Origin of the sequence: Nostoc sp. DedSLP04 (assembly GCF_034530775.1) — a bacterium.
Taxonomy (GTDB): domain Bacteria; phylum Cyanobacteriota; class Cyanobacteriia; order Cyanobacteriales; family Nostocaceae; genus Nostoc.
In genome coordinates, this window is the sequence record NZ_JAVRCL010000008.1 from 1 (window position 1) to 57,671 (window position 57,671).

Annotated in this window: 54 protein-coding genes and 1 tRNA gene (1 of these 55 running past the window's edge); 25 read left to right on the forward strand and 30 right to left on the reverse strand. The window is 41.3% G+C overall.

Features of this window, described 5'->3' with window-relative positions; translation table 11 throughout:
* The first annotated feature begins 381 nt into the window (after positions 1-381).
* Positions 382-834 carry an Hsp20/alpha crystallin family protein gene (locus RMX89_RS06670; protein WP_322688377.1) on the forward strand — a complete coding sequence of 151 codons (453 nt, stop codon included), beginning with the start codon at positions 382-384 and terminating at the stop codon, positions 832-834.
* A 136-nt stretch (positions 835-970) separates the two neighbouring features.
* On the opposite strand, the gene RMX89_RS06675 is transcribed toward RMX89_RS06670, so the two are convergent.
* From RMX89_RS06675 to RMX89_RS06720, 10 genes are all read right to left on the reverse strand, one after another.
* The gene (locus RMX89_RS06675) at positions 971-3,151 is read right to left on the reverse strand and encodes a CHASE2 domain-containing serine/threonine-protein kinase (protein ID WP_322688378.1); all 2,181 of its coding nucleotides are present in this window, start codon (positions 3,149-3,151) and stop codon (positions 971-973) included.
* A gap of 193 nt (positions 3,152-3,344) precedes the next feature.
* Entirely contained in the window at positions 3,345-5,474 is a 2,130-nt protein-coding gene (locus tag RMX89_RS06680; RefSeq protein ID WP_322688379.1) for an FHA domain-containing protein, read from the reverse strand.
* Positions 5,471-5,674, reverse strand: coding sequence for a DUF6760 family protein (locus tag RMX89_RS06685; RefSeq protein WP_313931140.1), 204 nt, complete (start codon positions 5,672-5,674; stop codon positions 5,471-5,473). Before RMX89_RS06685 ends, RMX89_RS06680 begins: the two co-directional genes overlap by 4 nt.
* A complete protein-coding gene (locus RMX89_RS06690; RefSeq protein ID WP_094347971.1) occupies positions 5,617-6,000 on the reverse strand; it encodes a hypothetical protein in 384 nt (127 codons plus the stop codon). Before RMX89_RS06690 ends, RMX89_RS06685 begins: the two co-directional genes overlap by 58 nt.
* A complete protein-coding gene (locus tag RMX89_RS06695) occupies positions 5,990-6,403 on the reverse strand; it encodes a hypothetical protein (RefSeq protein WP_322688380.1) in 414 nt (137 codons plus the stop codon). The genes RMX89_RS06690 and RMX89_RS06695 overlap by 11 nt, the downstream gene beginning before the upstream one ends.
* A gap of 21 nt (positions 6,404-6,424) precedes the next feature.
* Complete coding sequence (locus RMX89_RS06700; protein WP_322688381.1) at positions 6,425-6,772, reverse strand: hypothetical protein; 348 nt, start codon at positions 6,770-6,772, stop codon at positions 6,425-6,427.
* Positions 6,773-6,783: 11 nt separating this feature from the next.
* Positions 6,784-7,278, reverse strand: coding sequence for a phage tail protein (locus RMX89_RS06705; RefSeq protein ID WP_322688382.1), 495 nt, complete (start codon positions 7,276-7,278; stop codon positions 6,784-6,786).
* A gap of 215 nt (positions 7,279-7,493) precedes the next feature.
* Positions 7,494-7,949, reverse strand: coding sequence for a phage tail protein (locus tag RMX89_RS06710; protein WP_094331970.1), 456 nt, complete (start codon positions 7,947-7,949; stop codon positions 7,494-7,496).
* A gap of 126 nt (positions 7,950-8,075) precedes the next feature.
* A complete protein-coding gene (locus RMX89_RS06715; protein WP_322686408.1) occupies positions 8,076-9,737 on the reverse strand; it encodes a phage tail sheath family protein in 1,662 nt (553 codons plus the stop codon).
* A gap of 30 nt (positions 9,738-9,767) precedes the next feature.
* Complete coding sequence (locus tag RMX89_RS06720; protein ID WP_289799449.1) at positions 9,768-10,607, reverse strand: Pvc16 family protein; 840 nt, start codon at positions 10,605-10,607, stop codon at positions 9,768-9,770.
* An 862-nt stretch (positions 10,608-11,469) separates the two neighbouring features.
* On the opposite strand from RMX89_RS06720, the gene RMX89_RS06725 reads away from it, so the two are divergent.
* From RMX89_RS06725 to RMX89_RS06745, 5 genes are all read left to right on the forward strand, one after another.
* Entirely contained in the window at positions 11,470-12,591 is a 1,122-nt protein-coding gene (locus RMX89_RS06725; protein ID WP_322688383.1) for a HAMP domain-containing sensor histidine kinase, read from the forward strand.
* Positions 12,592-12,627: 36 nt separating this feature from the next.
* Entirely contained in the window at positions 12,628-13,308 is a 681-nt protein-coding gene (locus RMX89_RS06730; protein WP_322662002.1) for a response regulator transcription factor, read from the forward strand.
* A 43-nt stretch (positions 13,309-13,351) separates the two neighbouring features.
* The gene (locus RMX89_RS06735; RefSeq protein ID WP_322688384.1) at positions 13,352-15,490 is read left to right on the forward strand and encodes a substrate-binding domain-containing protein; all 2,139 of its coding nucleotides are present in this window, start codon (positions 13,352-13,354) and stop codon (positions 15,488-15,490) included.
* Entirely contained in the window at positions 15,468-16,109 is a 642-nt protein-coding gene (locus RMX89_RS06740) for an FHA domain-containing protein (protein WP_322670322.1), read from the forward strand. The genes RMX89_RS06735 and RMX89_RS06740 overlap by 23 nt, the downstream gene beginning before the upstream one ends.
* 380 nt (positions 16,110-16,489) lie before the next feature.
* Positions 16,490-17,584: an anthranilate phosphoribosyltransferase family protein gene (locus RMX89_RS06745; protein WP_322688385.1), complete on the forward strand. Its 1,095-nt coding sequence runs from the start codon at positions 16,490-16,492 to the stop codon at positions 17,582-17,584.
* On the opposite strand, the gene RMX89_RS06750 is transcribed toward RMX89_RS06745, so the two are convergent.
* Positions 17,556-18,980 (reverse strand): LCP family protein, encoded by a 1,425-nt coding sequence (locus tag RMX89_RS06750; protein ID WP_322670320.1) that lies wholly within the window; start codon positions 18,978-18,980, stop codon positions 17,556-17,558. The genes RMX89_RS06745 and RMX89_RS06750 overlap by 29 nt on opposite strands.
* Before the next feature lie 286 nt (positions 18,981-19,266).
* Positions 19,267-19,608: a hypothetical protein gene (locus tag RMX89_RS06755; protein ID WP_322686624.1), complete on the reverse strand. Its 342-nt coding sequence runs from the start codon at positions 19,606-19,608 to the stop codon at positions 19,267-19,269.
* Positions 19,609-19,882: 274 nt separating this feature from the next.
* Here RMX89_RS06755 and RMX89_RS06760 point away from each other — a divergent pair, with 274 nt between their 5' ends.
* From RMX89_RS06760 to RMX89_RS06775, 4 genes are all read left to right on the forward strand, one after another.
* Positions 19,883-21,049 (forward strand): AI-2E family transporter, encoded by a 1,167-nt coding sequence (locus RMX89_RS06760; protein ID WP_322670319.1) that lies wholly within the window; start codon positions 19,883-19,885, stop codon positions 21,047-21,049.
* Positions 21,050-21,614: 565 nt separating this feature from the next.
* Positions 21,615-22,106, forward strand: a complete 492-nt coding sequence (locus RMX89_RS06765) for a GNAT family N-acetyltransferase (protein ID WP_322670368.1) — start codon at positions 21,615-21,617, stop codon at positions 22,104-22,106.
* Between the two features lie 93 nt (positions 22,107-22,199).
* Positions 22,200-22,877: a ComF family protein gene (locus RMX89_RS06770; RefSeq protein WP_322670318.1), complete on the forward strand. Its 678-nt coding sequence runs from the start codon at positions 22,200-22,202 to the stop codon at positions 22,875-22,877.
* Positions 22,878-22,963: 86 nt separating this feature from the next.
* Entirely contained in the window at positions 22,964-23,419 is a 456-nt protein-coding gene (locus tag RMX89_RS06775) for a PPC domain-containing protein (RefSeq protein ID WP_292749628.1), read from the forward strand.
* A gap of 66 nt (positions 23,420-23,485) precedes the next feature.
* Here the strand turns inward: RMX89_RS06775 and cobS are convergent, their stop codons facing one another.
* Positions 23,486-24,262, reverse strand: a complete 777-nt coding sequence (cobS, locus tag RMX89_RS06780) for an adenosylcobinamide-GDP ribazoletransferase (RefSeq protein WP_322688386.1) — start codon at positions 24,260-24,262, stop codon at positions 23,486-23,488.
* A gap of 376 nt (positions 24,263-24,638) precedes the next feature.
* Between cobS and RMX89_RS06785 the strand changes: the two genes are divergently transcribed.
* The 5 genes from RMX89_RS06785 to psbM all read left to right on the forward strand — a co-directional run bounded on the left by RMX89_RS06785 (position 24,639) and on the right by psbM (position 27,730).
* Positions 24,639-25,091: a hypothetical protein gene (locus RMX89_RS06785; RefSeq protein WP_322662022.1), complete on the forward strand. Its 453-nt coding sequence runs from the start codon at positions 24,639-24,641 to the stop codon at positions 25,089-25,091.
* Positions 25,092-25,536: 445 nt separating this feature from the next.
* Positions 25,537-26,661 (forward strand): tRNA guanosine(34) transglycosylase Tgt, encoded by a 1,125-nt coding sequence (gene tgt, locus RMX89_RS06790; protein ID WP_322688387.1) that lies wholly within the window; start codon positions 25,537-25,539, stop codon positions 26,659-26,661.
* 132 nt (positions 26,662-26,793) lie between these two features.
* Positions 26,794-26,931 (forward strand): photosystem II reaction center protein K, encoded by a 138-nt coding sequence (locus RMX89_RS06795; protein WP_006195022.1) that lies wholly within the window; start codon positions 26,794-26,796, stop codon positions 26,929-26,931.
* 185 nt (positions 26,932-27,116) lie between these two features.
* Positions 27,117-27,413, forward strand: a complete 297-nt coding sequence (locus RMX89_RS06800) for a 2Fe-2S iron-sulfur cluster-binding protein (protein WP_289799463.1) — start codon at positions 27,117-27,119, stop codon at positions 27,411-27,413.
* A 200-nt stretch (positions 27,414-27,613) separates the two neighbouring features.
* Positions 27,614-27,730 carry a photosystem II reaction center protein PsbM gene (gene psbM / locus RMX89_RS06805; RefSeq protein WP_084227279.1) on the forward strand — a complete coding sequence of 39 codons (117 nt, stop codon included), beginning with the start codon at positions 27,614-27,616 and terminating at the stop codon, positions 27,728-27,730.
* Positions 27,731-27,906: 176 nt separating this feature from the next.
* On the opposite strand, the gene RMX89_RS06810 is transcribed toward psbM, so the two are convergent.
* Both RMX89_RS06810 and RMX89_RS06815 read right to left on the reverse strand, forming a co-directional pair.
* Positions 27,907-28,761, reverse strand: a complete 855-nt coding sequence (locus RMX89_RS06810) for a universal stress protein (protein WP_322670314.1) — start codon at positions 28,759-28,761, stop codon at positions 27,907-27,909.
* 618 nt (positions 28,762-29,379) lie between these two features.
* On the reverse strand, positions 29,380-30,951 hold the full coding sequence (locus tag RMX89_RS06815) for an alkaline phosphatase (protein WP_322688388.1): 1,572 nt from the start codon (positions 30,949-30,951) through the stop codon (positions 29,380-29,382).
* 248 nt (positions 30,952-31,199) lie between these two features.
* On the opposite strand from RMX89_RS06815, the gene RMX89_RS06820 reads away from it, so the two are divergent.
* On the forward strand, positions 31,200-32,324 hold the full coding sequence (locus RMX89_RS06820) for a hypothetical protein (RefSeq protein WP_322688389.1): 1,125 nt from the start codon (positions 31,200-31,202) through the stop codon (positions 32,322-32,324).
* Positions 32,325-32,436: 112 nt separating this feature from the next.
* Here the strand turns inward: RMX89_RS06820 and RMX89_RS06825 are convergent, their stop codons facing one another.
* The 5 genes from RMX89_RS06825 to psbZ form a co-directional block, all read right to left on the reverse strand.
* A complete protein-coding gene (locus tag RMX89_RS06825; protein ID WP_322670311.1) occupies positions 32,437-33,699 on the reverse strand; it encodes a glutamate-5-semialdehyde dehydrogenase in 1,263 nt (420 codons plus the stop codon).
* Between the two features lie 4 nt (positions 33,700-33,703).
* Positions 33,704-34,111: a hypothetical protein gene (locus RMX89_RS06830; RefSeq protein ID WP_094348002.1), complete on the reverse strand. Its 408-nt coding sequence runs from the start codon at positions 34,109-34,111 to the stop codon at positions 33,704-33,706.
* Positions 34,112-34,760: 649 nt separating this feature from the next.
* Positions 34,761-34,832, reverse strand: a tRNA-Gly gene (locus tag RMX89_RS06835).
* Positions 34,833-35,008: 176 nt separating this feature from the next.
* Positions 35,009-35,587, reverse strand: coding sequence for a 6,7-dimethyl-8-ribityllumazine synthase (gene ribH, locus RMX89_RS06840; RefSeq protein ID WP_322670310.1), 579 nt, complete (start codon positions 35,585-35,587; stop codon positions 35,009-35,011).
* 192 nt (positions 35,588-35,779) lie between these two features.
* Positions 35,780-35,968, reverse strand: coding sequence for a photosystem II reaction center protein PsbZ (gene psbZ / locus RMX89_RS06845; protein WP_322670309.1), 189 nt, complete (start codon positions 35,966-35,968; stop codon positions 35,780-35,782).
* Positions 35,969-36,125: 157 nt separating this feature from the next.
* Here psbZ and RMX89_RS06850 point away from each other — a divergent pair, with 157 nt between their 5' ends.
* Positions 36,126-38,867, forward strand: a complete 2,742-nt coding sequence (locus RMX89_RS06850; protein ID WP_322688390.1) for a CBS domain-containing protein — start codon at positions 36,126-36,128, stop codon at positions 38,865-38,867.
* Between the two features lie 12 nt (positions 38,868-38,879).
* Here RMX89_RS06850 and RMX89_RS06855 read toward each other — a convergent pair whose 3' ends face one another.
* The 4 genes from RMX89_RS06855 to RMX89_RS06875 all read right to left on the reverse strand — a co-directional run bounded on the left by RMX89_RS06855 (position 38,880) and on the right by RMX89_RS06875 (position 41,001).
* Positions 38,880-39,623, reverse strand: coding sequence for a Uma2 family endonuclease (locus RMX89_RS06855; RefSeq protein ID WP_322688391.1), 744 nt, complete (start codon positions 39,621-39,623; stop codon positions 38,880-38,882).
* A gap of 84 nt (positions 39,624-39,707) precedes the next feature.
* Positions 39,708-39,884 carry a hypothetical protein gene (locus RMX89_RS06860; RefSeq protein WP_322688392.1) on the reverse strand — a complete coding sequence of 59 codons (177 nt, stop codon included), beginning with the start codon at positions 39,882-39,884 and terminating at the stop codon, positions 39,708-39,710.
* 188 nt (positions 39,885-40,072) lie between these two features.
* Positions 40,073-40,411 carry a DUF433 domain-containing protein gene (locus tag RMX89_RS06870; RefSeq protein WP_322688393.1) on the reverse strand — a complete coding sequence of 113 codons (339 nt, stop codon included), beginning with the start codon at positions 40,409-40,411 and terminating at the stop codon, positions 40,073-40,075.
* A gap of 230 nt (positions 40,412-40,641) precedes the next feature.
* Positions 40,642-41,001 (reverse strand): hypothetical protein, encoded by a 360-nt coding sequence (locus tag RMX89_RS06875; RefSeq protein WP_322688394.1) that lies wholly within the window; start codon positions 40,999-41,001, stop codon positions 40,642-40,644.
* Between the two features lie 391 nt (positions 41,002-41,392).
* On the opposite strand from RMX89_RS06875, the gene abc-f reads away from it, so the two are divergent.
* From abc-f to RMX89_RS06900, 5 genes are all read left to right on the forward strand, one after another.
* Positions 41,393-43,006, forward strand: a complete 1,614-nt coding sequence (gene abc-f / locus RMX89_RS06880) for a ribosomal protection-like ABC-F family protein (RefSeq protein WP_322688395.1) — start codon at positions 41,393-41,395, stop codon at positions 43,004-43,006.
* 107 nt (positions 43,007-43,113) lie between these two features.
* Positions 43,114-43,440 carry a DUF6825 family protein gene (locus RMX89_RS06885; protein ID WP_322670301.1) on the forward strand — a complete coding sequence of 109 codons (327 nt, stop codon included), beginning with the start codon at positions 43,114-43,116 and terminating at the stop codon, positions 43,438-43,440.
* A gap of 159 nt (positions 43,441-43,599) precedes the next feature.
* Positions 43,600-45,285 carry an AarF/ABC1/UbiB kinase family protein gene (locus tag RMX89_RS06890; RefSeq protein ID WP_322670300.1) on the forward strand — a complete coding sequence of 562 codons (1,686 nt, stop codon included), beginning with the start codon at positions 43,600-43,602 and terminating at the stop codon, positions 45,283-45,285.
* 16 nt (positions 45,286-45,301) lie between these two features.
* Positions 45,302-46,039, forward strand: coding sequence for a Stp1/IreP family PP2C-type Ser/Thr phosphatase (locus RMX89_RS06895; protein ID WP_322688396.1), 738 nt, complete (start codon positions 45,302-45,304; stop codon positions 46,037-46,039).
* 683 nt (positions 46,040-46,722) lie between these two features.
* Positions 46,723-46,920 carry an NblA/ycf18 family protein gene (locus RMX89_RS06900; protein ID WP_041565841.1) on the forward strand — a complete coding sequence of 66 codons (198 nt, stop codon included), beginning with the start codon at positions 46,723-46,725 and terminating at the stop codon, positions 46,918-46,920.
* A gap of 461 nt (positions 46,921-47,381) precedes the next feature.
* On the opposite strand, the gene RMX89_RS06905 is transcribed toward RMX89_RS06900, so the two are convergent.
* The 4 genes from RMX89_RS06905 to RMX89_RS06920 all read right to left on the reverse strand — a co-directional run bounded on the left by RMX89_RS06905 (position 47,382) and on the right by RMX89_RS06920 (position 52,589).
* Complete coding sequence (locus tag RMX89_RS06905) at positions 47,382-48,935, reverse strand: serine/threonine-protein kinase (protein WP_322688397.1); 1,554 nt, start codon at positions 48,933-48,935, stop codon at positions 47,382-47,384.
* Positions 48,936-49,438: 503 nt separating this feature from the next.
* The gene (locus RMX89_RS06910; RefSeq protein WP_322688398.1) at positions 49,439-50,452 is read right to left on the reverse strand and encodes a glycosyltransferase family 2 protein; all 1,014 of its coding nucleotides are present in this window, start codon (positions 50,450-50,452) and stop codon (positions 49,439-49,441) included.
* Between the two features lie 225 nt (positions 50,453-50,677).
* A complete protein-coding gene (locus RMX89_RS06915) occupies positions 50,678-51,124 on the reverse strand; it encodes a hypothetical protein (protein ID WP_322670296.1) in 447 nt (148 codons plus the stop codon).
* Between the two features lie 202 nt (positions 51,125-51,326).
* Complete coding sequence (locus RMX89_RS06920; RefSeq protein ID WP_322688399.1) at positions 51,327-52,589, reverse strand: anhydro-N-acetylmuramic acid kinase; 1,263 nt, start codon at positions 52,587-52,589, stop codon at positions 51,327-51,329.
* 493 nt (positions 52,590-53,082) lie between these two features.
* Here RMX89_RS06920 and RMX89_RS06925 point away from each other — a divergent pair, with 493 nt between their 5' ends.
* A complete protein-coding gene (locus RMX89_RS06925) occupies positions 53,083-53,844 on the forward strand; it encodes a PEP-CTERM sorting domain-containing protein (RefSeq protein ID WP_322688400.1) in 762 nt (253 codons plus the stop codon).
* Positions 53,845-54,289: 445 nt separating this feature from the next.
* Positions 54,290-55,492 (forward strand): argininosuccinate synthase, encoded by a 1,203-nt coding sequence (locus RMX89_RS06930; RefSeq protein ID WP_322688401.1) that lies wholly within the window; start codon positions 54,290-54,292, stop codon positions 55,490-55,492.
* 122 nt (positions 55,493-55,614) lie between these two features.
* Here RMX89_RS06930 and RMX89_RS06935 read toward each other — a convergent pair whose 3' ends face one another.
* Entirely contained in the window at positions 55,615-56,244 is a 630-nt protein-coding gene (locus RMX89_RS06935) for a DedA family protein (protein WP_322670292.1), read from the reverse strand.
* 454 nt (positions 56,245-56,698) lie between these two features.
* Here RMX89_RS06935 and RMX89_RS06940 point away from each other — a divergent pair, with 454 nt between their 5' ends.
* The gene (locus RMX89_RS06940; RefSeq protein WP_322670291.1) at positions 56,699-57,052 is read left to right on the forward strand and encodes an STAS domain-containing protein; all 354 of its coding nucleotides are present in this window, start codon (positions 56,699-56,701) and stop codon (positions 57,050-57,052) included.
* Positions 57,053-57,523: 471 nt separating this feature from the next.
* Here the strand turns inward: RMX89_RS06940 and RMX89_RS06945 are convergent, their stop codons facing one another.
* Positions 57,524-57,671 carry the 3' portion of an Npun_F5560 family protein gene (locus tag RMX89_RS06945; RefSeq protein WP_322688402.1) on the reverse strand. Its footprint extends 413 nt past the window's final position, so 148 of the gene's 561 nt are visible here — the last part of the coding sequence; its start codon lies beyond the right edge, outside the window; the stop codon is at positions 57,524-57,526.

Here is a 57,671-nt window from a genome sequence, read left to right on the forward strand (position 1 = left end):
AATTTCAGTTATTTACTACTTGCTTATGTCGGAAAGTGACAGAAGAGGGATATTTAACTGAGGTTATCTAAAAATTTATGCAACGCTGTTACTCAGTTGTAGACATAGCCCAACTGAGGCATCGTATTTCTAGGTTATCCCTTCAACAGCAGATTTATTGATTTAGTATGATTGAATCTAATTTGTCTATTCGGGTTTACCGAACAGACAAATTAGAGTAAACCGTAAAAATTTTTCTATCTAATTTGGTGCGGCAATCATCAATTAGTTGGTGTCAAAAACCGAATTTACAGCAGCTTTAACTCTACATAATATGAATATGTAAGCACAAGGTGAAGTGCAAAATTTATTAAACAATCCTAACTAAGACGAGGAAAAGTTATGACACTAGTTCGTTGGAATCCTTGGAGAGAAACTGACACTCTACAACACCAAATAAATAGTTTATTTGAAGATACCACACTACCATCTGCATTGTTTGACAAAAGCTTAAGTAAAGTTCCTGCTGCTGAAATTCAAGAAACTGAAGATGCGATTCATCTGAAGATAGAACTGCCAGGAATAGAAGCTAAAGACCTGGATGTGCAAGTCACAGAAAATGCTGTTTACGTTAGCGGTGAGCGGAAATCCGAAACGAAAACAGAGGAAAAAGGTGTTACCAGAAGTGAGTTTCATTACGGTAAATTTCAACGCGTAATTCCTCTATCGGCTCGGATTAAAAATACTGACGTTACGGCAGATTATAAAGATGGCATCTTGAATCTGATACTGCCTAAAACTGAGCAAGAAAAGAACAAAGTCGTCAAGGTGAATTTGGAACAATCTGCTAACTAATGGTTTGCTTGCGATGTCTACGATGGGCTACGCCTACGCACTACTTTACCTGCAATGATTGATTGAAATAGTTAAGAGCTTGGTCATGCGAGTGACCGAGCTTTTTTCTAAGCAATTTAGCGTTGATAAAAAAGTACTAAAGACTTTCAATATTTTTAAGTACCTCTGCGGCTGACTGATATCGTTGAGTGAAATCGAAATGTACCATTTTATTTAAAATCATCACTAACTCGTCTGTAGCGTCAGTTAATTCGCGCCAATGTTGCCAAATTTGTTGATTAGCATCAGCTTGGCTTTGGATAATTATTTCACCAGTATTTGTATCTCTACGAAATTCTCTAGGTTCTACCCCAGTTAAGCCTTGTATTCCCATAATTCCCAAGGCATAAATATCGCTGTTGAGTTTTGGCAACCCGCTCATTTGTTCAGAAGGTGCATAATTAGGAGTACCAATTGAAATTGTCTGAGCTTCTTGCTGCTGGGGTTGAATCTGCTTAACAGCGCCAAAGTCAATTAAAACAATGTGCCGGTCTGATTCTCGCCTAATTAAGTTACTAGGTTTGATATCTCGATGGATTACACCATAGCTATGAACAAAAACCAGCACGTTTAAAACTTCTTTGAATATCTCCACAACCTCAGCTTGTTTTAGTCGCTTTCCAGTAGCTAACTCTTTATCCATAGCGTGACCTCGAACAAATTCTTGCACTAAAGAAAATTGCCGATTTTCTTCAAAAAAAGCTAGCAGTTGAGGAATTTGTGGGTGCTTACCCAAAGTTTCTAAAATTTCTGCTTCAGCATTGAATAGGCGTCTGACAACATTTAAATATTCTGCATCTTGGCGAGGAGGTCGCAACTGTTTAACCACACACTGCGGATTACCAGGACGCTGGATATCGTCAGCTAAATAAGTATTGCTAAATCCGCCAGAACCTAAGGGTTGAGTAATTTTGTAGCGGTTATTTAGTACCGTGCCTATTGCAATTTCTTGCCCAATAGAATCAACAATTACGGTTAGCGCTTCATTTGAGGCGTTGCCGCGCTGCCGTAAAAGACCTTGCAATTCTAGAATTAATTGTTGGTGTTCTTGAACCCTTTGGGTAATTTCTTTTTGCTCTTGCTTGGTTTGATAAGCACTATAGGCAAGAACACTCCCGGCAGTAAATACTAACCCCAACGCCGGAGGTATGACTGGAAACCATCCAGCTTGGTTAAAAATGACAAAATTGGCTCCAAATAATACTGCCAGAGCTGTTACTGCTGCCAATCCTAAGCCTAGCGGATGTTGAATCCGCCATACCAGCAACCCACCAACTACAGTCCATCCCCATATCCAAAGGACTTTACTCCACTCAGGTAAAAACCAAAATAGAGGTTGTTTGTTCAGAACAGCACTGAGAATTTGACTAACGCTGTGGGCATGAATTTCAATTCCAGCCATTTTGCCAGAATTATCTGACTTACCGCTAGCAAAGGGCGTATTAAAAATATCATTTAAACTATTGGCTGTTGAACCAATCAAAACGATGCGGTCTTTCACCAAGTCTGGTTTAATTTGATTTGCAAGTACTTCTGTAATAGTTACCTGCTGGGCAACCTGATGACCAGAACGGTAATTAAGCAGGATTTGGTAGCCATTGGTATCTGCTTTTTCATAGCCGCCAGCGTTACTTTGCAGGGGTTTAAATACAGTATTACGTAGTTGTAGTTCCTTTTTGGGGGTAAATTCTAGTTGGATGCCTCCAACTTCTAAATATTTGAGCGCTAGTTGTAAGCTAAAAGAATAGGTACTTTGACAAGAATCGGACTCCTCTGCACTTACCAATAATAAATTGCGGCGAATTGTAGCGTCAGTATCTTCTACGACATCATTAAATCCTACTCGCTCTGCTTCAACGCCTTTTGGGGGCGCTACTCCCGGATTGTTAGAACCCGCATGTTTGCAAATAGGAATGATTATATCGCTCTGTTGGAGACGTTGCAGTAGCTTGTCATGACCAGGCGGTACTGGTAAGTCACGAAAAATATCTAGACCAATGACTCGCGGTTGATATTCTTCAAGTTTGCCTAATAGTCGGTCTAGAAGTTCGCTAGACAAGGGCCAATTCCATTTTTGGATATCTTTTTCACTTAAAGCAACAATCAACAAACGAGTGTCTGGGCCTGGGTCGGCACGTAATTGCATCATTTGGTCGTAGACTTTCATTTCTAGAGGCTCGAAAACCCCCAGTTTTTGAATTCCTACTAACAGAAGTGTTGCGATCGCACTTGAAACAATAACTGGCTGTCTAAATAAACTTTTAAAACTTACAACCATTTTTGCAATCGATTTTACTTTAAAATATACGTATATTTTGAGATTATTTTTTAATATCGAAATTATTCTACGCAATTTGCAACTTTTCAAAAAATATAGTCATCATATTTTACTTGTAAACCTCAACAGACTCAAATCCCCGACAACTTTTACGAAGTCGGGGATATTTTTGTTCATAACTCATTTATAATTGTTATATGTGTTTCAGATAATGCACAATCGCCTCTGCCGTTGCCAAATTAGTAGCCAATAAAACTTGATTAATAGTGCATAATCTTAACAGTGCTTCTTCATTTGCTTGACCAGGCTGAGGTTGCAGCAAATCTCGCAAGAAAATAACTGCTACAATTTCTCCGGCTCCAACCAATGAAGCAATTGTTTGATATCCTCCAGAAGTTGGTGCGGGGGTTTGTTGACTAATAGTTATCCCTGCCTGCTGATGTAAAAGTTCACTAACAGATGGCCAGGTAATTGTAAAACTCTGCGAGAAAAATTCCTGATGTTCCAAAACCAACTCAGCAAGTTCTGATTTCTTGCTTTCATGAGCAATCAGTACTATATTTCTTTCAATGATTGCTTGAGGAGGCTCACTAACATTTGTTTCTTCTGGAGTTTCATCAAAACGATCTTCTTCTACTTGCGGAATTTCTTCAATAGTTTGACTTATGCTCTCAGTAGCTCCACTTTCTGTTGTTTCCAAAGATGGAATATCAGTTGAGTCAGAAATGTTACTTATTTGTGCAGCAACACCATCAACATATACACTAACTTCTTCAGCACTTGCATTATTCAAATCAATGTATTGATTGCTTAAAACTTCCGCAACGGCATCATCAGGTGCAGTTGATGCTTCAGAAACTTCGCTTATGGTTTCATCCGCCGCAGAAGTAGGTTCTAATTCGTCAACATCTGCGCTGTCTGCTGCTGTAACTGACCTATCCCAATCTATTGCTTCATCAATGATATCCCGTGTAACTTGGCTCTGCTCCTCTACTGCTTGTGGCTGAATCTCTTCGTTTTTAACAACTTTACTGGTTTCTTCTGCGACTGGCGTATCCAAATTCACTACTTCATCGTGAGTAGTTTCATCAATGATATCCCGTGTAACTTGGCTCTGCTCCTCTGCTGCTTGTGGCTGAATCTCTTCGTTTTCAACAACTTCACTGGTTTCTTCTACTACTGGCGTATCCAAATTCACTACTTCATCGTGAGTAGTTTCAGGAATGTCACTCTCCTCCTCAGATACATGGTGGAAAATATCGCGCGGCTGGACGGAGGTAACTTCTGCTGCTAGTGCTGCCTCCAACTCTGCATTTTCATTGTAGGTAGTTTCTGGAGTGGCGCTTTGTACAGGAACTTCGTTGAAAATATCACGTGGCTGTACGATGGTAACTTCTGCTGCTAGTGCTGCCTCTAACTCTGCATCCTCGTCATAGGTAGTGTCTGGAGTAGCACTTATATCACGCTGTTGTACGAAAGTAGATTCTGTTGCCAGTGCTGGTTCAAAATCTACAGCCTCATCGTGGCTAGCTTCTGGAAGAATACTTTCCTCTTCAGGAGTTTCAATGATGTTTTCAGGTGCAGCTATGGCGTTATCAGGTTCAGTCAAAGAAACTTCTGAGGTTTCGCTGACTTCTGGAACTTCAACTTTTTCACTATCGGCGCTGACTTCTGGCGTAACTAATGTTCGCAAATCCACAATATCATCACGAACATCGTGTGGAACTTCGCTAACTGCTTCTGGTGGCTGAATGATGTTTTCAGGGGCGATTCTCTCAACAACCGGAATGATATCATCAGGTTGAGTAGCAACGACTTCCTTAATTTCGCTGATTTCTGGGGAAGGAGGTGTTTCTACTTCGGGACTAATTGGCGGTGGAACTTCGCTAACTACCTCTGGGGCTGGATTAACAACATTGGCAGCGCTGACATTTTCAGGCGATCGCGATCGAGAAAACAGTGAAGGATCTATAATCCTAAAGACTGTCTCTGGTTGCTCATAAACGGGAGCAACTGCCTCCAAAATCAAAACATAATCTGCAATCCGAATAATATCTCCATCACTCAAAGAATATGGTCGATCTTTTTCAGCCTGTTTCCCATTAACTATTGAGCCATTTCTACTACCAAGGTCAGAGAAGTAGTAATTTCCACTTTTAACAAAAAACTTAGCATGTACCCGACTGATATCAGGGCTGTCTAGGATTAAATCAGAATCAGGAGAACGGCCTATCAGCCATTCTCCTCTCGTTGGAGTTTCTGTGGTAAGGTCAACTTCATTGACTTCACTTAAATTTGGTGAGTAGCTAACTTTTACTTTCATATTAATTTTTGGTTAATTTTATTGATTTCTGCCACCCAGCGCTGACGGGTAGTGTGTTCTAAATTTAAAATATCATCTTGTGACCAGTGGAAATGATAAGCAATAAAAGCTACCTCCTCATATAAAGTATCAGAGGGGTAGCTTACGACTCCCCCGCTAGTTCTAGCTCCACTGAAAATTGAGTATTGCAGTGGGGACATTGTGTCGGAATGTGTACATTGCCTTGTTGATTGATTCGATTGTAAAATTCTCGGAGATAGGCAATGTCATGTAGGAGAAGTCCTTCGAGTAAATCAGGACTAACAGAATTGAAACTGCCCAAGCGAGTAATGACTCGTGCAAGCATTACTAATACGCCGTAAGCCGGATTTTCTTGAACTTTGCGTTCTTGTTGCACCAAAATTTCATCTTTGGCGGTGGCTAAACGCATCACCCCATGACGATGTACTCGTTGTTCGCCATCACTCAATCCTCTAGGAAGAGTGAAAGCAAATTCTGTGCAGAGAGTATCCTTTTTACGGCGCATAAGTTATTGAATATGGGCATTGGGTATAAGTCTCTGACTGGTTCCTAGCCTTCAGGCTGGGAATCCATTCTGGGAGGCTCCGCCTCCTCTTTGTTGATAAGAGGTAGAACCTCTGGGAATACATTCCCAGCCTGAAGGCTGGGAACGAGGCTAATGAGTCTTTGAACTCCTTTAATGAGTCTTTGATACTCATTAATGAGGCTTTGAACTCCTTTAATGAGCCTTTGATACTCATTAATGAGCCTTCGATACTCATTAATGAGGCTTTGAACTCCTTTAATGAGTCTTTGATACTCATTAATGAGTCTTTGAACTCCTTTAATGAGCCTTTGATACTTGCAGACGTAGCTTGGAACTTTTCCCCCTGCCCCCTGCTCCCCACTCCCAATGCCCCATGCCCCATGCCCCATGCCCCATGCCCAATTCAATTATGAAGAAGTGCTTCGGGAGAATTTACTGTATCTTCCGGTATGGAAGTTTCGCCTTCCAAGCCATTGATTCGACGGTAAAAATCTTGGAGATAATTTAAATCTTGGGAAAAAAAGTTTTCCACGATTGCAGGAGTAACTTCTGATAAAGCACCCAAACAGGTAATCACTCGCGACAAGATAATAATTGTGGCATAAACGGGATTTGCTTTAACGCGGGGGTCACGCAAGGGTGCAATTTCGTCTATCGCCGTTGATAACCGCATTACACCTTTGCGGTGGAGGTTGCCTTCAGAGTCTAGATACCCCTTTGGCAGTGTAAATTCAAACTCTGTGGGAAACATAATTCTCCTAATTATTTCACGCGTTTAAATTCCTCAAAAGCAACCTCCACCTCCTCAATTTCGATGTCATGGCTGCGGGCGTTGACATCAGCAATCTTGTAACTTGCAGGCCATGCACCGGCTAATTCAAATCTAGCCACTTCTTGATTTGCCTGATTATAAATAGACAAAGCAACAAGTCTACGTTGCTGTGACCAATTACCCTTTTCGACTTTTTCAAACCACTTCCAAAAATCCATAGAGTTAGTGGTACCTCTACGCAGAATGAGATTACCACTCTTGGAATTGCTAGGAAGCTTGGTTCTTACTACCTGACCTTTTGATTGCCCTTTTGTACCCCAGGTTTGAGAAGTGACTTCAGTAATTTCAATAACCTCTTGTGTTCTTTTAAAACCTTGACACTCCAAAAAGAAACAATTGGCATCGTTTTGACCTTCTAATGTCAGTTCTAAATAGAACCGATGGGCTGTCAAAACTTCTGGAATTCGGCTTGCGGATTGTACCACTGTTAAATAATTCGTAATTCGTAATTCGTAATTCGTAATTACGTTTTGTGACGGAGATTTAGCGCAAAGTGCGGTCTTCTCCCAAGGGGAGACGCTAAAAGCGATGGGGTCTCCCCAAGAGGAGCAACTTTGCAAAACAGACTCCGACACAAAGCGTTCTGCCTGTAGAGGCTATGCAACTTAAACTCCCAAACCTTAATTACTGCATAAGCTAATTATTTGATTCGTTTAATTCCTTCGTGAACCAATTCAACAGTCTCATTTGCCATATCACCACCAGAGGCTGTTAAGGTAGGCCCGGTGTATTTACAGGGATAACAATTGACAATGTTCCACCGTGCTTTTTCTGAGCCTTGTTGGTCGTAAGCAACCACCGAACCAGTCTTACGATTCTGTGCCCATTTCCGAGGGTCTCCCATGTCTTCGTTACAGTCTTGATACCATTTATAAAGGTCTATATCATCAGTGGCGATGACTTTTACTGTAATGTTGGTAAATTTAACAACAGTTGGTGTAGCTTGACGCATTAGTTTAGCGCCTTTAGATGAACCGTGAACTTCTTGCGCTGGTGTATTTTCAACGCCTAGTCCGCTAATTTCTTTGATAAATTTATCAGTAATTCCGTCAGCCTCGAAGTAAAATTTACAAGAGGTTAAAAATTCGCCTGCCATACTTTTAGACTCCTTTGTGTGTAATTAATTTTGAAATGGGGAACAAGAATTTTAGATTTTAGATATTGGATTTTAGATTGAAATTTAATCCAAAATCCGCAATCCAAAATCCAAAATTGAATTGCCCTATTCGCTATCTTCAATGCCATTCCATTGGCTGATACGGAAAACAACAAATTCCGCAGGTCTTACGGGACAAACTCCGACTTCAATATATAAACGTCCTAAAATTCTGGTTTCTGGTGGGTTCAATTCTTCGTCGCACTTGACATAGAATGCTTGGGCTGGAGATGCCCCAAATAATGCACCTTCACGCCAGATGCGCTCTAAGAAGTTACTGACGGTACGGGTTACACGCGCCCATAAATCTTGGTCGTTCGGTTCAAAAACTACCCACTGAGTCCCCAATTCTAGGGATTTTTCGATATAACTAATTAATCTACGCACACTGATGTAACGCCACTCTGTTTTATCTGGCTCAACTAGAGTGCGTGCGCCCCAAATGCGGATACCTCGATTGGGGAAGCTGCGAATACAATTTATCCCCAAGGGATTTAATAGTTCTTGTTCGCGGAAGTTTGTGTCATAGCCCAAACCAATTACGCCTCTGGGAACTTCATTTGCAGGGGCTTTGTAAACTCCTCTGGTTTCGTCGGTGCGGGCCCAAACACCCATCACATGGCCACAAGGAGGTACTAAAATTGGATTACCGCGATCGCGTGGATTGGGTACTTTAATCCAAGGATAATAAAGGGCTGCAAACATCGAACGACGGTTAAATCTATTCAACCACTCCACTACTTGTTGCGGTTTGACGGCATCCGGTGGCGCATCAAGTACAACCATCCGGTTGGGCGGGTTGGGAATATCGCCACTGGCAGAACCCTCGCACATACTAATCATCAGTTCGATGATGCCGTGGACTTGATCTAAATTAAGTATCTGCTCTTGATAAGCCCGCATCACATCAGGACAGGCCAGCATTGTGATTTCATCAACTTCAAAGATACCGCGTACCCCGGTGCGATCGTCTCGAACCCCTTCTAAATTTTGCGAAAATCTATCGGGTGTGGCAGCAACAATGGGTGGCGCTAGTTCATATTGACCATTGACCGGACGACGAGCTAAAGGCTGTCCACTTTGAGTTATGTCTTCTACGGTGATGTACATCGAATTTCTCAATGCCGTCACCGCATAAGTCGCTGCTTGAGCAGCAGGTTCGCGGTTCATTGTCAAGTTCTCGTATTCCTCTAGAAGCTCATCTCCCCGACGAATTTGGATGGTGAAATACTCGCCCGTATTTGGAGGTGCTTCTCCTTCAGTACCTTCAGGTAGGGCACGCGGTGAACCATCAATAATTACAAGATTTACTAATCCGCCTGATGCTTGTTCAGCACGCAAAGTAAAGCGGAGGGCTGGACGATTACCTCTAGAGTTGATTCTGAGGGTAGCCGGTTCTGGAGTTGCGGGTCTGGGTGCGTTTGGTAACTGAGTCCCAATGCTTGTTACCCAGCAGCGACCGCCACCATTCATAAAGTAGCCGTAGACTGAAAAGGGTAAATAGGCGTTGAAGTCGGTGAAGCCATCAGAGTTGAGACGGGCAAAGTAGTTTAAGTATTGCGTCCAAGTGGTTACTAGCATGGGCTTGTATAACTCAGCCCCACCGCGAACGTCTTCTGTAAAGCCTACAAATCCGGCAACTGCTGTGCTAACACCTTCAATTGGTCGGCTACCCCGGTCAATTTCTTCGATGTAAACACCAGGAGCAAAGTAATCAAGTCTAGCCATGAAAGTCTCTCCAAGTCAGTAAAAATCTAATTATTCAGGAGTTAGAAATATTTCTTTGAAAGTATTACTTTGGTTATCTACCAATGCATTGACGTTTTGAGGTAAATAGCCCGGATGATTCAGAGTCAAAACATAATTACCTAAATGAAGGTCTTCAAAAAAGAACAGCCCTTCTTTAGTGGTTAATATGGATTTTTCAGTTCCCCTCACAGCCACTTCTGTCGCTACCAACGGCAGATTTGTCACCGCACTTTTGACAATACCTGCGATCGCAACTCGTCTGGTTAATACTAAACTGTCACTATCGCGAGACAATTGATTTCGCAAATTGAAAATTCGCTCCCAAACCAAAGGCACTGGAGTCGGTTGTGGCTCGAAGGGTATTGTAACTGTCAAATATAAGGCTGAACGCAATGGCACACTGAGAGCGCTCCATAAAGAGCCAATCTCAATTGGCGGCTCTAGGGCAACTGTCATGTTCAAATTACCATAGCCCCGTAATTCAGGAACCAAAAACTCCTCTTCCAAGGTGCGATGGCGCAACAGCACAGTCAATGCCTCACTAATAAAGTGATGCTCACCTAAAGCTGTTCTATCCCAGGCTGTTAATAGCAGCGAAACATCAAACCAAGCTGGTGCCCAATTTACAGTGGCAGGTTGTAGAGCGCGTGTTAGCTTGCGTTCTACTTGCCTGCCAGAATGTTGTACCTGCTTACTCTCACGTATATCAAAAATATATAAATTGAGAGTCGGGCCTGCTCCCTCTTCCCTACGATTACCAGGATGGCTAAAGTCAATTTGCTCTGTACTGGTAAGTGAGGTTCCTCCAGCGAGAATTTCGGCTAAAGTTTGAAGAACGAAGATAAGCATGAAGGTGTGCTGCTGGTAGCTAATCCAGATGCATCTACAGTATATGTATCGGGCTTCTAAAGTTAATTAGACTTTTGTCGATATTTTTTAAATCGGGTATTTGGTCAAGAATCCGTAAAGCAGCAACTTCAGTTTGTAGATTAATCTGGAGCAGTCCTTAATTGGACGCACTACATTTTTTCTTGTGGGTGGGTTGAAAAGCATTGGTGTCAAGTTAAGGCAGAAGCCCAAATGTCAAAGGTATATTCATCGAATTCGGGGTGTCGTTTATTAAATTTGGGCAGTCGTTTATCGAATTCGGGCAGCCGTTTATTGAATTCGGGCAGCCATTTATTGAATTCGGGCAGTCGTTCATCGAATTTGGGGTGTTGTTTATTGAATTCGGGCAGCCGTTTATTGAATTCGGGCAGCCGTTTATTGAATTCAGGCAGCCGATTATTATTTTTGTTCAATTTTAATTTGAGGAGGATAAAACCTAAAGACAAAAAGACTTTTCATCCAGTCCCCAGCGATGCACTGAGCTTGCCGAAGTGTCCCTAGCTATACTAATTGACCCCAGTGATTTTATCTTAACTTGAGACTAATGGCTGAAAAGACATCCTAAGTAGTCTATTAAGCTAACGAAAGCTTAGGTAAGTAGTAAGCATTTCAGTGCTTAACATCAGGACTAAAGTCCTTACTACAAACTTCTTTACACAGCAAAGTTAGTTTGATATACGTGTAAATACAAACCTTAATAATTATTTGGATGAATTATCCCAAAAGATAACTTAACAAAAAAATAAACATTGCTGAGACTGCATAATTTTATACTGGTCAGCAGAAGAGTAAAAACATTTGGTTGCAAAAAGCGAGTGAAGCTATGACACTAGGCTTTTCTGTACAAAAACTAGACAATGGCTCTAATTATTTGACTTCCTCAGATATTCAGAGTTTTTGTCAGCTTGAGTCTGAGCAATTAACTAGTCAATATCCAATTTTATTTGCTCGGATTGTCTATCACGATCCATTATTGAAAACTAATCAAGAAGTTATAAATTATGGTCAAGACCAAACTCCTTTTTCTCCAAAAACTTTAGCTTATTTGCGTTCGGAAGCATGGCTGACAGATTTTCCGCCTGTTTTGAATTTACATGAATTTAAGCTTAAGGACTTTTCATCTATTTCTTACATTTGCCCCATATCTTATAGAAATCAGAAAATTGAATATATTCAAATCATTACTCATGAACCTCTCTCACCGAGTTTACAACTATATGTAAAACGCTCTGCTATGCTGCTGAGTAAGTATGTAGATATTTCCTTGGACTATGGCAGACAAAAAACTGAAATTCAACTTTTAGAAGATATCTTACATAGAGTCGGTCATCAATTGCGTAACTCTTTAGGACTTATAGGATTGTATGCACATAATTTATGCTTAGGTTTAGAGGATAGCCCTTGGCAAGAGCAAGCAACAATCATCGGCGAAAGTATACAAGACTTAGATACTAATTTAAATGAATTGATTGATTGCGGTCAAAGTGCAAAATTAAGAGTAAAACTTCAAGATTTAAGAAGTTTAGTGGTTGAAAGTATCACAAATTTACAACCTCTAATTAATCAGAAAAAACTTAAAATATTAATTCCCGATACATCGACAATACTGAAGATAGACAAATTACAAATGAAACAAGTTTTTGATAATATCCTCAGTAATGCCGTTCATTTCAGCCCTCATTCAGGAACTATTACCTGTAGCTGGCAAATTTTTCAAGATGAAGTTTTAATTAAAATCTCCGATCGAGGGCCAGGGTTGTCTCAAGAAGACTTACAAAAAATATTTACCCCATTTTATTCCCGACGTAAAGGAGGTACAGGACTTGGTTTAACTATTGCTAAAAAAATCATTTTGGATCATCAAGGAAGTATCTGGGCACAAATTTTATCAGAAAGTGGGGCACAATTTTCGATGATTTTACCTCGACCAAGGAGCGGAAATTAATTTATAATTCGTAATTCGTAATTCGTAATTAAAGATATGGCTAATGATAATAATAAACTTTCAGTTTTACTTGTAGATGATGAAGAACGCTTTCGTCAAGGGTTACGTACTCTCCTAAATTTTTATAGTATTAATTCTGCGTTACCTGTAGAAGTTATTGGCGATGCAGATTCTGTTGAGCAGGTTTTAAAGTTTACAACCCAGAAGTGTCCAGATTTAATTTTGCTGGATATGCAATTGAAAGGATGTGATGGAATTACAGTTCTGGCACGTCTTAAAGAAGCTGCTTACAGTGGCAAAGTTTTAGTATTATCGGCTCATCAAGAAGATGACTGGATTTTTAGAGCAATGCAGGGAGGAGCCGCAGGTTATGTGTTTAAAAATCGTGTGGCAACCCAATTATGTGAAGCTATTGACACTGTAACTAGGTCAGAAATTTATCTACCTTCAGAAGTTGCTAGTCGATTTTTCCGGTTTTTTCAAGCTTATTCAGATTCTTGTGTAAAAGCATGTCATGAGGTGCATTTAACTGAAAGAGAGCAAGAGGTTTTATATTGGTTAACTCAAGGTGCTTCTAATGAAGAAATCGCTAAACATTTGTATGTAACAGTTGCTACTGTTAAGGCGCATCTCACCAGTATTTTTGAAAAATTGAAGGTTACTAGCCGGACTCAAGCGATTGTGACTGCCCTCAAGCTAGGATTAGTTCATGCTTGAGCGCGACTGAAGTAGTCGGCGCAATTCACGAAACTTTTTGTATATGGCTTCATTTGAATCTTTTTATCAAGAATACCCCTGCTCGTACAATTCTCCCTTAAGTTGCGATCGCCCCTTCCAAACGGCGCAGCAAATCAAGGGTGCTAAGTTTTGCTTGGAATGTGGTTTTCCGGCGACTTTACCACAGGAGGGTGAGATTAAAGGAAGTCAGGGAACTTATCAAATAACTAGTTTTGTCGGTGTGCGGGGTTTAGGCCGCTTATACTCAGGTGTTCAACTTAAAGACAAACAACCTGTAATCATCAAAGAATACTTGCTCCCCAATCGTTCTTTTAATGAAAGTGAGACTCAAAAGCGGAAAGAGACTTTTAAACGTGTAGGTGGGGTAAGTTTAGCCGATAGTCGAATTCAAAACTTCCGTCTGGTGGAAACTAAAGAAGCGATCGCAGATGAAAAAGGAGAGCGCTGTTATTTAATCACTCAAGGCATAGAGTCATCCCAAACTTTAGGTAAGTATCTCATAGAAAAGGGAGCAATGACATCTCTTGAGGTGCGGGAAGTACTAAATCAAGGTTTACAAACTCTCCAGTTTCTCCACACCCAAAAGCTGCGTTTTCCCTCCAATCAAACACAACTGGGTATCACTCACGGCAATATCAATTTAGACAGTATTTTAATTAAACTAGAAAACAATCAAAAGTTTTCTATATACTTTTGTGATTTAGCTATCTGGGAAAACTTATTTATTCCCCCAATTATTCCTCAACCTGCTCCCGCCAGACCTGAGCAAGATTTAGAATCATTAGGATTATTAGCCTTTTATTTATGGGTAGGTCGGACAACTAATTTTTCATCTAACCAGCCTCTCGACCCTAGAGATAATCAACAATGGCCGGATACCGATAGCAATTTAAAGCAATTTATTTATCGTTTAATTGGGCTGGAAACTCCCTTTGAAAGTGCAGAAGCGGCTCGTAAAGCACTACTAGAACTTCCTCAAGAAGATCGTGCTAAAAGTTCAAGTTCAGTGCGATCGCCAGGTTCTCAAGAACTAAAAAAGCCTTTGCCAACGCCCTTAATCTTGTTATTAATCCTATTTCTATTACTACTTGGTGGGGGAATTTGGTATTGGCTTTGGGGTAGGAAGACAGATAATCCTAATCAATATATCCAATGGTCTAGACTTGTGCGGAATTTTTCCGAAGTCCCCAACGTTCCTTCTGGGCAATTTACTTACACAGGAGAAAAAGATAGTACATGGAGTTTTGTTTTAACGCAATTAGTAGACAACAGTCGTTTAGGAGATTTATTGACCAGACCAAAGCCAGATGCAACAGCAACATTTGACTATAAATCTGTTTTGTCATCAAATATAAATAATCCGATTAAAAGTATCGAAGAAGTTCAAACAAACAAGAAAGATTTTGCCATTACTAGTTTGGTAGACAATATTACAGATAAACTTGCGAAAAAACCAGTAGCCTATGATGGTTTACTTGTTTTTGTCGCATTTAATAAAAGAGACTCAAATCTTGCCAATGCTCTTGGGGGACAAATCAATCTTGAGCAATTGCGTCAAATTTACACAGGTAAAATTACTAATTGGCAGCAGATCGATCCCAAACTTCCAAATCTGCCTGTGAAACCTTTTGCCCCAACTGAACCGGAAGCAATCAGTAAATTTCAACAAATAGTTCTGCAAAATGCCCCTCAAGACGAAGCTTTATTTGCAGCGAAAGTTACTAAACTTGATACAACAAAAACCCAAAACCTGATACGCAGTGAAACTTTAGATGGGCGAACTACTGGTATTATCAGTTTTGGGATTATCAGTAAAACTTCGAGTCAGTGTACTGGCTATCCTTTAGCGATCGCAGATGCTAAAAAGTCCGCTATTCAACCTCTGTTTCAAAAGCGCGATCTCCGCTCAATTAATCCCTCAGATGATTTGTGTCAACATGATGATTATTATGTTGATGTCACAACTTTCCAAAGCTACCCCTTGGGATACCCTATTTTTGTGGTGTACCCTAAAGACAGCAATCGCCTACCTGGTGGTTCTACATTTGCCCAGATGCTAACTACTCGTCAGGGTCAGTGTTTACTTAGTAAAGTAGGTCTTGTAGCTTTACAACCTATGCCTGATGATATAAAGTCTTATGCCTGCAAATCGGTGCCCTAATCCTAGTTGCGAATATTTTAACCGCGCCCTGCCGAACAATGCTAAGGTTTGTCCCTGGTGTTCTACCCCTGTGGGTAATGTAGTTTCTTCTACACCACAACCACCTAGTCAACCTCCACCTATTCAACAACAGCCTAGTCAACCACCTGTTCAGTATCAGCGGCCGCCTACAGACCAACCTAACTACCAAGCTCCCCAACAAGCCCCAATAGATTATTCAACAGTCTATCAGCCACGAGTTTCCTATCAACCAACACCACCTGTTTATACCCCTCCACCTCAAAGAGCGCCAGCCTTAAAGCTGATTCATAGCACTGGCAGAGAATTTCACCTCATTGGGGAAGGAGGTTATATTGGTCGCCGCAGTCAGAGTCCAGGAATAGCGCCGCCAGAAATTGACTTGACCGGCATTCCCAGTGAGGGAATAGTCTCACGTCGTCATGCGCGAGTCGATTGGGACTGGTCGCAAAATTCCTACATGATTGTTGATATGAGTACAAATGGTATTTATTTAAACAACAATCCTTTGACTCCCGGTATGCAGTATCGCCTACTGAACGGTGATTCACTGCGATTTGGTCAGGATAATCTAGTTAATTTCACTGTATATGTTGTGTAGTAAAAAGCTGATTTTATAACTTTAAATTAACAAGACTTGGGGCTTAACAACAAGCTTAAGCCCTTTGTTAAAGGTAGACAAACTTTTGGGCTAAATAATTTAGTAAACCTGCTGTTGACGACTCATTTTTACCTTCTTACAGCGATTTTCAGGTAAATGAACCACAAATAGACCTCACTTCCATTCCTCTCTCCTAAAAGGAGAGAGGCTTTGATTTTCTCCCCAACGCTAGTAGGGAAGGGGCTGGGGGTTAGGTCTCATAATTGTGGTCTAAATACATGAAAACTGCTGTAAATCCATAATTCGGTCATTAGCCATTTTCGGTTATTCACGGACAATGGACAAATGATAGTGGACAAAGGACGAAGGACAAAGGAAAAATGAGCAATGTATTTCGGGAATTTCTGCAAAAAGTAGGCAGTGGAAACCACACATCTAAGAATTTAACTCGTATTGAAGCAGCCACCGCTACTAAAATGATGCTGCTGGGTGAAGCGACACCAGCCCAAATTGGAGCCTTTTTGATTGCTCACCGAATCAAGCGTCCTACGGGAGAAGAGTTAGCTGGAATGTTGGATGCTTATGAGGAACTGGGGCCAAAACTGCAACCCATAGCCTCTGGGCGACCAGCGATCGCTCTTGGCATCCCTTATGATGGTAGGACACGTACAGCACCAATTAGTCCCGTCACAGCTTTACTACTCGCCGCAGTGGGACAACCAGTGGTAATGCATGGTGGCGATCGCCTACCAACGAAGTATGGCTTACCTCTGATCGATATTTGGCAGGGTTTAGGAGTCGATTGGACTACTTTACCCATAGCCCAAACTCAACAAGTGTTTGAGCAAACAGGAATCGGCTTTATTTATCTACCTCAGCATTTTCCCTTAACTACAAGTCTTTGGGAGTACCGCGACCAACTTGGCAAACGTCCGCCGTTGGCGACAATGGAGCTAATTTGGTGTCCTTATGCTGGGGATGCTCATGTAATTGCTGGGTTTGTCCATCCACCGACAGAAGGGATGTTTCAGATAGCTTTAGGACTGCGAGGAGTGACAAAATTTACATTAGTCAAAGGATTGGAAGGTAGTTGCGACTTACCGCGCGATCGCACTGCAATCATCAGCTTATCTTCATCCGTAGCACCCCAAGAGGTAGAACGATTGCACCTCGTACCGCGCGATTACGGCTTTACTACCAAGAACGTACCCCTTGGAACTACTGAAGAACTGGTGGCGGATATTCAAGAGGTTTTGGCAGGTAAACCAGGTGAATTGATGCAAACAGCCTTGTGGAATGGCGGATTTTATCTATGGCGGAGTGGTATTTGTTCAGATATGGCAGAAGGTTTAGCTAAAGCAGAAGAATTATTAACCAATGGTGCAGTAGCAGCTAAACTCCAAGAACTGAGCCAGGTAATAAATTCAGTATCAGCAGATATACCCTTTAGGGTGTCAACGACTTCTCCAAAATAGATTTTTGTTCCAACCAATCTTTACCTACTTGGATACTGATATCCGATGCAAGGTTGCCAGTGCTTTCCACCCGCACTTCTCCAAATCCCAAAGTGCCGCGAATTGACTCGGCACTGTCACCATCTCCCTGTTGGGCGACAATGTGAGTTACATCTAGAGGTTCGCCCCATGCCTTGGCCACATAGATATTGCGATATCCAGATTTTTCTAAGGCTCTAATTAACGGTTGCAGATTAGAGCGATCGCCACCTGTACTATCTTGAATTGCTACACGCAAAGAGCGGGGGTTAGTTGTAGTTGCCAGCTGTTCCTGTTCTGACTCCAAACCAAAGTGTTGAGCCATCAGTTTCGCAATTCCATCTTTGTTGGGCAACCAATAGCTAGCATCAAACTCATTCTTTTCGCTAAAGCGACCTGGCAGCATTAACATTTGCATATTAGAGCGATTTGTCCGCACCCCAAAACCCATTAGCGCTACTAACTCTTCAACCGTCAAGTTAGTATCAATGTGGTCTTTCACGACATCAAGAACTTTCGGTAATTGAGCAACAGTAGCCGGGTTGAGTGTTTGCTCCATCAAAGCACGCATGACCATTTGCTGGCGCTGAATCCGACCAATATCACCGAGTTCGTCATGGCGAAAACGCAGTAATTGCAATGTTTGCTCGCCATTGAGGTGCTGCTTACCAGCCTTCAAATTGATGTACAAATGCTGAGAATCATCTTGATATTTCATATCTTTAGGAACGTAGACAGTCACGCCACCCAAAGCATCAATTAGCTTGGCAACTCCCAAAACGTTAATTCGGACATAGCGATCGATTCCTGCTCCTCCTAAGAGATTACTAACAGTTCTGGCAGTCAAAGCTGGCCCACCGTCAACATTGGCAGCATTAATTTTTTTCACTCCATACCCCTCTATTTCCGTGCGGGTATCTCTGGGAATGGAGAGCATATTTATTTTTTTCGTCTCTGGATCGAATTTGACCAAGAGCATCACATCAGAAAGACCATCAAAAGAGTTGACTTGGGGCAGGTATTTGAGATTTTTGGTATCTTCAGGAGGGTTTTGGATATCTGGGGGAAGTACGCTCATTCCCATCACCAAAAGATTCACTGGACGAGTTAATTCTGAAAATCGCAGCACACCTCCAGAAATGCGATCGCTATCAAAGGCCGCCTCATCCTTTGGAGTTAGCTGCGCTTGTTGCAAAGGCGTACTCGTCAAAGACACTGCTAAAAGCGCCCCCGCAGTTGCTGATACCATCGCAATACCACCCATACCTACCCAAAACCACAGCCACCGCCCTGATGTTGAGCTTTGGGGAATTTTTTTATTGGATTTTGAGGCTTTTCCCGACTGGTTTTCTTCCGCCGAACTTCTTTGAATGGTCACAGACTTCCTCACACTTACTCACTAATCAAATTCAGTAATTTTGCAGACTAAAAACACCTAAACAAATTAACCCATAATAGCTAACTCTTAATTATCGGTGCTAACTTTTTTAATGTAGTGTCAACCACAACACTTATAGCAGCATTTATTCTTTTTTTGGGACAACCTGGAGATGTTTTACTGAAGTATGGCAATAATAAACTGGATTTGACTAGATATATAAAGAAATCAGCCAGAAATTTTCCAAAATTCAGTAAAAACACCGACAATTTATCGCCTTAAAAAATTAAGATAAATACTTGCCAAGCACTCGTTCAGCTAAATTACTAAACCCTGGTAAACGACTAGATTTGCCCTGCATTAGGCGCAAAATCAACCAAATACTTACTAAAAAGTAACCTGACGTGAGAAAGCTATTGAGGATAAATAGACGTAGCGGAAAAAAATCTGAAGTTGCTGCCCCGGTAGCCAATAATAAATAACTCAACAACCAAGTAAGTGCCAAAGTAATAGACAGACGACTAATAGCAAGTTGTTCCCGATTACCCTGGCCTCGATAGAGCGTCCACAAGGATGGAAAAAAGCCGACGATCGGAACTAAATGTAAAAGCAACTGTGTTTTAGGCATTGGGTACTGGGGATTGGGTACTGGGGATTGGGAATTGGAAGAAGACAAAAAAGAGACTTCTGGAATAATTCTTCCTTGTCCTCCTTGTCCCTCTTCTTCCCCCAGTCCCCAGTCCCCAGTCCCCAGTCCCCAGTCCCTATTGTCTTTCGGTTCAAAATTCTTCATTGGGGTTAATCTAACTCCTAAACTAGAAGGATGAATAAGATTCATATAGTTAGAGATAATAAGCTGTAAGGAAAAATTTCATTTAGTTCTATTCCGCAATCAGCTCAAAATGCAGACACGTAAGCTACTCGACTGGTGGCAAACATTTACTCCAATAGCGCGAATCGGGGCGATCGCGCTATTTGCTCCGCTGCTAGTTATCAATGGTTGGGCAATTTCGGTATTTTTCAATTATTTCCATTCTCTCATAGTCATTTTAGTCGGAGCCTCAGTGCTAGCATTTCTGCTCAACTACCCCGTGAGCTGGATGGAGCATCATGGTGCTAAGAGAGAGCAAGTTGCTATTTTAGTATTTCTCTTGGCTTTATCGATTTTATTAGCGTTGGGTGTGACACTTTTTCCCTTGGCTCTTACCCAAGCTGAACAACTGGTGGCTCGTTTGCCAGAGCTGATCGACTCTGGACGCTCTCAGTTAATGATATTAAACGAAAAAGCTGAGACTTTTGGCTTACCGATTAACCTCGATGCTTTGGTGGTGCAAATCAACGATCGCGTCAAAGGACAATTACAAGCGATCGCTGGACAAGTTTTAAATCTAGCTGTACTGACAGTTACTAGTCTGCTAGATATTCTTTTGACGATGGTTCTGACTTTTTATCTTTTACAGCATGGGGGTGAACTCTGGGAAAGTTTAGTGGAGTGGCTACCTAATAAATTTCGCGAGCCTTTCTCTAAAACAGTCCGCCTAAGTTTCCAAAATTTCTTCATCACCCAGTTGATTTTATCTACCTGTATGGCTTCAGCCCTTATTCCTACCTTTTTGTGGCTGAAAGTGCCGTTTGGATTGTTATTCGGACTAACTATTGGCCTGATGGCTCTCGTTCCCTTTGGCGGTTCTGTAGGCATTGCCCTGACTACACTGTTGGTAGCGTTGCAAGATTTTTCAATGGGTGTGAGAGTGTTGATCGCAGCGGTAATTGTACAGCAAATTCTCGAAAACTTAATTGCCCCCCGAATTTTAGGCAGTTTTACCGGTTTAAATCCAGTTTGGATTTTAATTTCGGTCTTAACAGGGGCAAGAATTGGCGGACTGTTAGGTGTAATTGTGGCAGTACCTACAGCTGTTGTGATTAAGACTGCTTTAAGTGCCTTGCGTCCTGGTACCGGGACAAACGACAGCGCCATTGGGGAGATAACTGCATCCGTTCCAGGAAATGAGTCCTCGAAAGCCGACGACAACAAAACTTTGAGCATTTCTGAAGCAACATTGCCTTAATACAAGAAGGCAGGAGCAGGAAGTGTATCATCAGTTATTTATCAGGAACGGTAAGGGACAAGGGAAAGGGTAAAAAGCTATTGCTTCTATGGTGAGAGACTATTATTAACCTTTTTCCCTTTACCTCTCTTATTTCTTAAATTATGTTGCAAGCGATTGTTTAATATCAAAATTTTCTAAATACTGTGAAAAGTCAGCTTTTGCCACAAGAAATGAATGCCAGTTGGTGTTTCGCTTCAATATTCTAAATAGCTTTTAAGCTTTTAAATAAATCTAACTTTCAGAATCATTATCTAATTTAGAATTTAGGAAAGGAAACTACTTTGCAAGAAGTGCTTTTAAATTGCAGCAGGAGTGAAATTGCTAGGTTCTACACTTGCCGATCGATACCATCTCCCTGAATAATCACCTGGGAACGTGACTGAATTAATTCCCGAATTTGTGGACATAATTCACGCCTGGAGATTACAGCTTGAAATGAACTCTGCAAGAATTGCTATTTGCTGAGTAAATTGGGATATAGATGCGGAAAATTTTTCTGGGTAAACTTGACCAGCAAATGGTAATGAAAAACTATTATCAAGATTTTTTAATTCGTGATTGGGTGAAAAGCGATCGCACAAGAGCCGCCGAAGTCATCAGTTATGTATTATCAGAATACGGTCTGGCTTGGGAACCCAAGGGTGCTGACCAAGATGTGCTGCGAGTTGAGGAATGTTATTTAGCTACTGGGGGAGAGTTTTGGGTAATTGAACACCAAAGTCAGTTAGTAGGTACTGGAGCATACTACCCCATACACCGAGGTGAAAAAGCTGTAGAAATCCGCAAAATGTATCTTTTACCCAGCATTAGGGGTTTAGGATTAGGGAAATATTTGTTACAACAGCTAGAAGCAGCGATCGCAAAGCGTGGTTTTCAACAAATTTGGATTGAAACCGCCAGTGTTTTGGTGGAAGCAGTCAAGCTGTATGAAAACAATGGCTACACTCCAGCAACAGGAGTGGAAACAACAAGGTGCGATCGCGTGTATGTTAAGTCATTGATCAATAGTCATTAGTCATTAGTCATTAGTCATTAGCTAAAAACAAACGACAAAGGACAAATGACAAAGGATAAATGACAAATGACAAATGACAAAGGACAATTTTAAATGCACGCTTGGATTAAAAATCTCACAGGCTTACTCAATCTTTTTCTTCAATCCCATTGCCCTCTATGTCAACGCGCAACTTCCCAAGAATTCTGTCAAAACTGCACCAGACAACTGCAAAAATGTCAACGTAAAGACCCGATTTCTCTATGGCAAGAGCCTATACCAGTGTTTGGCTGGGGGGAATATGGTGGGCCAGTGAAACGAGCGATCGCAGCGATGAAATATGAAAATCAACCCCAAATAGCTCGTCCTTTGGGTCAATGGTTAGGGGAAGCATGGTTGTTAAATTCACCGAAGCGAGATAGCCAGCCTGTAGTAGTTCCTATCCCACTTCACGCTAGCAAACAAAAACAACGTAAATACAATCAAGCCGCACTGATAGCACAAAGTTTCTGCGAAATAACTGGATTAAAATTGAAACTAAACGGTTTAGCAAGAGTGCGAGAAACTGAAGCGCAGTTTGGTTTGTCGGTATCTAAACGAGAAAAAAACTTGAACCAAGCTTTTGCTATTGGGCAAGAATTTCGCCATCGTCCTCCAAATGTCCCAGTGCTGTTAGTGGACGACATTTATACTACTGGTGCTACTGCCAGGTCTGCTGTGCAAACACTTCGTCAGTATGGAATTGTGGTCTTAGGATTAGTAGCTGTAGCCACTGCCGTCAAAGACGGATAAATTAAGAAGCAATAGGCAAGCTTTGACGGATAAGTACATAAATTGACCTAATTACCCTATTTTTGTAGAAAAATTGCTTGAAATGTATGAATAAAGTTTTTGCGGCAGGTTTAAAACAACTCATCATCATTCCTGCCACATTGCTGGCAATAGGCATTAGTACCAGTGCAGCTTTTGCTCAAAATAAATTGTATAGTCCAATTCCTTTATCTAACAGTACTGAAATTGACGATCGCCTTTCAGACAAAGATATTCCCACAGGTCAAGGTGGCTTTGCCCGTGATTACACTGTGAAGTTGCAGAAGGGCGACAATTTAGCAGTTGACCTGTCATCGGAAAACTTTGACAGTATCATCACACTGCTAGCACCTGATGGTTCGACTTTGGCAGAAAATGATGATGGCCCTGATGGTAGTAGCAATTCCTTACTCTTTACTCGCATCGTAGAGACAGGGAATTATGTGATTCGTGTCCGGTCTTTTGGAGAAACTGGGGTTGGGGCTTTTAAACTCAAAGTGACAAAGTTGCAACCGATTAAATAAAGTTAGGAGTTTGGAGTTAGGAGTTTGGAGTTTGATTTTTAACTCCTCACTTTTGACTCCTCACTCCTAACTTCCTACAGTCAGTACGCAGAGAAATAAGGCTTCAGTCCACTCAACGACTGCGCCGTAAGTATCTCCAGTGTGTCCACCTAATTTGTGGTTGAACCATGCACCAGTTAAAGTAGCGATCGCACTTCCAGCAATTATCATTGCCAGTGCGAGAAATAGTTGCTGTCTATTTATCAGCCAAAGTAAACCACTCAAACTAAACAACAACAACAATCCTGGTAACAAATCTTTGTAAGAACGAATGGCTTGTTTGTGAAATGCGCCTTTACCAGTTGCTTTCAGATAAGGGTATCGGGCGATCGCTAGCTGTTGTCCCCAACGTCCCCAGCCACAAGCAGCCATCAGCAATAACCAACGGTTTTCTGGCATATCTGTCAAAGCTGTTATTTTCAGTAGCACCAAGGCGATCGCAGCCATTGCTCCAAAGGCTCCTGTAGCACTATCTGCCATCACCTCCAGTCGCCGATCTGGGTCGCCCACTGCTAAACCATCGGCAGTATCCATTGCCCCATCTAAGTGCAATCCTCCAGTTATGGCAATCCAAACACTTACTACTAAAGCACTACGAGTTAACACGGGCATCCCCAGATAATCCATCCCCGTATCCAGAAACCCTAAAATTCCCCCAATCATCACTCCGACAAGCGAAGCAAGACGTGCTACTCTTTGAAAGTCCAATCCGTTCAAATACGGTAACGGAATATTTGTGTAAAATATAATACTAGCTGCCAGCTTTAACAGCAGCTTTTTCCACCACTGTTGCTGTTTCGTCATCTGAATTACATTAATTTTTGGTAAATTGCTGGATAATAGTCATAATTTCGGTAGAACCGACATCAGTAGACTTTAAAACTTTAAATAAGATTTACTTCTATTAAACATTCTCGTTGAAAATTTTGTTATGCTGGTCTAAGTGGTAAACAAATATTTTTGAGTATTTTTTTATACAAAAACGACTAACTTAGGAAGTTAAAATTCCATCAAGGAGCAAAATTTCTGTTTTGTATTCGTTAACTAAAAACTTACTCCAAATTATTAGACGATTGCCCCATAAAATTGATATTTTTTTAAATGTAGGGAGTAAACAAGCTATTCAATTATGACAGTTTAGCTATGTTGTTGCTCTCCTTAGCTCAATCGCAATTTTCCTATGAGTCATCATCTACCCGACACCAGGATACCAGCTCCGTGCATTATTAACACGGGCATCATTGTGAATAAGCTCGACATCCGGCGATTGCTGGCAGATTTAGGTCGAGTCCACTACATCTACACCCAAGAAGATAAGGTACTGAGCGAGGGTGAAGGGGATGTGATGGAAGTTTTTGCCAATCCGCAAAGGTCTACCTTAGTGGCTAACCGCGCGCTATATCTGAATGTTTGTAGTTTTGATTACTTAGAACTAAAACAGTCGTCGCAACAAGAAACCTACTTCGATTTGATGCAAGAAGGATTGTGTCTGCGGTTAATTCCCCGCTCGACACCTTTACAAGAGCGAAGAGAGCGAAGCTTCAATGTCAGCGCTATAGAAGCGATGATGGAACAAGTACTCTCAGCCAAGTGGGATGCAGAAATTGACGATGACTGTTCTGATTCTTTCTAAATAACAATTATTTAGAGTATATACTCGTAAAGTTGGTAACTAGGTTAATAATGAATGCTTAAGTGTTCGCTAAAACTCAACTACCAATCTTGATGTTTGTCCATAATTTAGCCAAATATTATTAATTTTGCCCTAATACCATTTGGTTTTATGGCTGCTAGTACCGCAAGGCAAAAGCCAAAAGTCAAAAAGCTTTCATTTTGCGCTTTCTGGCTGTAATGAAATGGTGAGGCAGTCGCTCAGAGGGGGTTCCCGCCATAAAGAACTGCCGTTAGCGTAGCGTTAGCGAGCTTGCGAACGTCACCCGTTAGCGCCGGCGGCAAGCGAGTCATCGAGCGTCAGGGGTGGTTTATTTCTGCTGCGTTGTACTAGTTAGGGATTTTTGAAACTCTTTACCGATTAGTGTTTCACAATCCAAAATCTAAAATCTAAAATTCCAAATGGCATGAGTGCGAATTTTTCTTTTCAATGTCTTGCTTGCTGTAGTCAGACAAAAGCTAGAGCAGGAGTGTTTTTCAGCCCTCACGGTCTTGTAGAAACCCCCAGATTTATGCCAGTAGGAACACTGGCTAATGTCAAAACTATCACCCCATCTCAGCTACGAGAGACTGGGGCGCAAATGATCTTATCCAATACTTATCATCTTCACCTACAACCAGGAGAAGCGATCGTGGCTGGAGGTGGTGGGTTGCATAAATTTATGGGGTGGAACGGGCCAATGCTCACAGATTCAGGTGGGTTTCAGGTCTTTAGCTTAAGCGAGATGCGAAAAATTACTGAAGAAGGCGTAACTTTTCGCTCGCCCCATGATGGACAAATTATTAACTTAACACCAGAGCGCTCCATTGAGATTCAAAATACTTTGGGGGCAGATGTGATTATGGCCTTTGATGAGTGTCCGCCTTACCCAGCGACTCGCCAAGAAGTAGAAACTGCAACTGAGCGCACTTACCGCTGGTTAGAACGCTGCATAACGGCTCATCAACGCAGCGATCAGGCTTTGTTTGGGATTGTGCAAGGGGGCGTGTATTTGGATTTGCGTTGCCGTGCAGCGGAAGCTTTGGCTAAGTTAGATTTGCCGGGATATGCCATTGGTGGCGTGAGTGTGGGAGAACCGCCAGAATTGATGGCTGAGATTGTCAAAGTAACAGCACCACTTTTACCCCCCGAAAAGCCGCGTTACTTGATGGGTGTGGGAACTTATCGGGAAATGGCGATCGCGATCGCATCTGGTATAGATTTATTTGATTGCGTCATTCCCACCCGTTGGGCAAGACATGGTACAGCGATAGTCCAAGGCGGACGCTGGAATTTAAAAAATGCTAAGTTTCGTGAAGATTTTACGCCATTAGATGAAACTTGTCCTTGCTACAGTTGTCAAAATTTTAGCCGTGCTTATATATCTCATTTGGTGCGATCGCAGGAAATTTTGGCTTATACCTTGTTGAGCATTCACAACATTACCGAACTAATTCGCTTTACGCAAAAAATTAGAGAAGCAATATTAAGCGATCGCTTTGTCGCAGAATTTGGTCACTGGCTCACCGAAGAAAGCAAAAATGAGAAATAGAGAGTCAAAGAGCAGAGGATTAATGACAAATGACAAATGACAAATGACCAATGACCAATGACCAATGACCAAACCATGTTAAGATACTTCTCAATTATGAAAGCTGTGTTGGATAGGTGGATTTAAACAAACATGGAAGCAGCACTTTTATTAGCAAAACTGCCAGAAGCTTACCAAATCTTCGATCCTTTGGTAGACGTTCTCCCAGTTATCCCGGTATTCTTCTTGTTGCTTGCTTTCGTTTGGCAAGCAGCTGTGGGATTTAGATAAGTTAATCTATTGTTCAATTTATAGGACAGGTAGACTACCTGTCCTATTTTTTTGCAGTGTCGTATTTGATAAAATTAATATTTATTAATATTTTGCAATAAATTATTATAATAAATAAGATATTAATCAAGCTATGTCAATATGAAGCCTTGAAAGCCAAGCTTACAGTCAAGGAGGAATCAATTATGGGTAATATCAAATTCGTTAAAGAAAATAAAGAAGTAGTGGCAGCAGATGGCGCTAATCTCCGGCTCAAGGCGATACAAAATGACATTGATATATATACATTTATTGGTAAAATGACCAATTGCGGTGGTAATGGTCAATGTGGTACTTGCGTTGTCGAGATAGTCGAAGGACTAGAAAATCTTTCTCCGCGCACAGAAGTAGAAAACCGGAAATTCAAGAAAAAGCCAGAAAATTATCGCCTTGCCTGTCAAACTTTAGTGAATGGCTCAGTCAGCGTAGTCACGAAGCCTTAAGTTCTCAAATCTGTCATGTATCCAGTCAGTAGTCAAAATACTTACCAAAATTGAGTTTCCTCTCTACGAGACGCTACGCGGACATTTTGAATACTTCGACAAGCTCAGTACAAGTTTTGAATTTTGAATTGGTATAACTCTGTCATCGATAATGCTATCCTAATGTTGTTGACTGGAAATTTAAGAGAGGCTTTCTTGCCATGCAAGTTAATGACCTGGGGTTCATAGCGAGCATTTTGTTCGTACTAGTCCCCGCCGTGTTTTTACTAATTCTTTACATCCAAACTGCTAGCCGCGAAGGTGGAAAAGATAGTTAAGAGTTTGTGTATAAAATAAATAACCCCTGCGCCAATAGTGTAGGGGTTTTTATTTATCAACTATCCATTTAGTGCTGTTAGCGTAGCCTATGCTGAGTGCCCAATAGTAAAGACAAGAAAAATCTTACTTCTTTACTATTTTATTACAACAATTATTATACTCAGCACTGTTTACTTTAAGAAGCGATTGTCCGCGCCAATAATACCGGACAAGTGGCATTGACTCGAACATAGTCAGACAAGGAAGATCCGATAAGTCGATCGATATCAACAAAACTCTTAGCGATCGATGGCCGACGATCTGGAGAACCGAGCAATAATAAGTCTATATTCAACTCTTCAGCCAACCGACAAATTTCTTCACCAGGTTTGCCACTGCTGATATAAGAACGAGATTGGATGCCTTGTTTTTCAGCTTCTGCAACAGCGGCTGCTAAAACTGGATTTTGAGCTGGGTTAACCTTGGTTATTTCCGATTTTTTACCGCCGAAATCTGTACTAATATTTGCCAAAATTAATTCGCCACCTGGAATATCTCGCAGTAAAAACAATGCCAATTTCAAGCAATTTTTTGCTGAATCAGAGTTATCTATTGCCACCATAATTCGCTTAATTCTTTTAACATAAATGTCATCTTTTACCAGCAACATGGGGCGAGAAGATAACTGGAAAACATACTGACTGACTGAGTTTGATAAAATCGATTGCAGCCGCTTCAGTCCGCGCGAACCCATAATAATCAAGTCAGCATCGATTTCATCAGCGACCTGGCAAACTACATCTTTGGGATCGCCTTCACGTAAAATTGAAGAAACTTGGCTAGGATCTAAGTTCAAGGTTTGAATGGCATTCGCCAGAATTTTACCCCCATTTTCCCATTTAGTTGTCATGGTAGCAGCAGCATTTTGTGCTTGAACAACATGCAAAATTGTAACTTTTGCAGATTGAATTGAAGGGATTTCTTTCAGGGTTTTGAGCATTTCTTCTGCGTGTCCTAATCCCGATACAGCCAGCAAAATTCTTCTGATCATTTTACGTAATTTTTGTGAAGTTTACTTTTGTTTTCGCTGTTGGTACTTGGCTCTGGTCGGATTTTCACCACTTTGCTTGACAACCTAGTTAGGAAGTTGGCACAAATAAACTTTGTTTTTTAGTATTTAACACTCAAATAAATGACAAAGGAGAAAAAACTAAACAAATATTTAACTTTATTTGCACTTAGTACTTCAACTCTAAACTAGGCTTCAACTATTCAGCATACTCTTAATTTAGTCTAATGAACTTAATAAATTATGATGTTAGTTATTATTTTTAATCTATGTTTACTTTTGTTAATTATAGATAAGTTAAGTATTGCAAATAAATGCCAAAATAACTCTATAGGAAAATTGATTTAGTATAACCTTTAACAGGCGATCGCTTCCCACTAATATAGTCTACGCTCCTTTTAAGTTTCCCATATTCTCTAGCTTTTTAAACCTTTTGCAGTTTTAGTAACTCAGATAGGATTGCTCTATCGGAACACCCGCAAAATGTGGGATAACAAGCTCCGAATTCAGATATTCTAATAGTCGAAATTATATTTAATACTATATTGAAACCCCCCAGATTCTATTTGGAGGGTTTGTTTGATTACTTGTGAGATTTGCTTAACTTGGATGTGCCCCTGGTTGTCCGTTTTGGACTATAAACGAAGCTAAGGTTTTGACTGAAGCATTCAAGTCAACGATGCTTGATACAACACGATAGTCGCTTTGCCAGCGTTTTGGAGTCAGGTTGCAGCGGACGTATCCTCGGTAAGCACCATCAAAGAACTTAGTATGGGGATTATTAGTTAGGGCAGCTTGAGATGGAGCGATGAATGAGGTGGGAAAGTCAGAGGTGATTGAAGTTCCTACGAACTCAGTGCCTACAGTCGGCGAGTTTGGGTTATTAAAGTCAAGCTTTAGGTCGTGTACCCAACTAGAATGAATATCTCCAGTAATTACCACTGGATTAGAGGGTTGGCGCTGGTTGAGAAAACTCAAAAGCCGATTACGCGCAGCCACATAACCGTCCCACTGATCCACATTGAAGACACCAACACCTGGATTACTATTGAAATTGTACTCGGCTAGCATGGTCTGTTGAGCAATCACATTCCAGCGCGATCGCGATTGGTCTAACCCTTTTCGTAGCCACTGTTCTTGCTCTGAGCCGGTCATCGTAGCATTTGTATCAAAAGCTTGGGGACAGCGAGGCTTAAGTCCATCATCACAAGGTTGGTTAGTGCGATACTGCCTCGTGTCTAGCACATTGAACTCAGCTAAATTACCGAAAGTCAACCGCCGATAAAGCAGCGCGTCTGGGCCCTTGGGCAATGAAGACTGACGTAAGGGCATGTGTTCGTAGTAAGCCTGGTAAGCATTGGCTCGCCGTTTTCTAAAAGCCTCTTGAGTTTGGTTATCTTCGGGGATTAAGTTGGCGTAGTTGTTGTCAACTTCATGATCGTCCCAAGTGACAATCCAGGGAAAAGCTGCATGAGCAGCTTGAAGATTTGGGTCAGTTTTGTAGAGGGCGTGGCGATCGCGATAGTCTTTAAGAGTGATAATTTCTGGACTATTATGCTGGCGCGGCCCACCAGATTGTGGCCCGTATTCGTAGATGTAGTCACCCAGATGAACCACAAGGTCGAGATTTTCCTCAGCTAAATGCCGATAAGCTGTATAGTAGCCATTTTGCCAATCTTGACAGGAGACAAAAGCAAAGTTCAGTTGTTGGGTATAGCTATAAAATGCTGGTGCTGTACGAGTCCGTCCAATGGGGCTAACTTCCTTACCTGCTTGAAATTGATACCAATACCAATGGTCAGGGTTTAGCCCACGGACATCAACGTGGACTGAGTGCGCTAACTCTGGTGTTGCTAGTACTGTTCCTCGCCGCACAACCTGTTTCATGTTTTCATCAAGGGCAACTTGCCACCGCACTGGAACATTTACCAGTGGCATTCCGCCTCCAGAGAGTGGATTGGGAGCCAGTCGTGTCCAGATAACAACACCATCCGGCAAAGGATCGCCAGAGGCAACACCAAGACTGAACGGATAGCCAGAAAACCTTGAGTTAGCCAATACCGGATGCCATTGGCTAGCGATTGTTAACCCCGTTAAGAATCCTGCACCCAACAAGAAATTCCGCCGTTTGCACTGATTTGCTAGCAGGCGCATACCATCCATAAGTTCCATATTCACCCCTTCCCAGATGTAAATACAGTTGGCAAATTTTAGGAGGGTCAGTTGTGAAAAGCACAAATACTGGCTTGATTTGACTTGTTTCCTAATTGCTGCTCAACCAAACACAAGGAACCTACCAACCCAGGATCAAGTAGAAATTAAGATTTTGTTAAGTTTAAATTTGAATTAGGGGATTGGGTATTGAAACTAGGAGAAGTTTGTGGCAGATTTAGATCCACCACCAAAATAGTAAAGAATTTATGACAGTTAATGATGCAGTTTTGGGAGGGATTGAAAGAGTTAAGCAATTGCTGGCGTATGGAAAGGTTGAACAAAAAATTGATGCCCTTCTAGATGCTTTTGAGTATGGGGAAGCTGGCTTAAACTTGATTATTCAAGCTTTACAGAACTCAGAGGTTGATGTTCAAGAAGCAGCTTATTGGCTACTTCAGGAAAGTACAGAGCCAAGAGCTAAACTGGCATTACAGGCATACAACCCCTATTTATTTTTTGAGTATCTTTTTACTATTGAGAGGTATACAGATCAAGTTCCTGGGATTGGTCATATTTTTATTAATGTAGATAAAGAAGTCTCAGTAACTCTTGATGATAATGATGGAATAGTGAAAATATGGAATATTCAGACACAACAAGTAACTAACACATGGAAGCAGGAAAACCCAACGAAATTTACTCAAGTTATCTTCGCTCCAGATGACCAAATATTAGGACTTTCGCATTCTAATGATTGTGCTGAGGTGTGGGATCTAAAAATAGGGGAGAAAATCTTCACCACCGGTCATCATGCGGAAAACTTTTGGACTGTTTCTTTTAGTCCAGATGGTCAAAAACTTGTAAGTACTGGTGATGCTAATATTTTTGTATTATGGAATATTCATCAAATAGAGGAAAATTCCTCTATTGAGATACCTGAATATCTTCCTCGCCGTTTTTCCATTTACTCAAACTCACAAACCTTGGTCACTTATGCCAGTGACAAAAACTATAATACTACTCTGGAATTGTGGGATTGGCAGACAGAACAGGTATTTTGCACAATTAATACCCAATCAAGGTTTATTCCTGATGTTGATATCAGCCCAGATAGACGGTTATTAATTAGTAGTAGCGGAGAAAATGGAACTATTAAAGTGTGGAACATTCAGACAGGACATGAACTTTGTCGCCTCATAACTAATTTATCATTCATTGATTGTCATACAATTAGCTCGGACGGACAGAGACTATTTGTTTGGATTGGAGGCAGTACATTTACAGCTCAGGTATGGGGATACCCCAGCAGTTCTGGTAGGGCGGACACGGACGAGCTACGTGAAAAATGGGACAAAGCGCAAAACTTTGTTAAGATGCTTGCAATAATTTAGATTTTATAATCTTCTACAAGCAAGTATCCGCGTCACCACTCTCGGAATCCACAGTGATTTGAGATAGTTTTACTTCAAAATTCCGAATTATACTTTACAAATTACGAATTATTTAAAATCTGCCATTTCCCTGAACAATGTGCTTAACGGTGGTCAAAGTTTCCAGGCTGATAAATCCCCGGCGATGACCTTTTTGATTAGACATGCCGAGAAATACTGAATCTCCCCGCGAAGGGTTGCGGGAAAAACGCGGGGAAGTATTGATGTAGGTAGAGGCACTGTTAACTCCCAAGGCAAACTGCCGACTTTCCTGGTAAGATTCAGTCACGATAGAGTCGGCATGACCACTGCTGTATTCATTAATCCAAGCGATCGCACCCTCTAAGCTATCCACCAGTTTAAAAGCTACTGTCCTCGTTAAATAAGGGTTTCCCCATTCGCCTTCTTTTACCAGCTGCAACTGAGGAAAGGATTGGACTAGTTCTGCATCTCCTTTAATTTCAAAGCCTTTTTCCATCAAGCTGTTCCACAAGACTGCTAAAGATGATGGCAAGGCTTGACGATGAATTAGTACTTTTTCAATGGCGTTGACTTGATCGGGTTCACTTTGATGACTATTAAGAATCATCCAGCGCACCATTTCTAAGCTACTATTGAGCGACCAGTAGAGGTAACAGTTACCCATCGCCGACTTTAAAACTGGGCAAGTTGCCTGTCGGACTACCTGCTGCACTAAGCTAGTACGTCCGTAGGGAATAACTAAATTCACGTACTGGTCTTGGGTGACTAGATCCCGAACAGAAGCCCCATGTTCTGCTGTGATCAGTTCTAGACAGCCAGGAGCTAGGCCAACTTCTGCGATCGCATTTTGCAGTACCTCAGCGATGACCGCGTTGGAATGGCTAGCTTCGGTACTGCCTTTGAGAATTATACAATTACCAGTTTTGATACAAAAACCCGCTGCGATCGCCCCTAAATCGGGAAACGCCTCATAAATAAATCCAATCACTCCCAAGGGCATTAATTGGGTATAACTCTGGGAATCTTCCAGTTGATAATCAGCAGTTCTGACGCGTCGCAGCGGATCTGATAATTCCCCCAACCGTTGTAAAATGTCCACTGTCATCTCTAGCCTTGTGGGAGTCAGCTTCAGCCAGTCCAATATCAATTCAGGCACTGCCATTTCCCGACTAGCCTCTAAATCCAAGGTATTGGCTTCTAGAATGTCGTCAAATGAGCGCTCAATCGCCTTTGCCATTGCCAATACTGCACGACTTCGGTCTGCTCCCTTTGTGAGCGCCAACTTTAGGGAAGCTTGATAGGCTCGTTGGGCACTAGTAATCGGTTCGGGGTGGTCATACAATTCAACAGTCATTGAGTTAACGTCTGTAGGTAAGCCAAACCATTAGTGCTGGTAAGATAGCCAATAGCACCGCCACCATTGCCCAAGCAATAATGCTGGAACCATTTGCCAATCGCAGTGCTAATGGCAGCCATATAATCACTAGCACGAAAATAATCCCCAGCGCTATAGGCAAATAGCTTTCTCCCAAGCGGGGATGGACAACATGCCAACTATTTCCCATCCAACGCCAAGCCCGTTTGTAGGGATAGGTGGTGGAAAGCTGTTCTAGGACATGACCATTATCTTCTACAACAAAGATTTGCTGACAGCGATCGCAACCAAATGCTTCTGTCAGCGTAATCGGAATTAACTGACCCCGGCGACGACAGGGACAGGGGTATTCGGTATTGAAATCGATTTTTTCGGGTTTTTGAGATTGCACAAGCGTTCTAATAACTTGAGCGTGTTTTACACGAACTACGAGAATATAATGCCTTGGTAAACACCTTAAAGGCTTCTGTCTTTATATACATAAAAAGGTGATGCAAACATTGCCCTGATTACCAACAGTAGATGCAGCTAACTTTAAGTATCCTACTAATTGCCACAGTACGGAGTTATCTATTTTTAATCTTTCCCCGTAGTTGGCGATCTTGTTTAAAAATTTCCTTCTCTTCATCTGTCGCTTTCAAGGTAATGTGGTTGCGTTTTTGGGGATTTATTATGCGCATAGGTGGCGACCACTCCTAAAGCCAATCCTTTGGGAAGGCTAGGCTCGTAAACAACACGCATTAACAAACCCGCTAATTTCCCTTTGGGTCACTATATATTACAATCAGTTATCAAGGTTAGACCGGGATTGTCTCCAATCTCTATGCCTTGGAGTTCACAGGCGTTTCCAGAGCAGAAACTGCTAAAACATATTTAGTGTCTAACTCTTTGTCCAAATATATAGATTGTGGCTAATTTTAACCGATCTGTCCACATTCGGAGCAGTTCACAAGAGTGCAGAGGTAATCTACGAACACTTCAACGCACCCTAAAAACACTAAACCTCTTAGAATTGTTAAATTCAAGAGGTTTTAGTTGGAAGCGGGTAACGCGATTCGAACGCGCGACATTCACCTTGGCAAGGTGACGCTCTACCACTGAGCTATACCCGCGATCATCACCCGAATACCAATATCTCAGATTTATCTGTAATTGTCAACCCCTTAATTTAGTCATTGGTCATTGGTCATTAGTCATTAGTCATTGGTCATTCGTCATTGGTCATTGGTCATTAGTCATTGGTCATTCGTCATTAATGAATAACAAAGGACAAATGACTAATGACGGACTAGCTGAGTTCTTCTGACTCGACAGTTAAATTGCTAACGCTGGCACTTGGAAAAGAAGGTGGCAGAGACTGGCTACTACGAGAATATGGCTCTGCTAGGTTAGAACGCAGTTGTCGCATCAGGCTAGCCATTTCTAAAGCATTCAGGGCGTAATCCCAGCCATGATTACCTTTTATGCCTGCCCGTTCTAGGGCTTGCTGCATAGTATCTACTGTCAAAATGCCAAAAATGACTGGCACCCCAGTTTGAAAGCTAGCGGCAGCAATGCCTTTAGAAACCTCTGAGGATACGTAATCAAAATGGGGTGTTTGTCCTCGAATCACTGCGCCAAGACAAATTACAGCATCATAACGATGGGAAAGTGCTAATTGGCGAGCTACTAAAGGTACCTCAAAACTTCCCGGAACCCAAACATAGTCCACCTGATTACCTTGGGGGTTAGGGTCTACACCGTGGCGTTTTAAACAATCTTGACATCCCTCTAGCAGCTTTCCGGTAACGAGGTCATTGAATCGACCAATCACCACTGCAAACCGCAAAGGCTCCGTTTGGGTAAAAGTTCCCTCGAAAACTGCCATGACTGCCTCTTTATCAACTATACTTCTGGCCAATATACATTTCTTATTTAAATGTAGAGGAGCAGGAAAGCGCGGTCAAAATTAAGTTAGTAGGAAAAAGAAAAAATCCCTTGTTTCCCTTAACCTTTGACCTAGGCTTTTCTGCCCCTCTATTTCTTATATTATGTGCCTGCGCCAGAGCGAAGCCGTCGCCTACACGACAAAAAAGTTTAACAAACCAACTAAAAACACCAAACCAATCCAGACCCCAGAACCAAGCCAGAGCAGTTTTTTAGATTCATTCCAGTTTTGGGGAGTGGCATAAGCAACCGGAACGCCTACAACGAGGACAAAAGACAACACTACTAGACCGATCAAGGCAAATTGGAATATTATGGTCATTTTTGCTTCTCCCAATACAGCGAAATACTAAGGATAGAATATCCTAAAGGGCGACACTGACACTTTCTTATTATTTTTAAGCTAGCAGAAATTGCAACATTTTTGTCATTTGTCCTTTGTCTAAACACCAATGACTAATGACTAATGACTCTTAACTATGGATTTAATTCTTTGCCACACAACAGCAGATTTTGACGCATTAGGAGCAGCAGTAGGGTTGACGCGCCTACTATCGGGAAGCAAGATTGTGCTACCTGGCGGCTCTCATCCTACTGTACGGGATTTTTTAGCATTGCATCGGGATGAATATCCACTGATTGAACGCCGTTCGGTGAATCCAGAAAAAATTCGCTCTCTGACCGTGGTGGATACACAGCAACGCGATCGCTTGGGTAAAGCTGCCCAGTGGTTTGATTTACCTACTGTAAGAGAGATTATAGTTTATGACCATCACTTAGGACAAGAATCAGATATACCCGCCACGCGATCGCATATTGACTCAGTAGGAGCCACCACAACTTTAATCGTCGAGCAATTGCAACAACAGGAAATTTCCTTGACTGCTGCCGAAGCAACTGTGATGGCTTTGGGTATCCACGTTGACACTGGCTCTTTAACATATGACCAGTCCACAGCACGGGATGCTTTAGCTTTGGCTTGGTTGATGCAACAAGGGGCTAGTTTATCAGTAATTTCCACCTACCGTGACCCTGGATTATCTCCGCAATTGCAGCAGCTATTAACTGAATCTCTGGAAAGTTTAGAATATCTCTGTCTACATGGATATACGGTTGCTTGGGTAACTTTGAAAACTGAGGCTTTTGTGCCGGGGCTATCGAGCCTAGCTTCGGAACTTGTGGAATTAACCGAAATTGATGCCCTACTGCTGGCTAATGAGTATCCTTTAAATGAAGAGGATTCACGCTTAACTGTAATTGGGCGATCGCAAATTCCCAAAACGAATCTTAACCTATTATTTCAACTCTTGGGTGGCGGCGGTCATTCGCAAGCCGCATCGCTAAATCTCAGGGGAGTTGATTCGCAAGCAATATTAAAACAACTCCTTGACGGGATAAAAGCACAAATTCCCCATCCCCTCACTGCTAGGGATTTGATGTCTTCTCCTGTCCGCACGATTCTGCCTGAAACCACAATTGCCGAAGCCCAGCGCATTTTATTACGCTACGGACACTCTGGTTTATTCGTAGTTGATACTCAAGGGCAACTAGTAGGTATTATTTCACGGCGGGATATTGATATTGCCTTACACCACGGATTTAGTCATGCACCAGTCAAGGGCTACATGACCAAGAATCTCAAAACGATTACACCAGATACGACACTGCCACAAATTGAGTCACTGATGGTGACTTATGATATCGGACGCTTACCAGTATTGGAAAATGGGCAGTTAATGGGCATTGTCACCCGTACTGATGTCTTGCGAGAATTACATCAAGAAAGGGATGAAGACGAAGAGGACGAGCAAAAATTCAAAATTCAAAATGACGCTCACAGACTCGCTAACGCTGCGCTAACAAAATCTAAAATTCCTCTCAGCACTGAATTGCAAAATCGCCTTGCTCCCCAACTGTGGCAATTACTCACTACAGCATCGCAAGAGGCAGAAAAACAGGGTTGGCATCTTTATCTAGTCGGCGGTGCGGTGCGGGATTTGCTATTAACAGAAGCAGTAGCGGGCACTTTGATGATTAAAGATATCGATCTTGTGGTTGATGGCTTTCATAAATCAGCAGATGTCGGTGCTGGTGTGGAATTAGCCAAAGCACTCCAACAACTTTACCCTATGGCTCGCTTAGAAATCCACGGGGCTTTTCAAACTGCGGCTTTGCTGTGGCACAAAGACCCAGAATTAGATTCTTTATGGGTAGATATTGCCACCGCTAGAACAGAATTCTATCCTTATCCAGCCGCAAATCCAGAAGTTGAGGCGAGTTCTATTCGTCAAGATTTGTATCGCCGAGATTTTACCATCAACGCCCTCGCCTTGCGCCTGACTTCTCCTCGGACTGGTGAATTACTCGATTTTTTTGGTGGATTACTAGATTTACAAGCTAAACAAATTCGGGTTTTACACGCCAACAGCTTTATCGAAGACCCCACCCGCATTTTTCGTGGCGTGCGCTTTGCGGTGCGCTTCGGATTTGAGATAGAATCGCAAACTGAAGAGTTTATCCGCTATGCCATCAACAGTGGTGTTTACGATCGCACTGCTCAAGAGAATAGCAGAACTCCAGCCCTGCAAACTCGACTGAAAACAGAACTAAAACACATCCTAGAAGCCCCCTACTGGAAATCGGCTTTGCAGTTGCTAGATAACTTAGAGGCATTGCAATGCATCCATCCTAGCCTGAAGCTAGATGTGGAAGTCCTACGACAATTACGTTTGCTAGAACGCTGTTTGCGGCGATTTGACCCACAACCAACCCTCATTCATTGGGAAATGCGTTTAGAAACGTTAATCGCCCATCTAACACCAGAATATCGGGCAAAAGTGGCAAAAAATCTGCAATTGCAAGAAGATGGGATTAAACGCTTGCAAAACTTGGTTTGTGCTCAAACTGAAGTAATGGAATCTTTGCCTAAGTGCCAAAGTCCTAGTCAAGTAGTACAGTTATTGCGACAGTATGATTTACCAATGCTGATTTTAATTGCTGTGCAAAGTTTGCGATCGCTTAGACATCAGATTTGGGAATATTTAACTGTTTGGGCTAATGTGCAGCCACTACTGAATGGCAATGATTTAAAGAAACTGGGTTACAAACCAGGGCCTCAATATCGACAAATATTAGATGATATGCTTGCAGCTACCTTGGATGGAGTAATTAAAGATAAGACTGAAGCTAAGGAGTTTTTAGCACAACACTATCCTAAATGAAATAGCTCTGGTCTAAATTGTATCTGGATTGATATTTAACTCCCGCAGTTTTGCTGCTAAACGTTCAGCTTTTTGTTCGGCTTGTTCAGCTTTTTGTTCGGCTTGTTCAGCTTTTTGTTCAGCTTGTTCAGCTTTTTGCTGTACCTGTTCTGCCGTTTCTTCTGGCGTTGGTACTAGTTGTCCATCTCGTGTAAAAAACCGCAATAAACCTTCATAAACTCCTAAGTATAACCCTAGCTGATGACTCCACAAATACCCTTCTTCACTTGCTTGTAGAGGTTGATATTCTCCATCTATTAAATGAAATCCCGCAAATTCTTGTGTGTAAGGGTCGAACCAAAAATAGTCGGGTGTGCGGAAAGTGTCTTGATAAATTGTTTTCTTTAAACCTTTGTCAGTATTAGCTGTTGAGTTAGATAAAATTTCTAGAATTACATTCGGATATTTACCATCTTCTTCCCAGACTACCCAACTTTTGCGGGTTTTACGTTCAGTTCCCAGCACAACAAAAAAGTCTGGCCCCCGGAAGTATTCTGATTTGCGTTGGCGCGGACTGTAGTAGATAGTCAGATTTCCCGCCGCATAGAAATCATTTCTATCTCGCCACAACCATTCCAGACAGGTTAAAAGTAAAATTATTTGCCGTAAATGCAGTTCGCTTTCCAAGGGAGGTTCGTCACTATATAAATCACCAGGAGGAAATATAATATCTTGGCAGATGCCTTCTTGAGAATCTAATTCTTGAGCAATGGTCATAGAATGGATATGGCATCAAGTAGTTATAAATTTACTTTAGCAGTTTTGTAGTTAGCGATCGCCTAGCGTACCGTAGGTAATCGCCTATTTGTAGGGTAAGGGTAAATAAACTATTCTGTCTTGATATTCATCGTCTTCTGATGCCAAAGCAACTATTATGAGTTCTTCTATATTTTCACCAATACTTAAATTTGGATTGAGGATAAAAATTCCTGGTACGTGACGATTAACAGCAATATGTTCAGCTAAATGTACTGGCATAGAAGTTCAGTTGTTTGTCACTAATATAAAATTATTATCCTCACACCAACACAGGATTTCTGGATCGAGTGTACTTTTTGGTGGAGTTCTTGATTCTCCTACCACTTTGATCGCAATATCAGGTTCTCGTAGTCTAATTTTATTTGGATATAAAGGATTGACATTTTCATCAATCAGATATTGCAGTGTTATGCTTGCTGTTTAGCTTGTCTTTTAATTCGGAGTTGGCGCAGTTTTTCTGACACTGGCAGGGGATTAAGCCTCTGTTGTTCTCGCATTCTATGACCGTGTTCTATCCAGTTTTTGATATAAGCACTGACAGTTTCTTTGTTTTGCAGATAATAAAGAATTGTTGCATATACTTGTTCTAAAGATATTGTTTGATAAATTTGGGCAATTTCTTCTGGAGAACGTCCACAATCAATGTATTCATAAAGAATTGTTTCAATATCAATTCTTGAGTCTTTCAGTCTAATGTCTTCAGAAGAGAGAAAGTTGAAATACTCTGCGATATGTTTGGTAGACATAGATTGACCTATATTCATACTTAGTTATTATATATAGTAATCTTTTTGTTCAAGCGATAAGCTTGACGGCATAGCGATCGCTTACCGCACTATATTAAGGCTTGGGAAAAAAAGGCTTCGCATTCTTAAGTTAGACACAAAAAAAGAGAGTGCGATCTTATCTTTGTCACAAACAAGACTAGATCCCCGACTTCTTAAACAAGTCGGGCATCTGTTTGATTACAGTTTAATTAAAGTTCTTCATACTGGCGATATTTAGTAATTAATCTACGTCTTTTTAGGGGTGAAAAAAGCAGCATGGAAAGTGCGGATAAACTGGTTACTGTTAGTGCTAACAAAATAAATTGATTTAGAAAGCTTGCTATTATCCCAGTTCCTACAGTAGCTCCAAATCCTAATGTTAGTAGTATTAGTACTGTTGTAAATGAGTCTTCAGCCAAATTTATAACCCAATCCCTAGCCCAACCCACAGCCTCACCCACAGCCCAACCCGCAACCAAACCCACAACCCAACCCATAAACCAACCCACAAACCAACCCACAGTCCCAACCACAACCACACCCACATCCCTACCCATAAACGCACCCACAAGAGTATTTAAGACAAAATCAAACTGCTGTAAGTCTTTCTAGTAGGGCTGGGGAGTGTGGAAATAGAAAAAGCGATCGCATTCTCACTTTCCGAAATACCTTAGTGCTACACTGTAGTCAATATCAAACCTCATCACAACTCCAATGAGATAGCACAAATGAAGTAGTACCAAACACCTGTTGCACTAAAGCAACAAATGTCAACGAAGAATAAACGCAACTAGTTTGACAGGGTTACTTCACATAGTCATGCACTAAAAATATTGTCATCATTCCTATCTATATAGAACCGTTTGACGATTGTCTGCGGCTGAGTTTTTTTTGTGTCTAATTTACCCGTAAATTTTGGAAATATGCGGGTGGAAGTTTGCGAATTGAGGTTTGAGAATAATGCCGAAAAAATCAATATTGTTAGCTGAGAATTTAGCCTATGACCTCAGCGTAGATAGAACTTTGTTTCAAGGAGTTCATGTGAATATCGACGCGGGCGATCGCATTGCTTTGGTTGGTCGCAACGGGGTAGGAAAATCAACACTTTTCAAGATACTTGCAGGTCAAATTAACCGATATACAGGTTCAGTTTGCTGTAATGGTATTGTCTATTATTTGCCACAAATCAGCACTATCAGACAAGAAATTACAGCAGATACAGTACTTAATTTTTTGATTTCTATCTCTGATGAATGGTGGAAGATTGAGGATATTTTGCAAACACAATTCCACACCAAAGTTGACTTATCTTTACCAATTGCTAACTTGAGTGGTGGAGAACTTACTAAACTGTTTTTGGCGATCGGTTTAGCTCAAAAGCCAAACTTGTTATTGCTCGATGAACCAACTAATCACATGGATTTGCAAGCATTAGAAAGCTTAAGACAGTTTCTTTTGAATTTCACAGGTGCGTATGTAATTGTCTCTCACAAGCCTTTTTTCTTAGACCAAGTAACAGAAGTAACCTGGGAACTTACACCTGTTGGTTTGAAAGTATATGGAGGTAATTTTTCTCATTATCGACAACAGAAAGAAATAGAGTTAGAAGCAGCATTGCGATCGCACGAAGTTGCCAGAAAGGAACTCAAACGTACCCAAATCACAGCGATGCAAGAACAGCAACGCGCAGCCCAATCTAGTCGCAACGGTCGCGCCAAGTTTCTGAATGGTAGTATTGATAGAATGGCAGCAGGACTGATTAAAACCAAAGCTGAGGTGTCTACCGGAACTGCGAAAAAGAAACATGAAGCAGCAGTAGCAAAGGCTAATCAAAAGGTTACACAGACGAAGGTCAAAACTACCAAAGTAACGAGTATTCAGCTAGAAGAAAAAAATCAAAAACGCCGAAATCTAATTAATATCCAGGGTGCAAATCTTAGGATATCAGAGCGTCTATTGATTCAAAATATTCAACTGCATATATCATCTGGCGATCGCATAGCCATTATCGGTGCAAACGGTTCTGGTAAATCGAGTCTGGTAAAGGCAATTTTGGGAATGGAAAACCAAACAGCGGTTTTAGAATCAGGTGAGGTTTTGCTCACACCAGCGATGAAAGCTGTATATCTCGATCAAACCTACGAATTGGTAAATCGCCAATACACAATTCTAGAAAATATGCAAGCTGCCAATCCCGATCTCAGCTATCAGCATTTACGTCAACAACTGGGACACTTTCTCTTTAAATATGATGACGTTCACAAAAGCGCCTCTGTACTGAGTGGAGGTGAATTAGCAAGATTAGCGATCGCTATGATTAGTATCTCAGAAATCGATCTACTGATTCTCGATGAACCAACTAATAACCTAGATATTGAAACTGTTGAACAAATAGTAATAGGTATCAATGATTACCAAGGAGCGCTTTGGGTAATTTCCCACGATATAGATTTTCTCAGCCAGATTAACATTACCCAAGGTTTCAAGTTGAGGGAACAAACTTTGCAAATGACAACTTATTTACCAAGTACACCAGAGCAATATTATCGAGAGTTGCTGGAATACAATCAATAAAGCGATCGCCTTATGTAAATTTCTAGTAAATTTCTACCTCAACAACAGAAGCCGTAAAGCATACAGGCAAGTTATAATTCTCTTGCGGTGCAACGTAACAAAAATTTATGAGTAACCCCCTTGTACAAGCCTTTTTCGTAGGCAGAGCGGTAGCAGAAGTAGTTAATGAGCGTTTAGAGGTCGCCTTGACCGATGCTTTGAGCGATCTGGGCAAATTTGATGCAGAAGCTAGAGAGCAACTGCGCCAATTTACAGAAGAAGTTTTAGAGCGAGCAAATCGGGCAGCAGAAGCAGCTAATGCCAGTCAACCTACCCCAGGTACTGGGCAAGCCAGTTCTGATTCAGGTGACTTGCAAGCAGAGATTGATGAATTACGAGCTGAAATTGCCCTGTTACGAACAGAATTGCAACATTATCGTAGAACTTCTGCATAAATTTTAGTCATTGGTCATTGGTCATTAGTCATTAGGCTAAGAATTATGCACAAATGACAAAGGACAAAGGACAAATGACACTTAAGAAAGAATAGTTTAGGAATCAGAGTGTCTTTTCTTCCAAGTGATTCGATCGCAAACCAACGGTAAACAAAGTATATGGAACAAGGTTATTCAGAGAAGGCATACCGTTGGAATCGGGAAAAATACTCTAGCAAACGGCGTTTTGTGGACATTTGGTCTTTTGTCTTGACCTTACTGTTCAAACTTTGGCTATACAACAAATCTTGGAGTTATCCGGGAGGTGTGACTGATGTCAAGCAAGCTGCAAGACGCAAAACCCAAGCAGTCTGGATTCGCAATACTCTATTGGATTTAGGGCCAACCTTCATCAAAGTTGGGCAACTGTTTTCTACCCGTGCTGATATATTCCCTGGTGAATATGTAGAAGAACTAGCCAAGTTACAAGACAAAGTACCGGCATTTAGCTATGAGCAAGTAGAAGCGATCGTTGAGAAAGAACTAGGCAAGAAAATTCCTGAACTTTTCCATAATTTTGAACCTATTCCCTTAGCTGCTGCTAGCTTGGGGCAAGTACACAAAGCTATACTACATACTGGAGAATCAGTTGTTGTTAAGGTGCAACGTCCTGGGCTAAAGAAGTTATTTGAAATAGATTTACAGATTCTCAAAGGAATTACCCGCTACTTTCAAAACCATCCCAAATGGGGACGTGGACGAGATTGGTTGGGTATTTACGAAGAATGTTGTCGCATTCTTTGGGAAGAAATTGATTATCTTAACGAAGGTCGTAACGCCGATACTTTTCGCCGGAACTTTCGCGGCTACGATTGGGTGAGCGTCCCCAGAATATACTGGCGTTATGCTACTTCCAGAGTGCTGACTTTGGAATATCTCCCTGGAATTAAAATTAGCCAATATGAAGCTTTAGAAGCAGCAGGTTTAGATCGAAAAGCGATCGCTCGTCAAGGTGCTCAAGCCTACTTACTACAATTGCTCAATAGTGGCTTTTTCCACGCCGATCCTCATCCAGGCAATATTGCCGTTAGTGCAAATGGTGCTTTGATATTCTACGATTTCGGCATGATGGGGCGGATTAAGTCCAACATCCGCGAAGGATTGATGCAAACACTGTTTGGTATTGCCCAAAAAGATGGCGATCGTGTTGTGCAATCTTTAATAAATTTAGGTGCGATCGCCCCAACTGATGATATGGGCCCAGTACGGCGTTCCGTCCAGTATATGCTGGATCATTTTATGGATAAGCCCTTTGAGAACCAATCAGTTGCAGCAATCAGTGACGACCTTTACGAAATAGCTTATAATCAGCCATTTAGATTTCCAGCAACTTTCACTTTCGTGATGCGAGCCTTTTCTACTTTAGAAGGGGTAGGTAAAGGCTTAGATCCAGAGTTTAACTTTATGGAAGTTGCCAAACCTTATGCAATGCAACTTATGACCGATATGAATGGTTCTGAGGGGAATAGCTTTCTTAACGAATTAAGTCGTCAAGCAGCTCAGGTAAGTAGTACCGCCTTTGGTCTACCACGTAGATTAGAGGATACACTAGAGAAGCTAGAGCAAGGAGATATGCGCTTGCGCGTTCGGTCTATAGAAACTGAACGCCTGCTGCGACGACAGAGCAGTATTCAGCTCTCAATAAGCTATGCTCTGTTAATCAGCGGTTTCACGCTTTCAGCTACTATTTTAGTGGTTAAGGATTATGTATGGTTAGCACTGCTGCCTGCTTTAATTGCAGCTGCGCTTTCAGCGATCACGATCCGATTACTTTTACGCCTCGACCGTTACGATCGTATGTATTAATTGTTGCAAAAAATTTATGAAACTTAATTTCACGGGTTTTAGCGATCCGGGACTTATTCGTTCTAATAATCAGGATGCTTACTATATAGACCCAGAAGGACGATTTTTCGTTGTTGCCGATGGTATGGGTGGTCATGCCGGAGGTGAAGAGGCAAGTCGGATTGCTACTGAAGAAATTCAGGCGTATTTGGTAGCAAATTGGGAAACTTCTAAGTCTTCTCAAGAATTACTAGAACAAGCTTTGTGGGGTGCCAATGAAGCGATTTTGCAGGATCAGCAAAATCATCCCGAACGCGCCGATATGGGGACAACTGTTGTAGCAGTAATTTTTCGCTCCCCAGAGTCGCCTTGGTGCGCTCATGTTGGCGATTCGCGGCTGTATCGCTTCCGCGAGTCGCACTTAGAACAGGTGACGGAAGACCACACTTGGGTAGCACGAGCAATCAAAATCGGTGACATCACCTTAGATGAAGCACGATTACATCCTTTTCGCCATGTATTATCGCGTTGTTTAGGGCGTGAAGACTTGCATCAAATTGATGTACAACCACTAGATGTAAAAGTTGGCGATCGCTTGCTGTTATGTAGTGATGGTCTTACAGAAGAACTTGTCGAGCAGAAGATTGCTAACTGCCTCCAAAATAGTCCTTGGCTTGATAAAGCCGCCATCTCTCTTGTTGAGGCTGCCAAAGAGCATGGAGGGCACGATAACATCACAGTTGTCATCGTCTCGCTTGAAGAAAATAGTCATTAGTCATTAGTCATTGGTCATTGGTCATTAGTCGATGCTTAGTAACTTTAAACAAATGACAAAGGACAACTGACAAAGGACAAATGACAAATCCGGTAAATATACTCAGTAATTTGTTCAGCGTGAGCATTTTTCCTTTTTACAATTTGATACAAATATTTTTAGCCTCTAAAATCACCCAAAGAGGATAAATTTGTATAAATTAGGAAATTGACATCTTGCACGTAATAAGGTAAAGCGACTATAATTCACGCTTATTACCATTAATTCCCCAACCTCCTTACAATTTCCCTCCTCCGAAGCTTCTTCCACCCTTGCGGAGACAGCATCTTAGGCTTTTTAAACACAAAGACTAAGACGGGTTTTACATAGCACCAAATATTCTCTTTAAAGGATATTTGTGCAAAGCAGGAAGGAATGAGAGAGGTAGTTATACCTATCTAAGACCAAATAGAGCTTATTTTCCGGAATATGGTTCAGCTGACTTGGGTGGTATATCAGTAGGATTAGGTGCAAGATATCAAAACAGAAAAAAGTCCACACTTTGGATGTGGGCAATCTGTCAAACAATTGTTATCTTTCGTAATACGGAGGAACAAATGTTGGACAGATATAAGTCCAAATATTATCCCATTTGGACTTCTGTGAGCGATATCACCTTTACGCGTTGTTTTTTCGGAGTAATTATGAATCAACCAATGAAACTATCCTTGGAACAGCAATTCAGCATCTGCTCATTTGCTACTCAGGTGCAAAATATGAGCCACGATCAAGCTAAAGATTTTTTAGTCAAGCTCTATGAGCAAATGGTCGTGCGCGAGGCAACTTATCAAGAGCTTCTTAAACACCAGTGGGGCTTAGATTCCGGTTCCACTATGGCATAGAGTCGTTCTAATGTCGCAGTGGGCGACCTCCTTCTCTTGCTTGGTTCCAAGGAGGAAAAGAGCTGGGGATGCCGGGGCGTCAACTTCGATAAGTAATTCCACAATAATATGGCGCAAAAGTTCAATTCCCGAAATTAACTAAGAATGAGTAAACATTGTCTACGGCATATCTGATGAAGTCTAGACTAACTTTAGCATTGCAGGGTAGAACTGTTGTTTGCTTTAGCCAAACTTTTTGTTGTTTCGTCTAATGAGGGAATCACACCTGCACAAATTGACAATCCACTGGAATATTTGCAGAGGAAGATTCAGAGATAATTTATATACTACTGCTTTAGCAGCTAGTGATTTCACTCTTTATACATATAACTAGAAGTTACATCTTTATATATATTTTGTTTATAAAACGTTACATTCTGAGAGCGACCACCTATGAAACACGTAACATTAAGAAATTATGCCTAGCTGGAAAGATCGTATGGAGAATCTGTATCTATACTTTCCAGTTTTGTTATAATCTGAGGCTTAATCTTTTCGTACTCGTTTTTGAGTAAACTTTTACTAATTTGCGGGTCGGCAGAGGACATGAAGGTATTGCTGATTGCGACCCACTCTTGCAGTCGTTGCCGCTGGGCAGAAGCGACGCTGGAAAGTAAGATGTGGGTACAGGGATTTGGTGCTTCTCGTGCAAAGAATAAGAGGCGGTAGTAACCTGTGTGCTGTAGTAACCGAGCAATTTCTTGACCAAGGCTGGTTTTGAGATCGAGATAATAAGGCAACCATTTAGCGCCATGCTTGCGATTGTAGATGACAGTAATCCATAGGAGCATGGGATGGGGGATAGAGATGAACAGAAATTGGTTATAGCGTGTACAGAGTAAGCGTTTTTGAATTTCTTCTTGCGGTAGCATCACCCACAAAGCTGGTAAAACCTCCCCATTGGTATGAATGGGCTGGGGAAACACAATATCGGCAATTGGTTTATTTTTGGGCCAGGAAATGGCACGAGTGATTTCATCGTTTGACCAGGATACCCGCAAATCGGCTTTGGTCTTTTGTTCAAGCTCAGTGCTAGCTGTAGTAGTAGGAACGAGGGAATGGCTGGCTTGCTGAATTTTGCGTGTATGCTCAGGCTTTTCTAAAGATGCTAAAACTCTGAGGATTTCAGTAATACTTTGGGGGCGATCGCGTGCTACTTTAGCTAGACAACTCATCACCAAATTTTCAATTTCTTTTGGTAGTTCTAATCCAGGCACAGCCTCAGAAAAAGAACGTGGTTTTTGATAGTGATGTGTTTTATACCACGCACCAAAAGAGTGAGTTGGTGCCACCAGTGGCATTTTGCCTGTGAGCATCTCAAACATCATGACGCCCAAACTATAAATATCAGCACGGTTGTCTAATTCTTTACCCTCCATCTGTTCGGGAGAAGAATAAGCCAATGTCCCCAAATAAAATTTTGTATGGTCGCCATCTGACTGTAATAACTTAGCAATACCAAAATCTAGAACCTTGACCAATTCTCCAAAACTGGGATCTTGAATCACCAGCATATTGCTTGGCTTGACATCGCGATGGATAATTGGGCAAATAGCGCCATCAACCGGGATGCCATCATGGGCGCACTGTAACCCTAAGCTGAGTTGACGCGCCATACTGAGGAATCTAGCTAAAGGTAATCGTTGCTTGCGAATAATATTGTTCAGGCTTTGTCCTTGTAAGTATTCCATAACGTAGAACGGGGTGTTATTGTCATCTACGCCGTAGTCCATAACTCGGACAATATGGATACTTTTTTGCCCTAGTAAAGCACAGGTTTTTGCTTCTCGCTCAAAACGGTCTTGCAATCGCATCTTTTCATTTTGGATTGATAGAGCCAGAAACTTAACTGCAACAGGTACACCTCCCAACAATGTATCTTTAGCACGATAAACCCGACCCATTGCTCCAGTACCGATTAACTCTTGGAGTTGGTAGCGTTTGCTGAGTAAGCGACCAATGTTGGGGTCTGACATAGAAAATTCGACTCCAAAAGCAGTTTGTAAATATTTGGGAGGACAAGTGCATTCAAAAATTGTGGTGTAGTTTTAGTTTGCCCAATTTTGACTAATGCGCTATCACTCTTGGCATCTCCTTTTCTCTACGAGACGTTGCTTTGTGTTGGGAGAAGACGGCATTAGTTTGGCTACACCAGGACTTACGCAACTGATTAAGCAATGGCGTGCGGAGCGCGCCGACTGCCTAAAAACTAAGCCATTGACATAGCAATATCTGGACGTTTTAACTGCCCAATTAAATAATTTGACAACTAGCCATGTTTAATTTGATAAACCTGTCTTTGTAGGTTAAAAAACCCTTAAATTCGCATTAGTTCACGAAGATAGACTTAGTTTATGTAATAACGAATTATATTCACCCAATACTTTTAAAAAATCTTCTGATTACCTAACAATGTTTTTAATCTTCAAGCTAATTATTACTATGTAATAATGCATTATTCATTAGTAATCTGTAATATTTAAGTGTTATTTCTTCGTTTTTCCTGTTGATTAGGATATATATCAAAACTTGATTTGTTCTTCATTATATAATATTGAATTCGACGCTCAACAATACTATTAAATCTGGACATAAAATCATAAAAGAAACCCGGATGTTTCCTGATTCTTGTGAATGCTGTTAACCATTTTCTTTGTTTTATAGGTTCTACAACTTGAAGATAAGCTAGATTTTTCTTATAGACTGAGAGATTATAAGATAGAGCACGCATTAGAGTAGGATTATTTTTCACAATGTCTTGTTGCATGAAAGAAGTAGTAGTTTTACAGTATTGATTTAGACGTGGTAATTGGCTTTGATATACAAGAGAACCAGGGCGTGAACGGTAGAAATAATAGGGTTTTGGCTCAATAAAAAACCTAGCTCCTTTGATTAAGCATTTCATGTCAATCCAAAAATCTTGACCCATTCTAATTTCTTCATCGTACTCGATGCCGTTCTTAATCAGGAATTCTCGTTTGAATAGAGGCTTGCTTAAGCCAAGATGCAACCCTGGTTGCCCATAGACATCAGTTTCTACAAAATAAACAATATCAATTTGGAAGATTTTATCTATACGTTCTCCACTTTCTTGAATCAATGTACTCCAAGGAGATGTTGTACCGTCTTCGATCAAATAAACATCATCAGCAATCATGTCTGCATTTGTTTTATTTGCCAAAGACACAAGATTTTCTAATCTTTTGGGAGCATACCAATCATCTGAATCAAGTACAGCAATCCATTCTCCTTGGGCTGCTCTGAAGGCGCGATTACGTGCCGCCGCCGCTCCAACATTTTGCTGATTAACTATCACTTTGAGACGTCGATCGGTGAAACTTTTAGCGACTTCTACAGTTTTATCACTTGAGCCATCATCGACCATGATAACTTCAATGTCAGTGAGTGTTTGCTTTAAGGCTGACTCTATTGCCTTTCCAATATAAGTTTCAGTATTGTAAGCAGGGATAATAACGGAGACTTTAGGATTCACGAAACTGAACTCCTGACTACATGGTTAGGTAAAATACTAAAATCCTGACCATAATTTAATCGTTTCTTTTTTACTATACAACTCAGTAGGTCGGTAAAAATATACGATGAGTGGTTAAAGTCGGGTAGGAGATATTAGGCGTTGGTAAACCAGTGCGTTGCCAGAGTTCTTTGAACGGCAGTTTTTGGCTTAGAAGAACAGCAAAGCGGTGAGGTAGGGCTGCTTTTAAGCTGACTGACGCTCTAGGCTAGCTTCCATTGTGCTAGTTAAAAAATGACCAGCCAAGATACCACTACTGAGGTAATATGTATCTTGCGAAATCCGGTGTAGGGTTTCAAAACCACTACGACGCTGACGATCGCTTAGTACCCAGTAACGCTGTACGATAGTATCTAGACCAATCCAGCCTTCGCCTTCAACCTGCCCCAAAATATTATGTTGTAGTAAAAAAGTATACTGACGCTCTCCATCATGCAACCGCCCCTTATATTGCAGAGAGATTTCAGAGCGATCACTACCTGGAAATATCAGTTTTGTGGCCATAGTAAACCAGTTATCTCGATTCCAAGCTACCAATGTCATACCCTTGACGCTGATTGGCGTACCATTACGTTCCAGCCAATTTCCTTGCATTGCCCAGCGTCCTGGTTCCAATAAAAAAGTATGAGCCACCTTTTATTCCTTGTCTTGCTTGAGTGCTGCCAAGACTACAGTTATAGCAGTGCTAAGTTGCGTTAGCGATAGCGGGACGTTTAGCCTATAAAGATAGTAGCTTTGAATATTGATAAAGACAGTGCTAAGTTGCGTTAGCGATAGCGGGACGTTTAGCCTGTGGAGAATGGAGAAATTTTTTATCTTGTTTATTGTTCTTGACTCAGAACTGACCTTGGTAAATTTCTCCCAAAAGTACTTCTTGAGGTGCACCAGTGGCTGTAGGTAAGTTGCCAGGAATACCCAAATGTCGCCAGTAGGCTAAAACCGCGAAGGCGATCGCTTCTTTAAAATCTGCACTCAAGCCGACTTCATCTGTTGTGGAGACTGGTATCGATCCTAACAACAACTGTAACCTTTGTTTCAAATAAAGATTGCGACTACCACCACCACATAATAATACTCGTTGTGGCATTTCTGGCAAAAAAGTGTGGTAACTATGAAAAATTGAAGCAGCTGTAAGTTCTGTGAGAGTTGCCAGTACGTCAGCAGGATTGAGTTGGTATGCTTGAGCATCTTTTAAACACTGATGCAAGTAAGTCACACCAAATAATTCGCGTCCAGTGGATTTGGGCGGCGGTAGATGAAAGTAGTCTTGGTTGAGCCATTGTTCTACTAATTGATAGCAAGGAGTACCACTTGCTGCCCAATTGCCATCTTCATCATAAGTTTTAGCACCACCGCTTAAATGCTCCACCGCTAGGTCCAACAGACTATTTCCAGGGCCAGTATCCCAACCACGAATTTTTGAGAGCCAGTCTCCATGCCGAGGCGGAATATAAGCAACATTGCCAATACCACCAATGTTTTGAATACAACGCCCCTCCTGGGGATGACTGAGTAAATAAGCATCGACTCTAGGCACGAGAGGCGCACCATGACCACCAATAGCAATATCAGCAACGCGGAAGTTACTCACAGTCGTAATGTTCATAAGATGTGCAATTAATGCACCTCGCCCTAGTTGAAGACTATAACCCAAAGGACTGCCCAATGCTGTTAACGGATAGCTAGAGTTTAGCCCGTGGGTAGCGATCATTTCTCTCCCCCTGCTCCCCTGCTCCTCTGCTCCCTGTGCTCCCTCTTTGGGTGGTCGATGATAAACCGTTTGACCGTGGGAACCAATGAGAGTGGCGCGCTGATGACCAATTTGAATATTTTGGGCGGCTTGGGCAAAGACTTGGGCGATCGCATCATCTATTTCCGCTAATTCTGCCATTGAGATGGCAACGCCTGCACCAACTGCTAATATTTTTTCTCTGAGTTGGGCTGGATAAGGATATGTTGCCCCGGCTAGCAACTCAACTTTGAGATCCAATTCTGTACCGGAAATCTCTACCAACGCAGCGTCTATGCCATCTACGGATGTGCCACTAATTAAACCAATAACGCGAGTAGGGACAACAGCTTTTTCAGTTGAATGCATCGGTCGAAATTCTTTTGTTGATTGCAAGAGTTTAGTTTAATTCATGTTAATAGCTATGTCAAAACACTCAGGTTGCATAGTTAATTACAGAAGAAAAAGTAAATATAGCGACGGAAGAATCTCAAAACCAATAGCAATACCACGAATCTATTTATATTTATCAGCAAACAAAGAATTTAAAACAATTTTGTTTGTTATCTTAATTGCTCCTTAATCAGGAGAACATCCGAAGATACAAATTCTTAATATATGCAGGCTAACTTTACAACTTTTTTACTTTCAGATAAATAACAGATATACTATCCACTTTTTCTGCAAGTGAAACTACTGATTTATGTTCAAGAATAGGGCAAATTATTGGCTAAATATAGGAATTTTTCAATAAATACAAATCCAGTAGTTTCATCCTATTGTTTCTTATAGAAGACACTACATAATGAATCCAAGTCGCAAACGAACTTTTCAACAATTAAAAATACAAAATTTCAAGATTATGTCTCTTACAAAAATTGCTTGTATCGCTGCTTTATCCTTATCTGCAATCTCCTCATTTATCTATGCGGGTTCTGCCCAGGCTATTTCCTTCCAAATAACCACTGGCATTGCAGGCCCTAATGGAGAAACTGACCAAGGTGCTTTTTCTGAGTTTACTCAACTTCCTGGTACGACAACTGTTAACTTCAATAATGGTCAAGCACCAACCACTGGTTTTGCTAAATACTCTTTTGAAAATAACAGTGGAACCAGCAGTGTGAGGTCAGATGTATGGGCACCTGCTGGGGCAAATGGTGAGGTCAATAATGGGAAGTATTTGGCAGTTTTCAACGGCGATAAAGTCACAATTAACCTTGCAAGTTCCCTCAATTATTTCGGTATTGACTGGGGAGCTATTAGTTCTGGTAACGTTTTTTCCTTCTACAATGGCGATAATCTAATCAAATCATTTACAACTGAGGATGTGAACCCAGTTGCTCCAATTCGTGCATCACAGCATGGCGGTGAAGGAAATGGCTACCTTCACTTCTACTCAGATAGTAGCAACGATATTTTCAACAAGATTGTCATTACCCAAACAGGTGGTGGTGGATTTGAAAGCGACAACCATTCTTTCCATCTAGGAACTGACAAATTTACAGGTTTTGACCCTAAGTCTGTTCCTGAGCCTAGTATTACATTAGGCATGCTAGCTGTAGGTGGTATGTTTCTACGCAAGCGCAAGAACGAAAAGTTACAAACTGTAAGACAATCTCATTAAACATATCAATCTGAACTCAGTAAGATTTTCTCTATAGTCTAACCTTAGCCTGTAGAAGGATTTCAAAACTTAGTTAATATTAAATGCAACTCAGGGTGAGTTTACTTAGGTAAACTCGCCCTAATCCATTTGCCATTTATAATCGGGGCTTCTTCTACAGTCAATGCTACGCGCAGCAAGCTAAGAAAATTTTCTTTAACTAGACTTTTTATTCATGCAAAATTGGGAGAAGGGGTTGAGGGATGTAGCAAGATCCCGTAAGGTGGGCAAATTTTACATTTCATTTGTGCAAGAGGTTTACTCAATACTGCTTAGAGCTTAACCAGACCGTATTGAGAGTGAACCGTAATTTTGACTCCTATAGGTTATTGCATGAATAAAATATACGTGGATTAGTTTAGATATAATAATGACTCATTCTTTGTTGTCCTAACTGGAGAAATTAATGGGTCGCGCCAAAAAGGTTGTCCTGGCATATTCTGGCGGAGTGGATACCTCAGTTTGCATCCCCTACCTTAAGCAAGAGTGGGGTGTGGAAGAGGTGATTACCCTAGCAGCAGATTTAGGTCAGGGAGATGAATTAGAGCCAATCAGAGAAAAAGCTCTGAAATCGGGTGCAAGTGAATCCCTAGTGGCGGATGTTAAAGACAGCTTCGTTAAAGATTACGCCTTTGGAGCGATTCAAGCCAACGCCCTTTATGAAAATCGTTATCCTCTAGGAACCGCCCTAGCTCGTCCACTGATTGCCAAAATATTAGTAGAAACAGCCGAAAAATATGGTGCTGATGCGATCGCTCACGGTTGCACTGGCAAAGGCAACGATCAGGTTCGCTTTGATGTCTCTGTCACCGCCTTAAACCCCAACCTGAAAATCCTCGCACCAGCCAGAGAATGGGGGATGAGTCGTGAGGAAACGATCGCTTATGGGGAAAAGTTTGGTATTCCCTCACCAGTTAAAAAATCTTCTCCCTATAGTATTGACAAAAATTTGCTTGGTCGTAGTATTGAAGCTGGTTTACTCGAAGATCCTTCATTTGAGCCACCAGAAGAAATTTATGAGATGACCAAAGCGATCGCTCAGACTCCCAACGAGCCAGAGTACATTGAAATTGGTTTCCAGGGTGGTATCCCCACAACTCTCAACGGTATAGCCAAAAAGCCAGTTGAGCTAATTGAAGAACTCAATCAGGCGGTGGGAAATCATGGCATCGGACGGATCGATATGATTGAAAACCGTCTGGTGGGGATCAAATCGCGGGAAATCTACGAATCACCTGCAATGTTGGTGCTAATTCAAGCACATAGGGATTTAGAAAGCTTGACGCTAACAGCAGACGTTACCCATTACAAGCGTGGGATTGAAGAAACTTACAGCCAAATTGTTTACAACGGTTTGTGGTACAGTCCACTCAAAGTTGCACTCGATGCTTTTATTCAAAAGACACAAGAGCAAGTCTCTGGAACTGTGCGAGTGAAGTTGTTCAAGGGCAACTCTACGATAGTTGGGCGTTCGAGCGATAATTCTCTCTATACTCCTGATTTGGCAACCTACGGAGCCGAGGATAAATTTGACCACAAAGCCGCTGAAGGCTTTATATACGTTTGGGGACTACCGACTCGCATTTGGTCAAAGCAGATTAGGGGTTAAGAGTTAGGAGTTGGGAGTTAGGAGTTAGGAGTTAAAAAAGCAAAATACAAAAGTAAAAGTTAAAAAAATTCACTTTTTACTTTACTCTTTACTCCTCACTCCTCACTTAGTTTATGCTTGACTTACTCTTCTGCTGCACCTTTAACTTGGCGAGACTCCAGCCACAGGGGCACAATAATTAAGGCAGCGAGGATTAGTAAAGCTGCGATCGCAAATTGACCCACCCAAGCAACCAATTGTTCTAAAGAGACTATTTTGCCAGCAAAAAAAGCTAATGTCACCATCAAACTAGCCCAAGCAACTGCTCCTAAAAAGTTATATAAAAAGAATTTTCTAAAGGGCATTTCAGCTATACCAGCTAGTGGTGCAGCAAAAACTCGTAACAATGCCAAAAAACGCCCAAAAAACACTCCTTTAGCAGCGTTTTGACTAAATTGATCTTTAATACTCAGCAGCCGCACTTCAGAAATCCGAAATATACTGCCAACTTTTACCAGAAAAGCCCAACCGCTAACTCTACCAATCCAATAGCCACAAGTACCACCAATGACAGCACCCATAATTGCGTCACCGAGAACCAGCCAGAAATTTAGTTCATCGCTGCCAGCTAAAAACCCGCCTACTAAGGTCACGGTTTCACCAGGAAGGGGAATGCCTAAATTTTCTAGCAAAATTCCGAAAAAAATTGCCCAATACCCGTAATTATGAGCAACTTCCTGGATATTTTCTAGTGAAATCAGCTCTAAAGACATTCCACACCGCCGTCTTTACAAATTTTTACTTTTACTATATTTTTACATTTTTGCTTGTTTTTGGGTGGGGTGTCAATCAAACTAATACATAACTTCTACTCTATGGTAACTATTAACTTATGACTATTAAATATACAATTTTTGGGATTGGTACCACATGTTCATAATTTATTAAAAAAAGATTAAAAATTTTATAGAAAATTTATAAATATCCGTTTAAATTGTGAAAATCTTGTAAAAGATACGGTTGATACCGAAATTGTTAGGCGCTTATGCCTATATTGATGAAAGTTATCACAAATTATACGACATGAATACTGAAATAATCTCTCTCAACTGTAGGACTAAAATTGCCCAAATATCTGGGTAAAAGGTCATTTTACCGTTGAAAGAGAAGAAGTATTGATGTCTTTTTCAATTTTTTGTCAAGTGTTCCAATTACCCTGTTAAATTCATGGCTTTCACACAAGAACTTCAAGTGATTTTGTTTAAACCCCAAGGAAGCATAGATTTGCAAGGCGGTAAGGCTTTGAGCGAACAAATGGCTGGAGTAGTCCCTCAAGCTTATCAACTCTGGGTTATCGACCTAGCAGAAGTTAACTTCATGGACAGCTCTGGGTTAGTTCCTTTAGTAAAAGGCTTAAAAGCTGCACGTCAGAGTGGTTGCCGCTTAGTTCTATGCAACGTACAAGCTCCTGTACGGTTGATTTTGGAACTTACCCAACTCGATACAGTGTTTGAAATTTTTGACACTTACCAAGATATTTTTACCAACGTTAAAGATAACAGTCTGATGCTAGCAGACTAACTAATAAATCTACCTATGGAAGGATGGCGGAGTCAAGCAATATTTGCATTTTTTCACATTCTCTTTAAAAATAACAGTCTGGTGCTAGCAGGCTGATTTTCTTTATTGTCTAGAGAAGAATGTTGAGGGAAACTCATATCTTTGAAGCTAGGTAGTATAAATTGCATGAGTTGGAAGTCATCTACCTAAAGCAGTAAAGTCAGAAATTGCCAAAATCGATCAAAGCAAATGCAACTGTTTGTGATACTCCCCAGCCTTTTAAATCCAGGGTTGTGCAAATTACTCTAAGCTAATTGTTTTATATGGGACGTAACTAGTGAAAGGAAGCAGGAGGTAAGAAAGGTTAGAATCTCAGCTTTTAGATTATTTCTAACTTTATAGTTATTTTTGCCTCGATTTACTACTTGGATGCCTCCAAGATGTTTTGATGCATCAATTTCTTACCTCTTAGATTCCACCATTATGATAATTTTAGGCATTCTGGGGAGTTGAAATATTAGTTTGTTCGGATGCTGGGCGGGAAAAATTTGGTAAATCAATACCGCTGTGACTAGCATTGCGAGTTTTGAGTGCTAAACGGTAACTCACACTTTGCAGTTCTGCTTGCAGTTGGCGGTTT

Coding starts and splice junctions, on each gene's coding strand:
- RMX89_RS06700 (WP_322688381.1), bottom strand. CDS start 6,772: ATGTTTCCCACAGAGTTTGAATTTACACTGCCAAAGGGGTATCTAGAC.
- RMX89_RS06735 (WP_322688384.1), top strand. CDS start 13,352: ATGGCTTCATTTGAATCTTTTTATCAAGAATACCCCTGCTCGTACAAT.
- RMX89_RS06940 (WP_322670291.1), top strand. CDS start 56,699: ATGGCTTTCACACAAGAACTTCAAGTGATTTTGTTTAAACCCCAAGGA.
- RMX89_RS06800 (WP_289799463.1), top strand. CDS start 27,117: ATGGGTAATATCAAATTCGTTAAAGAAAATAAAGAAGTAGTGGCAGCA.
- psbM (WP_084227279.1), top strand. CDS start 27,614: ATGCAAGTTAATGACCTGGGGTTCATAGCGAGCATTTTGTTCGTACTA.
- RMX89_RS06715 (WP_322686408.1), bottom strand. CDS start 9,737: ATGGCTAGACTTGATTACTTTGCTCCTGGTGTTTACATCGAAGAAATT.
- RMX89_RS06760 (WP_322670319.1), top strand. CDS start 19,883: ATGCAGACACGTAAGCTACTCGACTGGTGGCAAACATTTACTCCAATA.
- RMX89_RS06820 (WP_322688389.1), top strand. CDS start 31,200: ATGACAGTTAATGATGCAGTTTTGGGAGGGATTGAAAGAGTTAAGCAA.
- RMX89_RS06710 (WP_094331970.1), bottom strand. CDS start 7,949: ATGGCAGGCGAATTTTTAACCTCTTGTAAATTTTACTTCGAGGCTGAC.
- RMX89_RS06930 (WP_322688401.1), top strand. CDS start 54,290: ATGGGTCGCGCCAAAAAGGTTGTCCTGGCATATTCTGGCGGAGTGGAT.
- RMX89_RS06675 (WP_322688378.1), bottom strand. CDS start 3,151: ATGGTTGTAAGTTTTAAAAGTTTATTTAGACAGCCAGTTATTGTTTCA.
- RMX89_RS06775 (WP_292749628.1), top strand. CDS start 22,964: ATGAATAAAGTTTTTGCGGCAGGTTTAAAACAACTCATCATCATTCCT.
- RMX89_RS06690 (WP_094347971.1), bottom strand. CDS start 6,000: ATGCGCCGTAAAAAGGATACTCTCTGCACAGAATTTGCTTTCACTCTT.
- RMX89_RS06900 (WP_041565841.1), top strand. CDS start 46,723: ATGAATCAACCAATGAAACTATCCTTGGAACAGCAATTCAGCATCTGC.
- RMX89_RS06770 (WP_322670318.1), top strand. CDS start 22,200: ATGCACGCTTGGATTAAAAATCTCACAGGCTTACTCAATCTTTTTCTT.
- RMX89_RS06680 (WP_322688379.1), bottom strand. CDS start 5,474: ATGAAAGTAAAAGTTAGCTACTCACCAAATTTAAGTGAAGTCAATGAA.
- psbZ (WP_322670309.1), bottom strand. CDS start 35,968: ATGACCATAATATTCCAATTTGCCTTGATCGGTCTAGTAGTGTTGTCT.
- ribH (WP_322670310.1), bottom strand. CDS start 35,587: ATGGCAGTTTTCGAGGGAACTTTTACCCAAACGGAGCCTTTGCGGTTT.
- RMX89_RS06670 (WP_322688377.1), top strand. CDS start 382: ATGACACTAGTTCGTTGGAATCCTTGGAGAGAAACTGACACTCTACAA.
- RMX89_RS06725 (WP_322688383.1), top strand. CDS start 11,470: ATGACACTAGGCTTTTCTGTACAAAAACTAGACAATGGCTCTAATTAT.
- RMX89_RS06890 (WP_322670300.1), top strand. CDS start 43,600: ATGGAACAAGGTTATTCAGAGAAGGCATACCGTTGGAATCGGGAAAAA.
- RMX89_RS06925 (WP_322688400.1), top strand. CDS start 53,083: ATGTCTCTTACAAAAATTGCTTGTATCGCTGCTTTATCCTTATCTGCA.
- RMX89_RS06785 (WP_322662022.1), top strand. CDS start 24,639: ATGAGTCATCATCTACCCGACACCAGGATACCAGCTCCGTGCATTATT.
- RMX89_RS06935 (WP_322670292.1), bottom strand. CDS start 56,244: ATGTCTTTAGAGCTGATTTCACTAGAAAATATCCAGGAAGTTGCTCAT.
- RMX89_RS06755 (WP_322686624.1), bottom strand. CDS start 19,608: ATGCCTAAAACACAGTTGCTTTTACATTTAGTTCCGATCGTCGGCTTT.
- RMX89_RS06720 (WP_289799449.1), bottom strand. CDS start 10,607: ATGCTTATCTTCGTTCTTCAAACTTTAGCCGAAATTCTCGCTGGAGGA.
- RMX89_RS06860 (WP_322688392.1), bottom strand. CDS start 39,884: ATGCCAGTACATTTAGCTGAACATATTGCTGTTAATCGTCACGTACCA.
- RMX89_RS06740 (WP_322670322.1), top strand. CDS start 15,468: ATGCCTGCAAATCGGTGCCCTAATCCTAGTTGCGAATATTTTAACCGC.
- RMX89_RS06905 (WP_322688397.1), bottom strand. CDS start 48,935: ATGTCAGACCCCAACATTGGTCGCTTACTCAGCAAACGCTACCAACTC.
- abc-f (WP_322688395.1), top strand. CDS start 41,393: ATGCCGAAAAAATCAATATTGTTAGCTGAGAATTTAGCCTATGACCTC.
- RMX89_RS06745 (WP_322688385.1), top strand. CDS start 16,490: ATGAGCAATGTATTTCGGGAATTTCTGCAAAAAGTAGGCAGTGGAAAC.
- RMX89_RS06920 (WP_322688399.1), bottom strand. CDS start 52,589: ATGCATTCAACTGAAAAAGCTGTTGTCCCTACTCGCGTTATTGGTTTA.
- RMX89_RS06885 (WP_322670301.1), top strand. CDS start 43,114: ATGAGTAACCCCCTTGTACAAGCCTTTTTCGTAGGCAGAGCGGTAGCA.
- RMX89_RS06730 (WP_322662002.1), top strand. CDS start 12,628: ATGGCTAATGATAATAATAAACTTTCAGTTTTACTTGTAGATGATGAA.
- RMX89_RS06855 (WP_322688391.1), bottom strand. CDS start 39,623: ATGACCATTGCTCAAGAATTAGATTCTCAAGAAGGCATCTGCCAAGAT.
- RMX89_RS06895 (WP_322688396.1), top strand. CDS start 45,302: ATGAAACTTAATTTCACGGGTTTTAGCGATCCGGGACTTATTCGTTCT.
- cobS (WP_322688386.1), bottom strand. CDS start 24,262: ATGACGAAACAGCAACAGTGGTGGAAAAAGCTGCTGTTAAAGCTGGCA.
- RMX89_RS06850 (WP_322688390.1), top strand. CDS start 36,126: ATGGATTTAATTCTTTGCCACACAACAGCAGATTTTGACGCATTAGGA.
- RMX89_RS06825 (WP_322670311.1), bottom strand. CDS start 33,699: ATGACTGTTGAATTGTATGACCACCCCGAACCGATTACTAGTGCCCAA.
- RMX89_RS06870 (WP_322688393.1), bottom strand. CDS start 40,411: ATGTCTACCAAACATATCGCAGAGTATTTCAACTTTCTCTCTTCTGAA.
- RMX89_RS06815 (WP_322688388.1), bottom strand. CDS start 30,951: ATGGAACTTATGGATGGTATGCGCCTGCTAGCAAATCAGTGCAAACGG.
- RMX89_RS06765 (WP_322670368.1), top strand. CDS start 21,615: ATGAAAAACTATTATCAAGATTTTTTAATTCGTGATTGGGTGAAAAGC.
- tgt (WP_322688387.1), top strand. CDS start 25,537: ATGAGTGCGAATTTTTCTTTTCAATGTCTTGCTTGCTGTAGTCAGACA.
- RMX89_RS06795 (WP_006195022.1), top strand. CDS start 26,794: ATGGAAGCAGCACTTTTATTAGCAAAACTGCCAGAAGCTTACCAAATC.
- RMX89_RS06685 (WP_313931140.1), bottom strand. CDS start 5,674: ATGTCCCCACTGCAATACTCAATTTTCAGTGGAGCTAGAACTAGCGGG.
- RMX89_RS06695 (WP_322688380.1), bottom strand. CDS start 6,403: ATGGGGCATGGGGCATTGGGAGTGGGGAGCAGGGGGCAGGGGGAAAAG.
- RMX89_RS06810 (WP_322670314.1), bottom strand. CDS start 28,761: ATGATCAGAAGAATTTTGCTGGCTGTATCGGGATTAGGACACGCAGAA.